Below are 57,232 nucleotides of genomic sequence, written 5' to 3' on the forward strand. Positions count from 1 at the left end.
ACGCGGCAGGGGGACACGCCTCGCGACAGCACGTGGCGCGGGAACACGCCTCACGTCGGGACGTACCGAAAAGGGAGACGCACCCGGGGGCGGGGGGTGTCGGCCCGGAGCGGGGCGGCGGTGATAATCGGGGCATGGTTCCAGCCCGGCGGACACCCTAGATGGCGGCCGAATCCTCGCAGACCCTGGAGCGCGGCCTGCGGCTGCTGCGGCTGCTCGCCGACGGGCACCGGGGCCGCACCCCCACGGAACTGGCCGCGGAGCTGGGGCTCAGCCGTCCGGCGGTGTACCGGCTGCTGACCACCCTGCAGAACGAGGGCTTCGTCCGCAGGGACGGCGGCGGCCGGGTCCACCTGGGCTTCGGCGTCCTGGTCCTGGCCCGCGCGGTGCAGCCGCTGCTGCGCGAGGACGCCCTGCCCACGCTGCGCAAGCTCGCCGAGGAGGTCGGGGCGACCGCGCACCTGACGGTGGCCGAGGGCGACGAGGGCCTGGCGGTCGCGGTGGTCGAACCCTCCTGGACGAGCATGCACGTCGCCTACCGCGAGGGGGCGCGCCACCCGCTCACCCTGGGGGCGGCCGGGCTGGCCATCCTCGCCCTGCGCGAGGGCCGCACCGGCTACCTGGCCTCCGAGGGGCAGCTCCAGGAGGGGGCCAGGGGCGTCGCCGCTCCCGTGCCCGGCCTTCCCTGGCTGGAGGCGTCGGTGGGGGTGGTCGCCTTCACCGCCCTCGACCCGGACGTCGTCGGCCCCCGCGTCGCCGTCGCGGCGGCCGAACTGTCGGGCTCGCTGACCTGAGGTCCCTCGCCGACCCGAGGACCTTCGCCGACGTGCGGGTCCCGGCCGCCCGGCGCCGACCCGAGGACCTTCGCCGACGTGCGGATCCCGCCGCCCGGCGCACCGGACCGGAGTTCGATCCCCGGGAACGGCGACCGCCGGACATCGAACCGTCCCGTCCGACGCGCGGTCGTTAATGTGTGGGGACGGATCGGTGATCGTCCTGGAGGTCGCGGATGAACCATGTCCTGGAGACCGGGCGGCTGGTGCTGCGCCCGGTGCACGCGGATGACCTGGAGGGGCTGCACGCGCACTGGACCACGCCGGACGTACGGCGGTTCCTGTTCGACGGGGCGATCCTGTCACCGGCGGAGATCGCCGAGATCGTCGAGGAGAGCGAGAGCGACTTCGCCACGTCGGGGTACGGGATCTGGACCGTCCGGGAATCGCGGGAGGCCGAGCCGATCGGGACCGCCGGGCTGCGTCTCCTGGAGGATCTCGGGGTCGAGGTGGTCTACAGCCTGGCCCCCTCGGCCTGGGGGCGCGGTTACGCGACCGAGGCCGCGCGGGCCGTGGTGGAGCACGCGCTGAACGTCCTGCGCCTGCCCGAGGTGCTGGCCGAGGTCGACGAGGGCAACGCCGCGTCGGCCGCCGTCGCCGGGCGCCTGGGCATGGTCCCCTTCGAGACGGTCCCGGGCCTGCTCGGCCCGATCGTCCGCTACCGCCGGACCCGCTGACGCGCGTACCGGCATGTTTGACATCTCTCCCGCGCTGACCGATCGTTGTACGTATAAAGGACGTATGCGTCCGATAAGCGGACAGAGCGGGAGAAGCGGATGCCGTATTACCGGGTCGTGGGAGAGATCCCCCGCAAGCGGCACGTGCAGTTCCGGCGGCCCGACGGCGGGCTGTACGCGGAGGAGCTGATGGGCGAGGAGGGGTTCTCCAGCGACTCGTCGCTGCTGTACCACCGCCACCTCCCCACGGCGATCATCAAGGCCGAGGCCGTCGCGCCCGACGAGACCGCCGTGCTCAGCCCCAACCTGCCGCTCTCCCCGCGTCACCTGCGCACCCAGGACCTTCCCGACGGGGGCGACCTCGTCACCGGGCGCGGGCTGCTCGCCGGGAACTCCGACGTCCGCCTCTCCTACGCCGCGACCGACACCGCCAGCGGCCTCTACCGCAACTCCATGGGTGACGAGTGCGTCTACATCGCGAGCGGACGGGCCAGGTTCGAGTCGACGTACGGGGTCATCGAGGCCGGGGAGGGCGACTACGTGGTCATCCCCACCGGGACGATCCACCGGTGGGTGCCGCAGGGCCGGGTCACCGCGTTCACCGTCGAGGCGGCCGGGCACATCCGCCCGCCCAAGCGCTACCTGTCGCAGTACGGCCAGTTCCTGGAGCACGCCCCCTACAGCGAGCGCGACCTGCGGACCCCGCAGGAGCCGCTGGTCGTCGAGGGCGAGGAGGTGCCGGTGCTGGTCCGCACGCGCGGCGGCCTCACCAGCCTGGTCTACCGCAACCACCCGTTCGACGTGGTCGGCTGGGACGGCTGCCTCTACCCGTACGCGTTCAACATCAACGACTTCGAGCCGATCGTGAAGCGCACCCACGCCCCGCCGCCGGTGCACCAGACCTTCGAGGGTCCCAACTTCGTGATCTGCTCGTTCTGCCCCCGGCCGCTCGACTTCCACCCGGACGCGATCCCGATCCCGTACAACCACCACAACGTCGACTCCGACGAGCTGATGTTCTACGCGGGCGGCGACTACACCGCGCGCCGGGGCTCGGGCATCGACGTCGGCTCGGTCTCGCTGCACCCCGCCGGGTTCACCCACGGGCCGCAGCCCGGCGCCGTCGAGGCCGTCATCGAGGCGGTGCGCCAGGGCCACACCGAGACGAGCGAGCTGGCCGTGATGGTCGACACCTTCCGCCCGCTCGACCTGGGCCCGGCCGGACTGTCGGTGGAGGACCCGGGATACGCCTGGACGTGGGCCCGGTGACGAGGGCTCTCCCCCGCCCCGCCGCTCTCCCCCGCACGACCGTGCGCCAGGACCCGGTCATGCGGCCGCGGCTGGGTAGGGACAGGCCATGAGCGCAGACGCGAACAGCGGCACGGGAACGGACACGGACACGGACACCGGTGTGACCACCGTGCCCGCGGGTCCGGAGACGGGCACGGGTACGGGTACGGCTCCGCTCTTCCGCGGCCTCGTCGACGACGCCGGCCTCTTCCCGCCGACCGCGCTGCCGATGGCCGAGGCGCTGGAACGGCACAGGACCGACCTGGCGGGCAACGACCCGGTGCTCACCCACCGCTTCCTCTGCCCGGCCGGTCGCCTGGACGAGCTCCGCGACCACCTGACCTTCCCGATCCGGCTCGGCCTGATCATGGACGTTCCCGCCCTGCCGCCGCTCGACGACCTCGTCGTGGAGCTCGTCGAGGTGCGGCAGGGACCCGGCGAGACGCCCGGGGCCGTCGCGGACCGGCTGGCCGGCCGGATCCCCGGCGAGGCCCGGCTCTTCGTCGAGGTCGACCCCCGTGACCTGACGTCCCTGCCGCGCGACGGCTCGGGACCGGGCCTGAAGGTCCGCTGCGGCGGACCGGCCGCCGACGCCTTCCCCCGCGCCGAGGACCTGGGCGCCTTCATCGCGTACTGCGCCGGGCACGGCGTGCCGTTCAAGGCGACGGCCGGGCTGCACAACGCGGTCCGCCACTTCGACCCGGCGCTGGGCGTGGACCGGCACGGCTTCCTCAACCTGGTCCTCGCGGTGTGCGCGGCCGTACAGGGACGCGACCCGGTGCCGGTGCTGAAGCTCACCGACGTCGGCGGGCTGGTGCGCACGGCCCATGCCGTGCCACCGGAGGTCGCCGGGCGCGCCAGGGAACTGCTGGTCTCCTACGGGTCGTGCAGCACGGGCACCCCGATCGACGACCTGGTCGCCCTGGGACTGGTCCCGCACCGCCCGCCCGCGCCCACCCCGGCTCCCGGCCCCGGAGCCGGGACGACTTCCCGGCCCACGCCGGCACCCGGTACGACGTTCGACACAGCAGAGGAGATCGCGTGATGTCTTGGGGTCCGGAGAACCTGCCCTACGGAGTCTTCTCCCGCCACGAGGGACAGACCCCCCGGGTCGGCGTCCGCTACGGCGACCACGTCCTCGACCTCGCCGACGCCCTGCACGACGAGGTGTTCGCCACCGGCTCGCTCAACGCCTTCATGTCCAGGGGCCCGGCCGCGTGGCGCGACACCCGGGCACTGATCCAGAACAAGCTGAGCACCGACCTGGCGGTGGCCGAGCGGCACCTCGTCCCGCTGGAGCAGGTCACCCTGCACCTGCCGTTCGAGGTGGCCGACTACGTCGACTTCTACTGCTCGCTGGAGCACGCCTCCAACCTGGGCCGGATGTTCCGCCCGGACGGCGAGCCGCTGATGCCGAACTGGCGGCACCTGCCGGTCGGCTACCACGGCAGGGCCGGGACGGTCGTCCCCTCCGGCACCCCGATCGTCCGGCCGACCGGCCAGCGCGGCGCCGGGGTCTTCGGACCGTCCGCCAAGCTGGACATCGAGGCGGAGCTGGGCTTCGTCGTGGGCGTCCCGACGGCCCTGGGAGAGCGGGCCGGACGCTTCGAGGACCACGTGTTCGGCGTGACCCTGGTCAACGACTGGAGCGCCCGCGACATCCAGTCGTGGGAGTACGTCCCGCTGGGCCCCTTCCTGGGCAAGTCCTTCGCCACCTCGGTCTCCCCCTGGGTCACCCCGCTCGCCGCCCTGTCCGAGGCCCGCGTCGAGGGGCGGGGCCAGGACCCGGAGCCGCCCGCCTACCTGCGCAGGCAGGAGCCGTGGGGCCTGGACGTGCGGCTGGAGGTCGCGGTGAACGGCGAGGTCGTCTCCCGGCCGCCGTACCGGGACATGTACTGGACGCCCGACCAGATGCTCGCCCACATGACCGTCAACGGCGCGTCCCTGCGCACCGGCGACCTCTACGCCAGCGGCACCGTCTCCGGCGCCGAGCCGGGCGAGCGCGGCTCGCTGATCGAGCTGAGCTGGAACGGGAGCGAGCCCTTCAAGCTCCCCGACGGCTCCGCGCGGAGCTTCCTGGAGGACGGGGACGTCGTCACGATCACCGCCACCGCTCCCGGGCCCGGCGGGACCGTGATCGCCCTGGGCGAGGTCTCGGGAAGGATCGAGCCGGCACGCTAAACGTACCCGGGGTCCACCGGACCCCGGATCGTGGCGGCTTTCACACGTACGACATACGGTGAGAAGGAACCTCCCGGGCATCCGTCCCGTTGTACGAGTAGGAGGGCCGGAGCATGGATTACTGGGTCATCTGGCTGATCGTGGCCGTCGTGCTGGGGATCGCGGAGATCTTCACCCTGACCACCGCGCTCGGCCTGCTCGGAGGCGCCGCGCTCTTCGGCTCCGTCGCCGCCGTCCTCGGGCTGCCGGTGCCGCTCCAGCTCGTGGCCTTCACGATCGCCCTGGGCGCCGGGGTGGTCGTGGTCCGGCCCATCGCCAAGCGCCACCTGACCCAGCGCTCCCGCAGCCAGAGGTTCGGGATCCAGGCGCTCGTGGGCAGGACCGCCTACGTGCTCCGTGAGGTGACCGGCCGGGACGGCCGGGTGCGGATCGGCGGCGAGGAGTGGTCGGCCAGGGCCTATGACGAGACCCTGGTGATCCCCGCCGGGGCGACCGTCGACGTCATCGAGATCGAGGGCGCCACCGCGCTCGTGTATCCCCGGGAGTGACCCATGGATCCTCTGCTCATAGCCGGACTTCTCATCGTCCTGCTGGCGGTCTTCACCGTGATCCGCTCGGTGCGCATCGTCCCTCAGGCGAGGGCCCGCAACGTGGAACGGCTCGGCCGCTACCACAGCACCCTCGGGCCCGGACTCAACTTCGTGATCCCGTACATCGACCGGGTCTATCCGATGATCGACCTGCGTGAGCAGGTCGTGTCGTTCCAGCCCCAGCCGGTGATCACCGAGGACAACCTCGTCGTCGAGATCGACACCGTCCTGTACTTCCAGGTCACCGACCCCCGGGCGGCGGCGTACGAGATCGCCAACTACATCCAGGCGGTGGAGCAGCTCACCGTCACCACGCTGCGCAACGTGGTCGGCTCGCTGGACCTGGAGATGACGCTGACCTCGCGTGACACGATCAACAGCCAGTTGCGCGGCGTGCTCGACGAGGCGACCGGCAAGTGGGGCATCCGGGTCAACCGGGTGGAGATCAAGGCCATCGACCCGCCCAAGAGCATCAAGGAGGCGATGGAGAAGCAGATGCGCGCCGAGCGGGACAAGCGCGCCGCGATCCTCAACGCCGAGGGGCAGCGGCAGTCGCAGATCCTCACCGCCGAGGGTGACAAGCAGAGCGCGATCCTGCGGGCCGAGGGTGAGCGGGGCGCCGCGATCCTCAAGGCCGAGGGACAGTCGCAGGCCATCGACGAGGTCTTCCAGGCGGTCCACCGCAACGACCCCGACCCCAAGCTGCTGGCCTACCAGTACCTGCAGGTCCTGCCCGAGCTCGCCAAGGGCCCGAACAACACGTTCTGGGTGATCCCCAGCGAGGTCACCTCCGCCATCCAGGGCGTCTCCAAGGCGTTCACCGAGGCGCTGCCGCAGTCGCCGGCCGCCCGCGAGACCCCCAGGGTCAACGAGGCCGCCGCCGAGCAGCGCAAGCAGGCCGAGCAGGCCGCCGCCGACGCGGTCGCCGAGGCGGCCGAGGCCGACCTGGGCCCGCGCCAGCTCAACGCGGCCCCGGCGTCCCCGCTCGGCGACGGCCTCCCGCGCGCCCAGGAGGAGCACCACCTCCCGCAGGAGCGCCTTCCCCGCGAGGAGCAGCCCGTCCAGGAGCGCCCCGTCCGTGAGGAGCGTCCCCCGCAGGGGGAGTAGCTCCCCCTTCCGCCCCGCTCTCCCCGCCCGTCCCTCCCTGCCCGCCCGCTCCAGGGCGCGGCCGGGAGAGGCGGGCGCGCTCGTGTCCGGACACCCGGCGGAACGGCCACGGCGGCGGCGAGGGTGACCGCGCGGGCGGGTAACCTCCTGGTTTGCGGTCGTGTGTCCGGGTACCCCTCCAGGTCCCGGGAGCCGGGTGTGAAGCAATGCCATCGGTGGGGTTAAGAAAACCGCGATGGACACTCCCGAAGGCCACCGGGCACAGTGCGTAAGGTCGGAACGAGGGGAGATCCGCCATGAAGGCACTGGTCAAGGAACGGGCCGAACCCGGCCTGTGGCTGACGGACGTGCCCGATCCGTCCGTCGGCGCCGGGGAGGTGTTGATCAGGGTGTTGCGCACCGGGATCTGCGGCACCGACCTGCACATCCGGAGTTTCGACGCCTGGGCACGGCAGACGATCCGGATACCGCTGATCGTCGGCCACGAGTTCTGCGGTCAGGTGGTCGAGGTGGCGCCCGGCGTGGAGGACATCGCCGTCGGCGACCTGGTCAGCGGCGAGGGGCACATCGTCTGCGGCAAGTGCCGCAACTGCATGGCCGGGCGGCGGCACCTGTGCCGCAACACCATCGGCCTGGGGGTGAACCGCGACGGCGCCTTCGCCGAGTACGTGACGCTCCCGGCCTCCAACGTCTGGGTGCACCGGACGCGGGTCGACCCGGACATCGCGGCGATCTTCGACCCGTTCGGCAACGCGGTGCACACCGCCCTGACCTTCCCGATGGTCGGCGAGGACGTGCTGATCTCCGGCGCCGGGCCGATCGGGCTGATGGCCGCCGCCGTGGCCACGCACGTGGGCGCCCGCAACGTGGTCATCACCGACGTCAGCCCCGAACGGCTGGAGCTGGCCCGCAAGCTCGGCGTGACGCTGGCGCTCAACGTCGCCGAGACGCACGTCCAGGAGGGCATGCACGAGCTGGGCATGCGCGAGGGCTTCGACGTGGGCCTGGAGATGTCGGGCAACCCCCGCGCGCTCCGCGAGATGATCGCCAACATGTCGCACGGCGGGAAGATCGCGATGCTCGGCCTCCCCGCCGCCGAGTTCGCCGTCGACTTCGCGACGATCGTGACCTCCATGATCACCATCAAGGGCATCTACGGCCGGGAGATGTACGAGACCTGGTACGCCATGTCCGTGCTGCTGGAGAAGGGCCTCGACCTCTCCCCCGTGATCACCGACCGCTTCTCCTACCGCGACTTCGACGCGGCCTTCGACACCGCCGCCGGGGGCACGACCGGCAAGATCATTCTGGATTGGACGGCCTGATGTTCGACAACGTCCGCGACGACCTGCGTACCACCCTGGACGAGATCGCCGAGGCCGGCCTGCTCAAGCCCGAGCGGGTCATCACCACCCCGCAGCGCGCCGGGATCGCGGTCGCCGGGGGCGGCGAGGTGCTCAACTTCTGCGCCAACAACTACCTGGGGCTGGCCGACCACCCCGAGGTGGTCGCCGCCGCCAAGGAGGCCCTGGACCGCTGGGGCTTCGGCATGGCGTCGGTCCGCTTCATCTGCGGCACCCAGGAGGTGCACAAGGAGCTGGAGGCGCGGCTGTCGGCCTTCCTCGGCCAGGAGGACACGGTCCTGTACAGCTCGTGCTTCGACGCCAACGGCGGGGTGTTCGAGACGCTGCTCGACGACCGCGACGCGGTGATCTCCGACGCGCTCAACCACGCCAGCGTCATCGACGGCATCCGGCTGTCCAAGGCGCGGCGGCTGCGCTACGCCAACCGCGACCTGGCCGAGCTGGAGGCGCGGCTCAAGGAGTCCTCCGACGCACGGCGCAGGCTGATCGTCACCGACGGCGTCTTCTCCATGGACGGCTACGTCGCCCCGCTGGCCGAGATCTGCGACCTGGCCGACCGCTACGACGCCATGGTGATGGTCGACGACTCGCACGCCGTCGGCTTCGTCGGCGACCACGGCGGCGGCACCCCCGAGCTGCACGGCGTACGCGACCGGGTCGACATCCTCACCGGCACGCTCGGCAAGGCCCTCGGCGGGGCCAGCGGCGGTTATGTGGCGGCGCGCGGGGAGATCTGCGAGCTGTTGCGCCAGCGCTCGCGCCCCTACCTGTTCTCCAACTCCCTCGCCCCGGTGATCGCCGCCGCGTCGCTGCGTGTCCTGGACCTGATCAGCGGCTCGGACGAGGCCCGGGTACGGCTGCGCGCCAACACCGAGCGCTTCCGCACCGGCATGACCGAGGCCGGGTTCGACATCCTGCCCGGTGACCACCCCATCGTGCCGGTGATGATCGGTGACGCGGCCGAGGCCGGGGCGATGGCCGAGCGCCTGCTGGAGCGGGGCGTCTACGTGATCGGCTTCTCCTACCCGGTGGTCCCGCACGGCCAGGCCCGCATCCGGGTCCAGCTCTCGGCGGCCCACTCCACCGAGGACGTCGACCACGCGATCGCGTCGTTCATCGCCGCCCGCGGCTGAACTCCCGCAGCGGTACGCCTCTGAGGGCCCGTCGCGGGCCCGTGTCCGCCGTCATTCGGCGGCCGGGCCCGCGTCGCAGGTCACCGGCGGCCTCGGCGACAATACAAGGCGTGATAGACACGCGGCGGCTGAGGACCCTGCGCGCGGTCGCCGACCACCGTACGATCACCGCCGCCGCGGCGGCGCTGCACCTGACCCCCTCGGCCGTCTCCCAGCAGCTCCTGGCCCTGGAGCACGAGGTGGGCCACCGGCTGCTCGACCGCGACGGCCGGGGCGTGCGGCTGACCGCCGTGGGCCGCATCCTCCTGGGCCACGCCAACGAGGTCCTCGCCCAGCTGGAGCGGGCCGGGGCCGACATCGCCTCCCACACCGCCGGAACGGCGGGCGAGGTGAAGGTGGCCTCCTTCGCCACCGCGATCGGCCTGGTCGTGGCCCCGGCGGTCGGCGTCCTGCGGGACAGGCAGCCGGGCATCCGGGTGCGCGTCCTGGACGCCGAGGGCGACCAGAGCCTCACCATGGTCCTGGACGGGGCGGTGGACGCGGCCGTGGCCGTGGAGTACCGGGGGGCACCCGCCGAGGACGACCGGCGGCTCTCGCGCATCCCCCTCTACTCCGAGCCCTTCGACGTGGTGCTCCCCGCAGGCCACCGGCTCTCCGGGGGCGAGGTGACGGTCGCGGACCTGTCGGGCGAGACCTGGATCGGCCCCTACCCCGGCAACCCCTGCCACGACGTGATCGCCCTGGCCTGCGAGCACGCGGGCTTCACCCCGGAGTTCGCCCACTCCTCCGATGACTTCAGCGCGGTGGTCGCGCTGGCCGCCGCCGGGGCCGGGGTGGCGATGGTCCCGCGCCTGGCCCTGCGCGGCACCGGCCTGTCCGGCGTGACGGTCCGCGAGGTCCCGGGCCCCGAACGCCGCGTCTTCGCCGCCGTACGCCGGGGCGCGGAACGCCACCCCCTGCTCCTCCCCCTCCTGGAGGCCCTGCGCGACACCGCCACGACCCTGCGCCTTTCCCTGTCCACATGATGTGGACGCCCGGGTGGACCAAGGGTGTCCTCGGCACGTACGAGACACCGTGGCGCCCATTCCCATTCCCATACGGCGAGGCTCGCGATCACGTTCTCGCGATGGGACGACAGACCCCCGGCGGGGGCTCCAGCGGGGGAGATGGAGCCGGAGCGGCGCATGTCGCGGGTTCTCTCGGGGGGAACGAACCCGCCTGCCGCCACCCGCCGGGGGTGGTTCATCGGCTCCCAGCAGGCGCTGGAAGCGGTGCGTCACTCCGGCTGAGCGGAGGTCGGCGCGTCCGAGAGGGGATCCTCCGGAGACGGCCGAGCTGATCTCTCGACGAGACCCTCGCCGGAGGACAGCGGGTTCGCGGGAATCTCGCACCAGACGGTCCGGCCGGGGGCGCGGCCGTGGGAGCGACAACCCCAGTTCCCGTTCGAGAGCATGCCGACGATGGCCAGCCCTCGGCCGTTCTCCACCAGGAGGCATGCCGGGTCCGCCCGGAGGCGGGGCTCCTCGATACTCAGGCCCGCGTCCACGACCTCGACGCGCAGCAGGCCGCCGTACGCCAGCAGCCGCAGGACCAGCGGGGCGTCGTCGAAAGCCCCTGCCTGTCCGGTGACCCCGTGCCGGGCGTGCCGGACGGCGTTGGTCACCAGCTCGGACACGGCCAGCCGCGCGTCCTCATAGGCCGGATGGCTCTCGCCCAGCCATTTGCGAACCTCCTCGCGCGCCCGCGAAGCGGCTTCGACATTACCGAGCAGAAGTATTTCGTTGAACGTCTCCGGTTCCATGGGATTGCCCCTTCCGACCGAATTGAACCGACCCGTTGTCGCGTGAGCCGTCAACTGACACCCGCGACAGCGTCGGCTCGACGGGAAAACGGTCCCAAACACCGAGGCGCAGAGGAAGCCGAACCGCGATTACCAGGGGTTCACAGTTCGCGATGTAAGTTCACAACACTGTGAACCCATGAAAACTTGGCATCCATTCCCTCGGCAATGAAAATGGAGGAGAATCCCAAAGAAGCAGCGAGAGGAGATCGAAATGCGCATCATCATGGATCCAGAGCCGGACGCAGGGACAGAGCGGGAGATGGAGGCGGATCCAGGTCAGGAGACAGAATCGGAGCCGGAGTTCGACACGGATGCACATGAATCCACGCGCATTCAATTCGGCAGAGAACTACGTAAATACCGGATTTTGTCCGGATTTACCCAAAGGCGGCTCTGCATAGCGGTCTCCCTCGCCGTGAGCCATCTGAGCATGCTGGAGAACGGCCACAGGGCACCCACCAGGAAGCTGGCCGAACAGATGGACGAGGCGCTCGACCTGGGCACGACGCTCGTCGACCTGCTGGACCGCCTGGATCGCACGGCCACACAGGTCCCCCGCTGGTTCCGCTCCTGGCTGGAGTTCGAGCCCCAGTCGACCTCCCAGCGCATCTGGGGAGCTTTGATAGTGCCCGGTCTCCTCCAGACCGAGCAGTACGCGGAGGCCATCCTCAGCCACAGCCCCGGCACCACTCCCGAGCAGGTGAGTAAGAGCGTCGCGGCCCGCATGGACCGGAAGAACATCCTTCACCGGCCCGACCCTCCGATGCTCTGGACCATCCTGGACGAGGGCATCCTGCACCGTCCCATCGCCGATCCGGAGGTGATGAGGGGCCAGCTCCACTACCTTCTGGAGATGTCGGAGAGACCCTGGCTCTCTCTTCAGGTGCTTCCCCACACCGCGCGCAACGTGCTCGGCCTGCTGGGCGGCTTCACCATCGCCGACATGCCGGGAAGCGCACCTCCCGTGGCCTATATCGATTCCCAGAGCACCGGGGACCGGATGAGCGAGCGGGCCGAAGAGATAAAAAGGCTAGAATTCAGATATGACCTGATCCGTGCGGACGCTCTGTCCCGGAGCGATTCACGCGACATGATCAAGGAGGCGATCCAGCGATGGACGACCTGACCAAAGAACTCCACAGCGCCCACTGGCGCAAATCCACCCTCTCCGGTGACGACGGAAGCGACTGCGTCGAGATCGCCAACCTCTCCGGCAACCACCGGGCCATCCGCGACAGCAAGAACCCCACCGGCCCCGCCCTCATCCTCACCCCCACCCAGTGGACCGCCTTCCTGAGGCACGTGAAGAACAACACCGTCAACTGAGGTAACGATTAGTTCCGGTAACGCCAGGTCACCTCGTTCCCGACCGGCCCACGTGCGATTATCGCACCATGAGAGAGGTCGGAGAGTGGGCGGACGTGGGTGACCGCGTTCGTGAATGCCGCGTCGCGGCTGCCCTGTCCCAGGAGCAGCTCGCATCGGCCATGAACCTGGACCGTACGATGATCGCCAAGATCGAAGCGGGCACCCGCCGGGTGGACGCTCTCGAACTGGCGCGGCTGTCGTCGGTCCTCGGTGTTCCGCTGACGCATTTCCTGCGCCGGTCGCCGGCGGTCGTGTCACGTCGTACCGAGCTCGTCGACGACCCGGCGACGGACGCCACCCGCCAGTCGTACCGGCTCGAAGCGTCTCTGGCGACGTGGCTGGACGATGTCCGGCAGCTCGTCGAGCTGCGGGAGCTGACTCCTCCCACACCCGCGAGGTTCCCCGATGCCGTGGAGAACGCCGACACCGCCCGGCAGGCGGCGAGGTGGGTCAGGCGGAGGCTGGGCCTCGGAAGCGATCCGATCAGCTCGCTGATGAGCGTCTGTGAGGAGCTCGGCCAGCTGGTGGCGGTGGTCGACGCACCGGGAGACGGAGCCTCTCTGATCGAGGACGGAATCGCCGTGGCGGTCGTCAGCGGCCAGGGGGATCCCGGAAGACGCCGGGCGACCGCCGCCCACGAGCTGGGCCACATGATCATCGGTGATGAGTACTCGGCGGACCTGGGTATTCACGCCTCCCGCGCCGAAAGAGAACTGGTGGTCGACGCCTTCGCCGCCGAACTCCTCCTGCCCGTCGAATCCGTGCTGAACGGCTGCTCGGGAAAGAAGAGCCCGCTACGGGATTCCCTCGTGGTCCTCGCCGCCAGATACCGGACATCCTGGTCACTGGCCGTCCGCCAGGCGGTCGCGGCCGGAGTCCTGCCGGACGGGGACGCCAGGAACATGCGGCGGAGGAATCCGACGCGCGCCGAACTCATGGAGGCCGTGGGCTGGACGCCGCAGCCCGATCTCCAGGCGGTTCGGGTACCGCCGATGTACGCTCACGCCGTGCTGCAGGCATGGAAGAAGAGCCGCATGACCACCTCCCGCGCCGTGGAACTCATGCGAGGCCAGATCGTGGAGTCGGACCTTCCGGCCCGCGAGGACCAGGACCTCGAACCTTGATCCCTCCCGCATCGGATCCCGCCCTGGTGTTCGACGCGATGTGCCTCAGCCACTTCGCACGCGCCGAACGCCTGGACGTTCTGCGGGATCTCCTCCTCGGCCGAAACTGCCTGACGACCCTCCGCACCCCCGCCTGGACCGCCCTCCTGACACGCGTGAGGAACGACACCATCGACCGACCCGGCCACATTCACAAGAACACGCCTCGTACGACCGTCCTCCGGAACGCCTGCCGCCGAAATGACTCCGGCCTTCGTCCGAACGGGCCCGCGACGTACGTCTCACGGCGCCGTCGATATCTTTCCGGCATGTCCACACCACCGGAGAACACCACCTCCCCCGTGACCGCCGACGATCTCGACGAGGCCGTCCGGCTCGCCGTCGGCGTCCTCGGGAAGATGCCCGAGCCCGCCTGGGACCAGCCGGCCGGGTCGCTGGAGTGGTCCCGCTGGGAGACCGCCGAGCACCTGGCCGACGACCTCTTCTCGTACGCCGCCCAGATCGGTCCCAGGAAGCCGCCGCTTGAGGACGTCGTACCCTTCGCGTGGGAGCGCCGCAGGCCCGGGGGACCGGCGAACGCGATCCACGTGGACCGGGCGGCGGGACCCGAGGGAATGCTGGGGGTGCTGGAGGCGTGCGGCGCGCTGCTGGTCGCCATGGCGCGGACGACGCCGCCGGAGGTCCGCGCCCATCACGTCCACGGGACGTCCGACCCCGAGGGCTTCGCCACGATGGGCATCGTGGAGATCCTGGTGCACACCCACGACCTGACCGAGGGCCTCGGGCTCGACTGGACCCCGCCCGCGGGCCTGTGCGCGCGGGTACTCGCCCGGCTGTTCCCCGACGCCTCGCGGACCACGGACCCCTGGCCCACCCTGCTGTGGGCCACCGGCCGCGCCGAGCTGCCGGGACACCCGCGCCTCACCACCTGGCGCTGGTACGGCACACCCCGGCCGTGAGCTCGGCCATCGCCGAAATTCAATGATGAACAGACTTATAATAAACGTACTTCTCATTGACTGAGAGTGATCACAGAGAGCCCGGACGGGACCGCGTGGACGTACAGCTCGTCGACCTGACCCGTCTCTACGAGGGCTCCTGAACACTCACGTCCCGTGAGGGGCGGGCGCCGGGTCGTCCTCGGTGCGGGGTGACACGAGCAGGGCGGCCAGGAGGCAGGCCGCGGCCGTCACGAGGACGAGAGTCAGGCCGGTGCGCGTACCGGGTGCGACGAGCAGGATCCAGCCGAACGCGGCGGTGCCGAGCGAGCCCCCGAGCTGGCGGGCGAAGGTCAGAGTGCCCATCGCGGCGCCGATCTGCTCAGGACGGGCACGCCCCTGGGCGATCAGCGTGTACGCCTGCATGGACAGGCCGAGGGCGCCGCCCGCCAGGGCCATGCCGAGCACGGCGAGCGAGACCGACAGCGGGCGCGGGGCCTGGTGCAACAAGGGCAGCAGGGCCAGTGCCGCCGTACCGGCGACGCCCATGGCCAGGGCGAGACGGCCCCAGCGCGACCGTGCCGCCGCCGACGGCCGCGACGAGCAGGGCACCGGCCAGATCGAACGGGGTACGGGCCCGCTCCGGCGGCCTTCTCGGGAGCCCGCGCAGCGCCAGGAGCGCGGCGACGGCGCAGAGCGGCAGGTTGACCGTGAAGATCCACCGCCAGCCGGGACCCGCCGCCAGCAGGCCGCCCAGGGGTGGTCCGGCCAGCGAGGAGAGGGCCATGACGCCGATGAGGTACCCCTGACGCCTGATCAGCTCCTCACGGGTGAACATCTGCGCCAGGGCGCTGATCGCGGTGACCGCCAGGCCGCCCCCGCCGACGCCCTGGACCGCCCGCGCGGCGATCAGGGCGGGCAGGGACGGGGCGAGGGCACAGGCCAGCGATCCGGCGGCGAAGGCCAGCAGGGCGCCGTGGAAGACCGCGCGCCTGCCGAGCAGGTCACCGAGCTTGCCGTGGACGGGGGTGGAGACCGTGACGGTGAGCAGGTAGACCGCGGTGACGGCGGCGATCGCCCCGCCGGATCGCAGGTCGGCGGCCATGGCCGGGAGGGCGGCGACCACGACGTTGCCGTCCAGCTGGGCCATGAACATGCCCGCCAGCAGGGCGGCGAAGGCGAGCCGTGCCGCGCGGGAGGGCACGGCGGTACCGACGGCAGATGATGTGTGCATATCGCACACAATACGATGGTTGCGATATGCACGCAATATTCACGGGAGGCCACCCCACGGAAATGAAAACGATTATTTACATGACCTTGACGTGACTGTATGTTGTTGAGCGATCACCCTCCGACGTAACAGGAAGCAGGTGAGCACATGCCCGACAACGGCACGGAGATCCCTCCTGATCCACGGGTGGCTTTCACGGACCTGAAGGCATCCGATTCGGGCGAGACGGACCAGCGCCCCGGGGTGGCCGACCGCACCGCCGTCGCCGCCAAGAGCGGTGACCCCCTTCCCCCGCTGGCCGACGACGCGATCGACGACAGGCCACTCGCCCTGCGCTTCACGGAAGCCGACACCGAGGCGGAGGAGTAGACCATGCAGCTGCACTTCCGTAACCGCTACAGCTCCAAGGTGTGGGTCGCGATCATGTTCTACAGCCCCGACGGCTGCCGCGACTACGGCCAGTGGGGCACCCGCGGCTGGTGGGCCATCAACCCGGGCGGCGAGGCGTACGTCCTCAACACCGACAACCGCTACGCCGCCTTCTACGCCGAGGCCGCCAACGGGGCCGTCTGGACCGGCCCCTACGGCCCGATGTACGTCTACCAGAACGCCTTCGACTCCTGCCTGGGCATCGGCAGCACCGCCGCCAGGCGCGTCGGCACCCGCCTGGTCGACATGAACGGTTACTCGACGTACTACGTGAACCTCACCGCCTGACGCGCTCCCCCGCCCGACGCCCCGACCGGCGACGGCCGGTCCGTGCGACGACGCGGCGGACGCGAACGAGCGCTTCCCGGGAGACGGCCACCGATCCTCCTTCCCCGGCCCGTCCCCCTCACCGGGAGGCGCTCACCCCTGCGAGACCGTCACCGACGGCCGCTCGCGTCCCTCATCGAAGGCCGCTCGTGACCTCCGTCGCCTCCGTCACCGCCGGCTCCTCGCCCGCCTGGGCCCGGGAAAGCCTCCGGCGGCGGTACGGGATGACCACTCCCGTCACGTAGACGGCCACCCCCAGCAGGACCATGAACACGATCGTGGGCCACTGCAGCCACGGCGGCAGGTAGAGGGCCAGGAACCACGCGCGCGTCGGGCTTCCCGTCGCCTTGAGGTAGCCGGCCACCAGTCCCTGCGGGAACAGCGGGATCGCGCCGAACGTGAAGCAGAGCCCCACGATGATCTGCTCGTGACGCGGCAGGTCCTCGAACCCGGTACGCGCCCCCGGCGTGCCGGCCGGCCCGGAGGACGGCCGTCGGCCGGTGCGCATCATGTTGAGCAGTTCGGGCCCGTGCGCGAGCAGCCGTCGCTCGGCGAGCAGCCCCAGCCCCCGGTACCAGAGCACCCCGGTCAGGACGCCGACGGCCACGCCCGCCCAGCCGTACAGCGCGGCCGTGATCGCCGCGGGAGCCGCGGTGAGGATCGCCAGCACCAGCACCGCGTACACCATGCCGGTGACCGCGCCGTCGTCGTCGGTGGAGCGCAGCGGGTTGCCGCCGCGCCGGTGCGGGTCGGTGCCGGGGATGAGCCCGTACACCGAGATCAGGGCGACCAGCCCGGCGCCGCCGCCCAGCAGCGCGGGCAGGACGGCGAGCAGCATGGGCCACGGCCCGCCGGTGACCAGGGCCAGGCCGACCGTCAGCACGACGGCGAGGGGCGCGACCGCCAGCAGCCACGCGTGCTGCCGCCCGCGGACGTCGTTCGCGCCGGGGGTCATGAGCATGAGCCACAGCGCCGTGCCGTCGGTACCGTAGAGGTTGGCCGACATGGCCGCGGCCATCACGACGAAGACCGGTCCCGCCCAGGGCAGCATGCCCGTCCAGCCCATCAGCAGCGGGGCCGCGGCGAAGGCCACGCCGTAGGCGAGGGCGAAGGTCAGCTGGTGGGTGCGCACCAGGTCACGCGACCAGGTACGCGCCTCCTTGGCCAGTACGGCCCCGGCGGCGGTGGTGGCCCGGATCGGGCGGCGTCCCCTCGTGGCCGCCCTGGACGCGCCGGCCCGCCGGGTGAGCAGCACCGCCCACGCGGCCAGCAGCAGCACGATGAGCAGCGCCATCCCGCCGAGGGCGGCCAGCGCCCGCGGCCAGTCGGCGGACCCGGCGGCCTCGACCGCGACCGTCCCCCAGCCGGAGGGCAGACGGCGGGCCACGTCCGTCACCACCTGCGGGATGCCGTCCGTCTCCCCGAGCACCACGAAGACGACCCAGATCTGACCCAGGAACGCCAGGATCACGCCGTTGGCCAGACCGGCGCCGATCGCGCCCACGCGGGAGCGCAGGGCCAGGCCGAGCACGGCGACCGCGACCCGGGAGAGCAGGACGAACACGGCGAGCTGGAGCAGCATCGCGGGCAGCGAGACGAGCGCGGCCACGACCCCCAGCCGCACGCCGAGGACCGCGAGCCCGGCCAGGGCGATCAGGCTGATCGCGGGCGCCACCCCGACGAAGGCCGCCATGAGCAGCCCCGTGGCCAGGCGGCGCGGTCGCAGGCCGAGCAGCGTGAAGTACTCCGGGCGGAGCGTCTCGTCGCCGCCGCCGGCGAAGACGGGACCGAGCACCCAGCCCAGCATCCAGACGGCGTAGACGGCCACGAGCAGGTCGGCCCCGGACAGGGACGCGATGATCGTGCCGGCCGCGAGGGTCAGGCCGAGCAGCGCTCCCATGAGGACGAAGCCGGCCCGCTGTCCCGTCATCGAGTGACGGAGCACGGCCACCTTCATCTGCACCATGGTCAGTTCGACAGCCACGTCAGCTCCTTCGATCCCCCGTCGGAGGTGCCGACCAGCTCGACGAAGGTGTCCTCCAGGGAGCCGGTGCCGCGGACCTCGTCCAGAGGCCCCGCGGCGGCTACCCTGCCCTTGTCGATCACCCCGACGTGGTCGCAGAGCTGCTCCACCAGGGCCATGACGTGGCTGGAGAGCACGACGGAGCCGCCCCCGGCCACGAAACCGCGCAGGATCGTCTTGATCGTCGCGGCGGAGACCGGGTCCACCGCCTCGAAGGGCTCGTCGAGTACGAGCAGCCGCGGCGCGTGCAGCAGGGCGGTGGCCAGGCCGATCTTCTTGCGCATGCCGGTGGAGTACTCGATGACGAGCGTCTTCTCGGCCACGTCGAGCTCCAGCACGGACAGCAGTTCGTCGGCGCGCCGGTCGACGACGTCGCGCGACAGGCCGCGCAGCAGCCCGAGGTAGGTCAGCACCTCGCGGCCGGTGAGCCGCTCGGGCATGGCCATGCCGTCGGGCAGGACGCCGACCAGTGTCTTGGCCGTGGCCGGGTCGGACCAGACGTCGGCGCCGAAGATCCGGGCGTTGCCCTCGTCGGGACGGAGCAGGCCGACGGCCATGGACAGGGTGGTGGTCTTGCCGGCGCCGTTCTGGCCGACGAGCCCGTAGAAGGAGCCTTGGGGGATGGTCAGGTTCACGTGGTCGACGGCCACCTTCTCACCGAAGGTCTTGCACAGGCCGTGGATCTCAAGTGCTGCGGGCATTTGATGACTCCGGATGGCAGGGGAAAAACGCGGCCGGTTCGCATGCGAGATGGCCGGGCGTTGATGGGGGGATATATGCGGTAGAGACGTTACAGCCTCGTCAGAACGTTAAATCATTCATGTCCAAAAACGGGAAGACCCCGGGTCACATCGATGTATCAGCCCCGCCCCGGGGGCACATCGGCGGACGGGGGCGCGTCCGGAAGGCGTGCCGAGGGACACGCGCCACCCGTCCGGAAGACAACCGCGGACACGGACCACACATCCGGAAGACACAACCGCGGACACGCGCCACACGTCCGGAAGGCATGCCGGCGGACACGGAAGAGCGCCTCCGCGGGAACCCGTCCCCGCGAAGGCGCTCGATGTCACGGCACTTCCCGCGCCCTCAGTTCCGGGTGCCGTCCCTCGCCACCGCGACCGCCTCGGTGAAGCGGTGGTAGCGCGTCAGCTCCTCCCCCACCGGTTCCAGCACCAGCTCACGGCCGACCCGCTCCACACTCTCCCGCAACGACCGCGCCGCCTTACGGGCGCGGCGGCGGCCCCCCAGCCAGGCGGCCACCCGGGAGAGCAGCGCGATCAGCAGCCCGAGCAGGACGCCCCCGATGAGCAGCGCGCTGGGCCAGGGCAGCTCCCCCGCGGTCGGCAGGTAGAGCTGCGGGAGCCGCAGGTAGTCGAGGGCCACCAGGGCGATCAGCCAGATCCCCCCGGCGAACACGGTCGCCAGCGCCAGCCACTGCGCCACCCCGGCCAGCCGCCACCACAGGGGCCGCCGTGAGACCCCGAGAGAGGTGGTCGCCACCGCCCGGTCCAGGCCGTCCTCCAGGTCGTCCCCGCGCGATCTCGCCGCCTGGCGCACGGCCACCGCCCACGGCGCGGGCAACCCGTCCGAGGCGGTCTCGGCGGCCTCCCGGATCGCGGTGTCCATCCGCGAACGCTGGACGACGGTCGCGGCCGGGAGCGACGTCCGCCCGACGATCCCGGCAGCGTCGCCGGTGTCGCCGGTGTCACCGGTGCCGCCGGCCTCGTGCCGGTCGCGCGCGCCGTCCGGGGACCGGCTCGCGACGTCGAGGCGGAGGCGCCGCAGCGGGTCCGGACGCAGACGCCGGATCCACCGGGTCGGCGGCCACCCGGTGGCGGCGACCGAGCGGTGCCGGTGCGACCTGGCCACGGCCTGGACGACCGTCGGCACTCCCGCGGCCTCCGAGAGGGCGTCCCTCAGGGATCTCACCAGCCTGTCCGGCCTGTTCCCCGCGTCGGCGGGGGGCGTCTCGCCGGGGGCGACGCCGGACGCCCGCAGGAGCGCGTCCGCGGTCATGCCCGTGTCGGCGGCCAGGCGCGCGGCCCAGGACCTCCGGTCGGCGACCCGGGAGGCGAGCAGGGAACGCAGCTCGGGAACGCCCGCGCCGGTCCGGGTGGAGATCCCGACCACCGGGACGCCGGTCAGGCCGTCGTCGTCCAGGAGCCGCCGCAGGTCCTTCAGGCACCGCTCGGCGGCGGCCGGGGAGAGCCGGTCGATCTGGTTGAGGACGACGACCATGACGTCCCGGTGCCGGGCCAGCGGCCGGAGGTAGCGGTCGTGGACGGCCGCGTCGGCGTACTTCTGCGGATCGAGCACCCAGACCAGCAGGTCGACCAGCTCGACGAGCCGGTCGACCTCCATCCGGTGCGAGGGCTCGATCGAGTCGTGGTCGGGCAGGTCCAGCAGGATCAGCCCGGCGGCCTCACCGTCCGTCCCGAACGCCTGCCCGTCGGCGGACGTCTGCAGTGCCGTACCGGACGCCGTGCCGGTTGCCGTGCTGCCGGACGCCTGCCCGTCGTCGTCGGACGCCCGGGGCGCCGTGCCGGGCGTCCGGGGTGCCGTGCCGGAGGAGAGGGGCAGGAGTTCGTGGCGGCGGGGGATCTCCAGCCAGTCGAGCAGCGGCCCGGCCCCGCTCCCCTCCCACAGGGCGGCCTGGGCGGTGGAGGTGGTCGGCCTGGTGACCCCGACCGTCGCGAGCGAGGTGCCCGACAGCAGGTTGAACAGCGAGGACTTCCCGCTGCCGGTGGCTCCGGCCAGCGCGACCGCGGTGTGGTCGACCGACAGGCTCGCCCGTACCCCGGCGCGGGAGACCACCGACCGCGCGGCGGCCACCGCGTCGGCGTCCAGCCTCCCGTCGGCCAGGTCGGCGGCCCGCGCCAGCGCCTCCAGCCGGTCGTCCAGCGGGACCGTCTTCGCTCGTCGCAGCAGTTTCACGCCTCGTCCCCCTCCGTGCCGTTCGCCCTCGGCACCCCGGTGGGGCCGCCGCGCGTCCCCGGTGGGCCGCCGGGATCGCCGTTCATCCGGGAGACGGACCCGGGCGTCACGGGCGTTCCGGAGACCTCGGGCCTCCCGGGTGCTCCCGCCGTTCCGGGTGCTCCGGATGTTCCGAGTTCTCCGGGTGTTCCGGGCGGGGCGTCCAGTGGTCGTGCGGAGCCCTCGGGGAGCGCGGCCCGGCGGTTCGCGACGGGAAGCTCGCGCAGGTGCTCGCGTACGGCGTCGGAGGTGGCGCGCAGGGCCGGGGCAGTGTCGTCGGCGGGCTGGACGGCGTCCAGCAGGCCGGTGAAGCGGTCGGCGTCCTCCCCCAGCAGGATCGCCACGCGCGCCCGCAGGTCGGAGCGGGCCTTGACGGTGAGGGTACGGACGGCCTGGTCGCCGAAGACCGCCTCCAGGATCTTCTGGCTGAGCACGCTGGTGCCTCCGGCGATGCCGACCTCGATGCCGGTCAGCCCGCCGGTCGAGGCGAACACCGCGATCATGAGCAGCAGCCCGGCCCCGTTCAGGCCGTAGGAGGTGACCCGCGCGGTGGTCCGCCGGTCCGCCCCCTCCTCCCGCACCAGGTCCAGCACGTACGCCTGCCATCCCCTGACGGCGTCCTGCGCGCGGGCGGGCAGGACGGCCGAGGCCCTGCCGAGGCGGGAGCTGACCGCCACCCCGGCCTCCTCCAGCAGGGCCCGCCCGGCGGGGTTCGAGGACCACGACTCCAGCAGGCGCTCGGCGGCGCCGTCGGCCGAGGCCCTGATCAGCGCCTCCACCCCGCTCTCCAGCGCGACCCGCAGCTCGTTCTCGGGCGCGGGACGCCCCATGACGAGCGCCACGAGCCGGTCCCTGAACCGGCCGACCCGGCTCTCCAGGGAGCGCATCAGGTCGCCGGTCCCGATGAAGTCCTGCCAGCGGGCCAGCACCTCGCCGCGCAGCAGCGTGCCGTCCCGCATGCCCTCGTCGAAGGTGGACAGGCCCACGGCGTAGGCCGCGTCCGCCATCGAGCGCAGCTCCGCGGCCCCGGCGTGCTGGCGTTCCACCGCGGCGGCCAGCGCGGGCACCCGCACGGCCAGGCTCTCCAGCGCGCCCGACAGGGTCTGGCGCACCACCTCGGCGCGGGAGCGGGAGTCGGCGGCGAGGGCCAGCAGCCAGTCGGCGACCGGCTGGACGGCCTGGCGGGGCAGCCGGGCGTTCTCCTCGGGCAGTACCAGCTCGGGCACCTCGAACAGCCGGGTGCCGCCCAGCCCGTTGGCCTCCAGCAGGCGGGTCAGGTCCTTGCGCACCACGCCCAGGGCCTCCGGCGGGACCCGCGACAGGACGATGGCCAGCGCCGTGCTGCGCTCCCTGGCCGTACGCAGGAAGCTCCAGGGGACCTCGTCGGCGTAGCGGGCGGCGGTGGTGGTGAACAGCCACAGGTCGGCGGCCGACAGCAGTTGCGTGGCCAGCTCGCGGTTGGAGGTGACGATCGAGTCGATGTCCGGGGCGTCGAGCAGGGCCAGGCCTGGCGGGACCGCCGAGGCGGTGACGATCCGGATCGTGCCCGGCTGGCCCCTGCCGCCTCCGGTGACGCGCGACAGGCCGGGCAGCACGTTCTGGGCGGTGAACCACTCGCGGTCGGCCGAGGAGGTGACCAGGGTCGGGGCCATGGTCGTGGGCCGCAGCACGCCCGGCTCGGAGACGTCCGCGCCGACCAGGGAGTTCACCAGGGTGGACTTCCCGGCTCCGGTGGATCCGCCGACGACGGCCAGCAGCGGGGCGTCGATCGTGGTGAGCCGGGGAATGAGGTAGTCGTCGAGCTGCCCGGCCAGCTCGCGCGCCGCGCGGCGCTCGGCCGCCGCGTCACCGATCGCGAGGGGGAACAGCTCGCGGCCGAGGTGCCGCCGCAGCTCCCGCAGCGTCTCCAGAAGACCGTCGTTGTCACCCATACGGTCGTCCTGCCCTGCGAGGACCCCTCTAGACGCGTTTGGCCCCACCGCTCGACCGGGTTACGGGGGCGAACTCGGTAAAGCGGTGGGGCACTGCCCTCGGACCTCGTCCGGAGGCCGTACAGGGTTCGTCTCCCCCGCAGCTGGAGGCGAACCCGAGCCTCTCGAACGCGTCCGAGGTGATCGGGGGTCGTGCTTCGTCTATTTGAACACACAAAACTGCGAATCGGGTCTGTCAGAGCTGAATATCGGCTGAAAATTCAATCACCCGGCGGCAGGCGCAGGACGTACCCCACCCCGCGGAGGGTGTGGATGAGCCGTGGCTCGGCCGTGTCGACCTTCCGGCGGAGGTAGGAGACGTAGGACTCGACCACCCCGGCGTCGCCGCCGAAGTCGTAGTTCCAGACGTGGTCGAGGATCTGCGCCTTGGACAGCACCCTGCCGCTGTTGACCATGAAGTAGTGCAGCAGCTTGAACTCGGTCGGCGAGAGCCGCACCGGCTCCCCGGAGCGCCAGACCTGGTGCGCCTCCTCGTCCAGCTCCAGCTCGCCGACCCGCAGCCGGGCGGGCAGGTCCAGATCCCCCCTGGTACGGCGGAGCACGGCCCGGATCCGGGCGAGGAGCTCCTCCAGGCTGAACGGCTTGGTCACGTAGTCGTCGGCCACGCGCAGCCCGGTCACCTTGTCGTCGGTGCCGTCGCGCGCGGTCAGGAAGAGCACGGGCACCTGCCCGCTCACCTCCCTCAGCCGCCCGGCCACCGTGAAGCCGTCCATGTCGGGAAGCATCACGTCCAGCACGACGAGGTCGGGGCGGAGGCGCTCGGCGAAGTGCACGGCCTCCCGGCCGTCCGCCGCGGTCATCACCTCGAACCCGGACATGCGCAGGCTGGCCGAGAGCAGCTCCCTGATGTTCGGTTCGTCGTCCACGACCAGCAAACGGGCTTCCACTCTTTCCGGCACCCCCCGAGGCTCGCCCACTCCGCTGGGGCGCAGCTCAGCCGAGGCTGAACGTTTCCTGGGAGAGGGCGCGTCCCGGGACCGAATCCGGGCCGGCCGAATCTGGACCTGTCGAATCTGGACCTGTCGAATCTGGACCTGTCGAATCGGGACCGGCCGGATCCGGGCCCGGGAACCCGCGCGGCGGGAGCCGGGGCCGGGGAAGCCGGGACGGCGGGACGGCGGGATCAGCCGGCCTCGGAGGCCAGGGGGAGGAACACCCGGAACGTCGCCCCCTTGCCCGGCTCCGACTCCACCGCGACGGTCCCGCCGTGCGCCTCGACCATCGCGGACACGATCGCCAGCCCGAGCCCGCTGCCGCCGTCCTCGGGGGCGCGCCGGCCCCGGGCGGAGTCGGCGCGGTAGAACCGCTCGAAGACGCGTTCGCGCTGCTCGGAGGTGAGACCGGGTCCCTCGTCGGCCACCTCGATGACGGCCATGCCCTTCTCGCCGAAGAGCGCCACCCGCACCGGGGTGCCGGCCGGGGTGTGGGTGAGCGCGTTGGTCATGAGGTTGCCCACCACCTGGCGGAGCCGTACCTCGTCGCCGGAGACGATGAGCGCCGAGCCGTCCACCGCGAGGCCGACCTCGCGGTCGGGGGCGAGGATGCGGGCGTCGTGGACGGCGTCGGCCGCGATGGCGAGCAGGTCGACCGGGCGCATGACCAGCGGCCGCTGCTGGTCCATCCGGGCGAGCATCAGCAGGTCGTCGACGAGCAGGCCCATCCGGACCGCCTCGGACTCCACCCTGCGCATCAGCGGCGCGGCGTCGATGCCGGGCGCCTGCCGGTAGAACTCCGCGAAACCCCGGATCGAGGTCAGCGGGGTACGGAGCTCGTGCGAGGCGTCCGCGACGAACCTGCGCATGCGCTCCTCCGACCTGCGGGCCGAGGACTCCGACTCCGACCGGGCCCGGAAGGCCGTCTCGATCTGGGCGAGCATGCCGTTGAGCGAGCGGCCCAGACGGCCCACCTCGGTACGCGGGTCGGCGTCGGGGACGCGGCGGCTCAGATCCCCGGCGGCGATGGCCTCGGCGGTGTGCTCGATCTCCTCCAGCGGGCGCAGGCTCCTGCGGATGATCAGCACCCCGGCTCCGGCGAGCATCAGCACCAGGCCGCTGCCGCCGAGCACCTCCACCAGGGCGAGCTGGCCGACGATCTGCCGCACCTCGCTCATGTCCACGGCCGCGACGACGGTCCCGCCGTCCCCCGTCGGGATCGAACGGACCCGCCAGTCGCCGCTGTCGAACGGCCGCGCGCCCTGGCCGGGCGCCACCTCGGGCCCCGGCCTGCCCTCCACGTCGGCCCCGCTGAAGGTGGCGAAGACCACGCCGCTGCCGTTACGGAGCTCCAGCTTCGCGTCGGGAGGGAGCGGCTTGCCGATCGGCGTGACCCCCCGGTGGATCCGGCGCAGCGCGGTCTCGGCGATCAGGACGGTCTGGCCGTCGACGCGGTCGATCAGGTAACCCCGCATGATCGAGACGCTGCCGATCCCGATGAGCGTCAGCGCGATCGTCAGCAGGATCAGGACGATCGCGATCAGCTTCACCCGGAGCGGGGTGGTGTTGAGCATCACGGCCCCGGCGGCAGGCGCAGCACGTACCCGACCCCGCGCAGCGTGTGGATCAGCCGGGGATCGACGTTGTCGATCTTCCGGCGGAGCACCGAGACGTAGGACTCCACGATCCCGACATCACCCCGGAAGTCGTAGTCCCACACGTGGTCGAGGATCTGCGCCTTGGACAGCACCCGCCCGGCGTTGACCATGAAGTAGCGCAGCAGCTTGAACTCGGTCGGGGACAGCCCCACCGCCCGGCCCTCGCGCCATACCTCGTGGCTCTCCTCGTCCAGCTCGACGTCGGCGAAGGTCAGCCGGGACGGCCGGGGCGCCAGGTCGCCCGAGGAGGTACGGCGCAGCACGGCCCGGATCCTGGCCACGACCTCCTCCAGGCTGAAGGGCTTGGTCACGTAGTCGTCGCCCCCCATGGTCAGCCCGCGGATCTTGTCCTCGGTGGCGTCCCGGGCGGTGAGGAAGAGCACCGGGGTGTCGCTGCCGCCGCCGCGCAGGCGCCGTACGACGTCGAAGCCGTCCATGTCGGGCAGCATCACGTCGAGCACGATGAGGTCGGGGCGATGGCGCTGCACGGCCGCGACGGCGTCCGTGCCGTTGCCCGCCGTGTTGACGCCGAACCCGGCGAACCTCAGGCTCGCGGCGAGAAGTTCGAGGATGTTCGGCTCGTCCTCGACGATCAGCAGGCGGGCCTCGGGCGAATCGGTCACAGTTCCATCCTCACCGGCCCGTATGAGAAAGCAGTTAACTGGTCGATATCGAGGTTAACCCCACAATATGCCGTGCGATCGCCAGGCTGGAGGTGGCCGCGGGCGAGGGGGCGTTCCGCACCAGGACGACGCGGCCGTGCACGTCGATCGCGAAGTCGTCCAGCATGCCGCCGCGCGCGTCCACCGCCTGCGCGCGCACGCCCCCGGCGGTCCTGACGAGATCGCCACCGGTCAGGGCGGGCACGTAGCGCCGCGCGGCCCTCAGGAACGACCCGGGCGCGATCGAACCGGCCACCTCCCTGACGCCGGTCCGCCAGTGCCGGGCGGCCAGCCGCCGGGTGCCCGGCCAGGCCAGGATCCGGGCCAGCTCGGCCGGGGCGAGGTCCCGCCAGGTGTAGCCCTCCAGCGCCAGGGCCATGACCGCGTTGGGCCCGACCAGCACCTCGCCGTCGATCCTGCGGGTCAGGTGCACGCCCAGGAAGGGGTAGCGGGGGTCGGGGACCGGGTAGACGAGCCCGCGGACCAGATCCTTGGCCTTCCCGGCCAGCGCGTAGTACTCCCCGCGGAACGGGACGATCCTCACGTCGCCGGGCTTCCCGGCCATCCGCGCGACCGCGTCGGTGCCGAGCCCGGCGCAGACGATCAGCCGGTCGAAGGTCAGGACGCGCTTCCCGGCCACGACGCGCACCCCGCCCGCGCTCTCCCGGACCGACCGCACCGGGTGGGAGAGCAGCACCGAGCCCCCGCCTTCCCGTACGTCCTCGGCCAGGCGGCGGGCGACCGCGGGGAAGTCGGCGATCGCGGTGCGCGGGGAGTGCACCGCGCCGGTGCCGACGACGTGCGGCTCGACGTCGCGCAGCGCCAGCGCGTCCAGCTCGGCGATGCCGGGCACCCCGTTGGCGCGGGCCCGCTCGGCGATCTCGCGCAGCGCGGGCCGCTCGGCCGCGGTGGAGGCCACCACGAGCTTGCCGACCTCGGCGTACGGGAGATCGTGCTCGGCGCAGTACTCCCGCAGCAGCGCCACGCCCTCCCGGCAGAGCCGGGCCTTGAGCGAGCCCGGACGGTAGTAGATCCCGGCGTGCACGACGCCGCTGTTGTGCCCGGTCTGGTGGACCCCGACGCGGTCCTCCTTCTCCAGGACGGTCACCGTGGCCCCGTGGGTCAGCGCCGCCTGCCTGGCCACGGCCAGCCCGACGATTCCCCCTCCGACGATCCCGAGGTTCATCGCGGCCTCCTTCCGTACGAAGCGCACGCCCTTGGGGGTGGGACCTCCGGGTGGGGCGCGCGCCGTCCGGACGCCCGGAGGACACGGTCATCGGGCGACACTACCGGCCAGCCTGCCGACCCTGCCCGCGTCGAGATGCCCCTCCTGCGCGAGCCAGCACAGCGCGTCGGCGACGGTCTCGTGGACCGGGCGCAGGCCCACGCCGAGCGCCTCCAGGGTCGGGGTGTCGTAGGTGCGGACCATCGTGACCATCATCTCGACGGCGTCCCTGGTCAGCGGGTAGTCGATCTCCTTGATCAGTTTCATCGCGTCCCCCACGGCCGCCGCTCCGCGCAGCACCGACCGGTGGATCCTGAACCTGCGGCAGCGGTTCCCGGTCACCTCGTCGCAGACGTCGGCGAGCCGCGCCCAGGTGAGGTAGTGCCCGCCGAGCATGAACCGGCGCGGGCCCCGCCCGGGTTCGAGGCAGCGGGCGAGCACGACGGCCAGGTCCCGCACGTCGACGATGTTGACGCCGCCCGCGGTGATCGGCCAGCCCTGCTCCAGCCCGGCGCGCAGCCCTTCCATCAGCGCGTCCAGCGAGGGCTGGCACGGCCCGGCGACCCCGGACGGGTAGACGATCGTGATCGGCATCCCCTGCTCCTGCAACCGGCGGGCGTAGCGCTCGGCGGAGATCTTGCTCCTGCCGTACTCGTTCCTCGGCGTGGAGAGCGGGCTCTCGGTCGTGATCACCGGCCCGGACGGGGGGACGAAGACGCCGATGCTGGAAACGTGCACGACGGGGTCGAGGCCGAGCTCGACGGCCTGGCCGAGGACATTCTTCGCTCCGGTCACATTCGTGCCGTCCAGGTCGTCCGCGCGGCCGACGACCCCGATTTCCGCGGCCGCGTGAATGACCGCGTCGCACCCTTCCAGCCCGTCCCGTACGGCGGGGGCGTCGCGGATATCGGCCCGGTGCAGGGCGACGGGTTCCTTCACCCCGAGAGCGGCCAGCACCGTGCGCGTTTTCTCTGGATCGCGTACGAGCAGCAGCGGCTCGTGCCCGTCGGCGAGAAGGCCGGGGACCGCGTGCGAGCCGACGAAACCTGATGCCCCGGTTACCAGAACGCGCATGTTCGCAAGTTAGCGGCAATCCTCACCGGAAGAGAAGGGATAACCGGCACCGTTCTTAACCGTCATTGTTCATTGCGGGAAATCCGTACGACACGGTCGAGCAATACGCGAATATGTCCGGGCAATAAATCGCGATGCGGTCATTCACCTTCGGCATGGGAACGTGTTCCACGCCGGTCAGGGGTGCGTTCCCCGCCGGTCCGGGGCCGGGTCGCCGTACCGGTACGGGAGTGTGTTCCACTCCGGTCCGGGGCCGGGGGCACGGCCGGACCGGAGGGTGGGGTCACGGCCGGACCGAGGGGGCGGGGCCGTCTCCGGTCCGGCGGCAAGGCCACCGCTGGGTGCTCGCGCCGTTACGCACATGTCTCCGGTCCGTCGCCCAAGCGGGCGCCTGAGCGGGGTATACCTTGATCAGGCCGGATCCCGGCCGGATCCGACCGTTCCCCGGGTGGAGATGCGAGGCGATGAGCAGAGAACTCTCCATCGGCGTCGATCACCACGAGCACACCGGCTGCACCGTGATCACCGTCGACGGCGACATCGACCGCAACTCCAGCGTGCTGCTGAGGACGACCATCGAGCGGCTGGTCTCCGACCGGCACACCCGGATCGTCATCGACGCCGAGGGCGTCAGCTTCTGCGACTCCACCGGGCTTCGGGTGCTTCTCAGCGGTATGCGCGCGACCTCGGAGGCCGGCGGATGGCTCCGCCTGGCCGGTGTCTCCCCGGTCCTCGAACGCCTGCTGCGGATGACCGACCTGTACGCCTGGTTCCCGGTCGACGCCGACGTGACCGCCTCCCTCGGCCACGCCAGGAGCCGGGGCCTGCAGTCCCCCGGCTGAGGCCACCGGAGCCGGCGCGTCCCCGGACGGGTCAGCGCATCCGGCCGAGGGTCGCGCGCAGGCGTCGTACGTCCCCCCGCCGGGCCTCGTAGGTCGCGCCGACGGCCACCAGCAGCAGACCGCCCAGCGCCACCGGCACCCACCGGGGCATCAGCGCGGCCATCTGCCCGATCCACGGAGCCAGCTCGTGCAGGGCGACGACCGCCAGGCTCAGCCCGCCGAGCACCGCCGGGGCCTGGAGCCGGGACCGGGCGCCGACCAGCAGCACGGCCAGCGAGACCGTGCCGAGCAGCAGCGGGCGCAGCCAGCCCTCGCCGCCCAGGAGCGCGAGCAGCGAGGGCACCAGGCTGGAGGCGAGCCCGGGACCGTACACCACCCAGGAGGAGATCCCCGAGCGGCGCGCCCGCAGGAAGCCGATCACCAGCAGCACCACCGAGAACGGCACCGTGTAGGCCTCGATCACGGTGATGTCGGAGGCGATCAGCCGCAGCCAGGAGGCCACCAGCAGGAACCCCGTCCCCACGTATCCGGCCCGTCTCCGGTCGGGCCGCAGCGCGGTCCCGGCCATCAGCACGCCCGCGACGGCGCAGGCCAGGCTCGCCGTCGGCAGGTCGGCCGAGGCGAGCGGCAGGGCGACGACCGCCAGGACGTACCCGGCCGCCTCCACACCGGCCGCGGGCGCCGTCCGCCTGAACCGGCCCGCCAGGACGGCGGCCGCGCAGGCCACGGCGAACAGGCCGAACGCCGCGTACCGGACCGGCCGGTCCAGCGCCAGCCCGGCCGCCAGCGCCTCGCCGCCCGCCAGCAGCGTCGCCACCCCGGCCGCGACCGGCGCGACCACGGCCCCCCGGCTCCCCAAGGCCACGGCCACCCGGCTCCCGAGGGCCACGTTCTCCCGGCTCCGGAGGGCCACGGCCACCCGGCTCCCGAGGGCCACCGCCACGGCGATCGCGGCCAGCACGGGAAGGACGATCAGCGTGGCGGTCTCGCTCATCAGGGCCCAGGAGACCGCGACGAAGGCGAGCCAGAGCGCCGCCAGGCCGCCGAAGGCCCAGGCGGCACGGCTGCGCGCCGCCGCCCACGCCGTCGGGACCGTGCCCGCGACGAACAGGGCCACCTCCACCCCGTACGGCAGGGCGACCGAGATCGGCAGCGACACCAGGACCAGGGGCCCCGCGAGCAGCGCCGCCCTCGTCGCGCCCGGACGGCGCGCCACCTGCCAGGAGGCCAGCACCGCCGCCACCGCGACGAGGATCACCACCGTCACGAGCAGCGGATGGCGGCCCCCCGGCCCGGCCGAGGCCGTCCAGGGCCGCAGGAGCGGGTCGTGGAAGCCGGCGATCGCGGCGAGGGCCGGTGCCACGGAGAGGACCGCGGACAGGGCCAGCGCGCCGCTCAGCACCAGCCCGGCGGGACGTCGCGGATCGTCCCCCGCCTGGCGCTCCGGGTGCTCCGGGTTCTCCGGGTGCTCCGCATTCTCCGGGTTCTCCGGGTTCTCCGCGTTCTCCGGGGACGTGCCGGGCGGGACGAGGGCGGGCAGGACGAGGAGAACGGCCAGCACCGCCCCGGTCCCCAGGGCGAGGGACAGCCCGTCCCCCGCGCTCGTCCACCCCGATCCGGCGAGGAGCGCCCAGACCAGGCCCGTCGCCGAGAGCACACCCATGACCAGCGCGAACGCCGCCACGGGCCGCACCCTGGCGGTGTACGCGGCCACCCCCCAGGCGACGAGCAGGACGGCGAGCACCGCGTACGTGCTCGTCCGGCCGCTGAGGGCGGTCGCCAGCGCCTCGGCCGACACCGTCCCGGCGGCGACCGCGAAGGCCCACGCCCACCGCGGTCGCGCGGCCAGGGACAGGGCGGCCACGAGCGCGACGGCCAGCGCCGGCAGGACCACCAGGTCCACCCGGTGACCCCAGCCGAGGGCGACGGGGGCGACGGCCACGGCGAGCGTCCCCGACGCGAGCGCCGCGAACCCCAGGAGGGGCCGCCCCCGGTGGGCCGCCCACGCCGCGGCGACGGTCAGCATCACGGCCACGACAGGGAACTGCGGGAACGGCGCGATCAGCCAGGTGTCGGCGAAGCCGCGCGCGCCCCATCGGGCGTACTCCCACCGGGCGAACAGGGTGAAGGCCACCGCGTCCGCGAACGGGAGCGCGGTGACCACCGCCAGTACCCCGCCGGAGACGGCACCGGTCGAACGGAGGCGCGGCTCGTCCAGCCAGGGCGCGCGAAGCATGATCGCCACGGTGGCCAGGGCGGCCACGGTGTAGGGGACGACGTCCCAGGTGTACGGGAACAGCGCCCGGAGAGGCGCCGCCAGGCCGACGGTCAGCGTCAGCGCGGAGAAGGCGACGAGGTCGATGAGACGACCGCCGCGCCGTACCTGGCGCGCGACCGCCAGCCCGGTCACGGCCAGCATGACCAGCAGGACGCCCCAGACCGCGGAGATCCCGATGCCGTTGACCTGGCCGAGCACCTGCTGCAGGAGGACGGCCAGGATGCCGTGGCACACCCCCAGCCCCCAGAGCACGCCGAAGCAGACCGCGACCGTCCTCCTCAGGCCGCTCGGAGGGCCGGGCTCAGGTCCGGTCCCGGCTGCGGATCCGGTCCCGGGTACGGGTCCGGCTTCGGGTACGGGTCCGGCTTCGGGTACGGGTCCGGCTTCGGGTACGGGTCCGGTCTCGGGTACGGGTCCGGTCTCGGCTACGGATCCGGGTCCCGGTACGGAACCGGATGCGGTAGCAGGCGCTGTACCGGGAGTGGATGCCGGGTCGGAGGGTGCGAGGTTCCGGTGTGCGGTGCCGAGGACCAGGAAGGCCGCGTCGGCGGCGGCCGTGACGGCGAGGGCGGCGGTGATCCACTGCGCCGTCTCGTCGAAGGCCAGGAAGAAGAGCGGGAACTGGGCGACGACGACCGCGACGGGAAGCGGCAGCCGCAGCGGGAGGAGCCGCGAGTACCCCGCCGTGGCGAGGGCGACCAGGGTGAACAGCAGCGCGGCGTAGTGGGATCCGCTGAGCTCGTCGGCTCCTGCCAGTCCCGTGTACCGGGCCGCGTACCCGTCCAGGAAGAGCAGCGCGACACCGAACATCGCGATGGTCTCGGCGGTGGTCACGAGACCGCGTCTCACCAGGAGCACCGGTGCGGTGAAGGCCAGCCCGGTCACCACGGCGAGAACCGTCGCCCGCCCGCCGATGCCCATGCTCCCCCAGCTCACCACCGTGAACACCACGGCCGCGACGACCAGCAGCAGACCACCGAGACCGAGCAGCAGGTTCTGCACCGCCCGGGGAGAGACCTCCTTCGGCTTACCGGGTGCGACGGTTGCGACGGGTACGGGGAGGGACGCGGAGGAGACGCGCGCGGGGGCGGGGGCGGACGTCGCGGCCGGGGAGGGTTCCGGGCTCGGCGGGGGCGCCGCCGGGCCGGCCTGCGCCAGGCGGGTCCGTTCGGCACCGAGCAGGCCGAGCAGGTGCGTCCGGCGGGCGAGGAGCCCGGTCTCGCGGGCGCGCAGGCCCTCCAGTTCCCGGTCCAGCCGCCACAGCTCGGCCGCGACCGGCCCCCGCAGCGGCAGCCGGCAGTGCGGGCAGTGCTCGTACGTCCCGGCGAGAGAGGCGGCGCACTCGGGGCAGTTCACCCGCGTCGGCGGGCGGCCGGGCGCGGGGGCCGGGATTTCGTCCATGACACTCAGGATGGCGGAAACGGCTTGCGGAGTACTTGCGCGGAACTACTCAATTTCGCCTGAGTACCCCCTCATCGGGCGATGCGGGCGATCAGTACGCTCGCCCTCGCCGACGACGAGAGCGGCACGGCCGGCTCTCAACGGGTGTGGCGGGCGACCAACGTGATCACGCCGGTGGCCCCCGCCGCGACGGCCAGCCAGAGAAGCACCGCCGAGGCCGGTACCCCGGCGTCGTCGTCGGCGCTTCTCCTCCCGGCCACCGCCGTGGCCTCCAGAGCGGCGGGGCCGGGCACCGACGACGGGGCGGGTGCGGGCTCCGGGGTCGCCGCGTCGAGGACCGTCTCGGGCAACGGCACCTGGTAGACCGGGCTGCGGCTGCCCTCGGTGCCGGTCAGCAGGCTCCTGCCGTCACGCGTGTAGGTGATCGACTCGGCCTGCTCCAGGTCCGGCATGGTCACCCGGGCGATCTGCTTCCCGGGGGCGCTGTAGACCGTGGCGGAGAAGTAGGTGCGGATCACGAAGCTCGACCCGTCGGGGGCGTAGGCGGCGTCGGTGGCCATGACGGGCGCGGAACCGGCCTCGCGGAGCACGTTGACCCGGTCGGTCCGCAGCCGCTTCGGAGCCTGGTAGACGGCCCCGGAGAACTGCTTGGTCACGACGTAGAGGCGTCCGGTGCGGGGATGCACCATGATCCCCTCGGCGTTGTGCCCGCCGTCCTCGTACCGGAACCGGTAGCGCACGGCCGGCACGACGGCGTCGGCGAGCACGGCGGGCTCCTCCACCCGGTACACCGAGACGTCGGGCCAGGCTCCCTCGAAGTTGTCGCCGATGTCGGCGAACCACAGCACCCCCCGCCCGGTACGCGGATCCTTCGAGGCGGCCATGCCCTCCCAGTCGCGGGAGGCCGCCCCCCGCAGCGTGAAGGTCGCGCGGGTCCGCCCCCCGGGACCGACGGCGAAGAAGACCGGGCCGGCGGAGCTGTCGTTGTGGGTGTAGTAGACGCCGTCGCGGGTCGGCGAGACCGCCAGGCCGCTCGACTCGGTGATCCGCTCGTCCCTGAAACGGAAGAGGAGCCGCCCCCCGTCGTCCACCGGCGAGACCCGCTCCGGCCCCCACGCCACGACGCTCCCGGCGGCACGTCCCGCGGCGCCGCCCGCCGCACCGGCCGCGGCGACACTCCGCGCGCCGCCCTCCGTGGCCCGCTCCGTACCGGCTCGCGCGCCCTGCCCGGACAGGACCAGGGCCGCGGTCACGCCGGCCACCGCGAGCACGCGGACCATGACATCCCCCGGCTTGTTCAGCATGCAGCCATCATGCCCCGGCGGCTCCGGCGGACGTCACAGACGCGGCGGGCCACCGCCGCGGATTTCCCCCGCCGCCCCGCTCGCCTGGAGTGCACTCCAGGTACCTAGTGTGGGTGTCATGGAATACACGCAGCTCGGCCGTACCGGCCTGAAGGTCAGCCGTCTCTGCCTGGGCACGATGAACTTCGGTCCCCAGACCACGGAGGACGACTCCTTCGCGATCATGGATCATGCCCACGAACTGGGAATCAACTTCTTCGACACGGCCAACGTCTACGGCTGGAAGAAGGGCGAGGGCGTCACCGAGAACATCATCGGCCGGTGGTTCGCCAAGGGGGGCGGGCGCCGCGAGAAGACGGTGATCGCCACCAAGCTCTACGGGGACATGGGCGACTGGCCCAACGACGGGCGCCTGTCCTCCCTCAACATCCGCCGGGCCGCCGACGCGTCGCTGAAGCGGATGCAGACCGACTACATCGACCTCTACCAGGCCCACCACGTCGACCGGAACACCCCGTTCGAGGAGTTCTGGGAGGCCATGGACGTCCTCAAGCAGCAGGGCAAGATCCTGTACGTGGGGTCGTCCAACTTCGCGGGCTGGCACATCGCCAAGGCCCAGGAGGAGGCCAGGCGCCGCAACACCCTCGGCCTGGTCTCCGAGCAGTCCCACTACAACCTGCTGGTCAGGGCTCCCGAGCTCGAGGTGATCCCGGCGGCCGAGGACTACGGTCTCGGGCTGATCCCGTGGAGCCCGCTCGCCGGCGGCCTGCTCGGCGGCATCCTGCGGAAGATCGACAAGGGGCGTTCGGCCACCCCGCAGATGGCGTCGGAGCTGGAGAAGCACCGCGACAAGGTGGAGGCCTACGAGGCGTTCGCCGACGAGCTCAGCGTGGACCCGGCCCACCTCGCGCTGGCCTGGCTGCTCCACCAGAAGGTCGTCACCGCGCCGATCATCGGCCCGCGGACGATCGACCAGCTCGACGGCACCGTCAAGGCGCTGGAGGTCGACCTGGACGAGAAGGCGCTGGCCCGGCTGGACGAGATCTTCCCCGGCTTCAGGACGGCGCCCGAGCACTACGCCTGGTGATCGGTCGTCAGAAGGCGCCGGGCGGCCCCGGGACCCGCGAAAGGGCACCCGGCCGCACCGGCGGCTAGGAGACGAGGGCGCCGATCACCACGAGGAGCACGAGCAGGACGAGCACCGTGGGCAGAAGCCAGCGACTGGGACGATCCACGCCCTGGAGCCTAGCCCTGCCCGCGGTGTGCCCGCGCCTCCGGACACCGTTCGCCACGCTCCCGCAGGGGACCCGGCGCGCTCGGCGGATCACCGGCCGCGCGGCTCACCGCGACCACGGTGGATCACCGCCCGTGCGGCTCACCGCGCCACGGCGGATCGCCGGCCGCCATGGCTCACCTGGTCGGGCAGGGCTCCGGGGCGCGGGCGGGCTCGTCACGCACCGGCGGGAGCGGCGTCGGCCCCGCGAACGGCCGTGCGGGACCTCCTGCTGATCACCTTCGTCAGTGCCGTCGCCGCGCCGATGCCGGCGAGGGTGAGCACCCCGCCCACCACGACCCCGGCGCGCGGGCCGCCCAGCTCGGCGATCCAGCCGAGCAGCGGCGCGCCCAGCGGGGCGCCGCCGGTGAAGACGAGCACGTAGATGCCCATCACCCGGCCGCGCATCTCCGGAGAGGTGGCCATCTGCACGCTGGCGTTGGCCGCGGTGTTCACCGAGATCAGCGCTATTCCCGCGGGCACCAGCAGCACCAGGTAGAGCGGGTACCAGGGGGCCAGGCCGGTGGCGATCTGGAACAGGCCGAACGACACGGCCCCGGCGATCAGCAGCCGCCTGCTGGGCCGCACCCTGCGCGCCGCCATCAGCCCCCCGGCCAGCGCGCCCACCGCGAACATGCTGGAGGCGATGCCGAACGAGGACGCGCCCGCCCGGAAGACCTCCCTGGACATGAGCGCGATCGACATCGAGAACGACTGGGTGAACAGCGAGACGAAGCCGAGCAGCAGGATCGGCATGAGCAGCTCGGGCCGGCCCATGACGTACCGCACCCCCTCGCGGAGCTGTCCCTTGCCCCGGGGCACCGGTTCGGAGGCGGTCAGCTCGCGGGTGCGCATCAGCAGCACCCCGCCGATCACGGCGACGAACGAGAGCGCGTTGATCACGAAGATCGGGCCGGTGCCGCCGAGCGCGTGGATCAGGACACCGGCGACGGCCGGGCCGACCACGCGGGCCAGGTTGAAGCTGGACGAGTTCAGCGCGATCGCGTTGGGCAGGTCCTCGCGGCCCACGATCTCGACGACGAACGCCTGACGGGTCGGCACCTCGACGCAGGCCAGCAGGCCGAGCGTGAACGCCATCACGTACACGTGCCAGACCTGGGCCGAGCCGGTGACGGTCAGCACGCCCATGGTGAGCGCCAGCAGGCCCATGAGGGACTGGGCGGTCAGCAGCAGCCGCCGTTTGGGGTAGCGGTCGGCGAGCACGCCGCCCCACAGGCCGAACAGCATCAGCGGCAGGAACTGCAGCGCGACGGTCACGCCCAGCGCCGTGGCGCTGTTCGTCAGGTCGAGCACCAGCCAGTCCAGGGCGGTGCGCTGCATCCAGGTGCCGACGTTGGAGACCACCCCTCCGGCCGCGAACAGCCGGTAGTTGTGGATGCGCAGGGAGCGGAACATCCCGCCCCGCGTCTCGGGGACGTCCACGGCCTGGGCCGTGCCGTCCCGCGTCGCCCGGATCTCGTCCGCCGACGTGGCGCCCGGGGTCACCGGAGCGGCCGTCGTGGCAGTCGGGTCCTTCGGAGCAGTCGGGTCCTTCGGGGCAGTCTGGTTCTTTGGGGCAGTCGGGGCGACCGAGGTCACCGGGGCCGGTGGACCCGCCGGTTCCTCGGGGTCGGCTAGATCCGGCTGAGCTTCTCCAGGATCGGAGCCGCCTGCCGGAGCGTGGCCCTCTCCTCGGGGGTCAGCTCCTTCAGGCGCTGCGTCAGCCACGCGTCCTTGAGCCGCCGCTCCTCCCCGAGCAGGGTCGAGCCCTCCTCGGTCACGCTCACGCTCACCTGGCGCCGGTCGGTCGGGTGCGGCGTACGCGACACCAGACCCCGATCGGCCAGCGCGGCGATCACGCGGGTCATCGAGGGCGGCTGCACCTTCTCGAGGTCGGCCAGCTCGCCGGGGGTTATCCCGGAGTTTCGCTCCACCGTGGCGAGCGTCGCGAGCTGGGTGGGCGTCAGCGAGTGCACCGCGGCCTGCCTGCGCAGGCGTCTGGTCAGCCGTGCCAGGGACACGCGCAGCGCCGAAGCCAGACCGGCGTCGCTGCGCAGGCTGGCGACGCGGTCCTTCCTGGGAAGATTCGTTAGCATAAGTCATTACCTTCGCTAACTATATAGGGGTGCACGGGATTCCCTCCAGGGGGTCCTGCTCGGCGCGGGCCGTACAGCGTCCCAGACGGGTGAAGCTTCGCCAAACCCCCGCCCCCGGGCCTCTCCCATCGTGGCAACCCGGCCTCTCCCGCCCTCCGAACGGACCACCCGGGACCCACCGCCCCGTACCCGGCCCCTCCGGCTCCTCCGATCGGGGAGCCACGGCACAAGAACGTTCCCGAACAGGAGTCGTAAGCCGACCCCCGACCCCACCTGAATTGTATGCTCGGGAGCGTACAATTTTGGAGGTGGCCATGTCTAAGCCCTCTCACCTGCTCGCGCGGGACGCCGAGTGGTCGACGCTCACCGCGTTCGTCACGCACCCCGACCCCCATCTGCGACTGGGGGTCGTGTCAGGGCGGCGGCGTGTCGGCAAGAGCTACCTTCTTCGCGCGTTGGCCGACTCCATGGACGGTCTCTACGTCTCCGCCGTCGCGGAGGAGGGCACGGTGACCGCGCGGCGGCGGTTCGCCGACGACCTCGCGCGGTATGCGGGGGTGAGCTCCGACCTCTTCCGGGACGACGCCGGCTGGGAGCCTCTCCTCGATTCGGCGATCAGCCTGACGACGCGACGGCGCGGCACCGGCGGCCTGCTGGTCATCGACGAGCTGCCCTACTGGATGACGCACTCCCCGGAGCTTCCCGGCCTGCTCCAACTGCTCTACGACCGTTCCCAGACCGGTCACGGCCACGACGGCGGACGGGTGATCGTCTGCGGGTCGGCCATGTCCGTGATGAACGATCTCCTGTCCGGCACCAAGGCGCTGCGCGGGCGGGCGGTCGTCGACATCCGCCTGCGGCCCTTCGACGTGAGCACCGCCGCACGGCACTGGGGCATCGACGACCCCGCGACCGCCCTGCGACTTCACGCCACCCTCGGCGGATCTCCCGGGTACCGCAACCTGACCTCGGCCCCCTCACCCCGGACCCCGCAGGAGTTCGACACCTGGCTCCCGGCGACGGTCCTCGATCCCGGTCAGGCGCTCTTCTCCCGCAGCGAGGCGGAGTACCTGCTGCGGGAGGACCCACGGTTCACCGGGAGCGCGCTCCATTACGCGATCATCAACGCGGTCGCCAACGGCGCCACGAGTCCGGCGAAGATCGGCGGGCTGCTCGAACGGGAGCGCTCCTCCCTGACCCGCCCGATCGAGATGCTGGCGAGCTCGGGCTACCTCGGCCAGTCGACCGACCCGCTCTGGGAGCGTCGCCCGGTGATCACCGTCGCGGACCCCATCATCCGCTTCCACAATCTGATCACCGTTCCGAAGCGGGACCTGATCGAGACGGGCGGCTCCGCCCGGGCATGGCGCGAGTCCCGGCCCACGTTCGTCTCCCGCATCCTCGGTCCCCATTTCGAGGAGTGCTCACGCGAGTGGCTACGGCGCCGGACCGTCCCCTCCCTTGGCGACGGGATGAGCACAGTCTCCTCGACGGTGGTCAACGACCGGAGCGGCCGGGCCAGACACGAGATCGACGTCATCGCCCTGGACCGGAGATCCGGCCGCGCCACGGTGGGGCTCATCGGGGAGGCGAAGGCCACCGTCGTACGGCGAGGTCCCTCGGACCTGGAACGGCTCGACCGGTTGAAGGAGACTCTCGGGGACCAGGGGCACGACGTCACCAACGCCAAACTGGCGATCTTCTCCCTGGAGGGATTCCACCCCGACCTCGTGGCGATCGCCCGTCGCCGTGGCGACGTCCTGCTGGTGGACCTGCCGTCCCTCTTGGGAAGTACGGAGCCCACCGTCCTTCCGGGGTGACGCCGCACGCCCGCGGATCACGCACGTGGCGGCAGGGTCCGCCCGTGATTCCTTCCGGGGAGTCACCCGGACGACTCGCGACCGGCGGGCCGTGTCCGATTCGTTCAAGACGGACGGGACGGCACCGGGCCAGTATGGGCGTCATGCGTGACGACATCTTCGACAACGCCCGGGACTTCATCCTCCGCGAGGGGCGCCTGCTCGAACGGCGGCTGTTCGCCACCCTCTACGAGGGGGCGCCCGCCTCCGGGGTGGTGGACTCCCTGCGGGGCTACCGCAACTCCGACGGCGGCTTCGGCCACGGCCTCGAACCCGACAAGCGCTGCCCCGACAGCCTGCCCATCGACGTGGAGGCCGCCTTCCAGACGCTGGCGGCGGCCGGCGGCCCGCCGGACGACGACCTGATCGCGCGCGCGTGCGACTGGCTGGCGACGGTCGCCGCACCGGACGGGGCGGTGCCCCTGTCCCTGCCGGTCATGGAGGGCTACCCCAGGGCCGGGCACTGGTCCGACTGGACGTACACGCCGGGCCTGAACCCCACCGCGGGCCTGGCCGGACTGCTCCACCTGATGAAGGTGGACCACCCCTGGCTCACCCGGGCCACCGACTGGTGCTGGGACGCGCTGGAGAAGGGCTTCCCCGGCGACGCCCACGCCATGTCCGAGACGATGGTGTTCCTCGAACACGTCCCCGACCGCGATCGGGCCGAATCCGTCGCCGAGCGGGTGGGGGCGTGGCTTCCCGAACTGACGTGGTACCGCGCCGACCCCGCGGACCCGTCCTACGGCGTCACCCCGCTGCACCTGGCCCCCACGCCCGGCAGCCGCTGGCGCCGGCTGTTCGCCGACGACGTGATCGAGGGCCACCTCGACCGGCTGGCGAAGGACCAGCAGCCGGACGGGGGCTGGGCCATCACCTGGGAGCCGCCGGGCGCGGCCGCCACCCTCGAGTACCGGGGGGTCGAGACGCTCCGGGCGCTGCGGGTGCTCACCGCCTACCGCGGACACGGGAGGTGAGCGGAGAACGATCGCTCCCGGCGCGGACGGAGGCCGTGGTGGCGATCGGTTCCACCGTCGCCACCACGGCCTCCGTGTCGCCGATCAGCCGAGGTTGAGCAGAGTCTTGATCGGCCCCAGGGCGAAGTAGACGACGAACAGCCCCGCGACGACCCACATCAGCGGGTGGACCTCGCGGGCCTTGCCCGTGACGGCCTTGATCAGCACGAAGGTGACGAAGCCCGCGCCGATACCGGTCGCGATCGAGTACGTGAACGGCATGAGGACGATCGTCAGGAACGCCGGGATGGAGATCCCGTAGTCGGTGAAGTCGATCTCACGGATGGCGGTCATCATCAGGAAGCCGACCACGACCAGCGCGGGCGCCGCCGCCTCGTACGGGACCACCGCGACGAGCGGCGAGATGAAGATCGCCAGCAGGAAGAGCACGCCGGTGACGACGCTGGCCAGGCCGGTGCGCGCGCCCTCGCCGACGCCGGCGGCCGACTCGATGTAGGTGGTGTTGGAGGAGACCGAGGCCGCGCCTCCGGCCGCCGCGCCGATCGAGTCGACGAGGAGGATCTCTCGCGTCCTGGGCAGGCTGCCGTCCTCGCGCAGCAGACCGGCCTGCCCGCCGACGCCCACGATCGTGCCCATGGTGTCGAAGAAGTCGGTGATCAGCAGGCTGAAGATGAGCAGCAGCGCCAGGATGGCCGAGACGGAGCCGAAGGCGCCGAAGGGGTCGAACTCCTTAAACAGCACCAGCGGGTTGTTGAACCCGAAGATCTGCTCGGGCAGCCGGGGAACGACGAGCTGCCAGCCGGACGGGTTGGCGGGCTGTCCCGGCGTCGTCGAGGCCCCGACCTTGGCGACGGCCTCCACGACGATGGCGAGGACGGTGGTGGCCAGGATGCCGATCAGGATGGCGCCCCTGGTCCTGCGTGCCACCAGCACCACGATCAGCAGCAGGCCGAAGACGAAGACGAAGATGGGCCAGCTCGCCAGGGAGCCCGCGATGCCCAGCTCCAGCGGCGGCCCGGCCGCCACGCGGCGGACGAAACCGGCGTCCACGAAACCGATCAGGGCGATGAACAGGCCGATGCCGACGCTGATCGCGGTCTTGAGCTGGGGTGGGATGGCGTTGAAGACGGCGGTTCTGAACCCGGTCAGCACCAGGAACGCGATGATCACGCCCTCCAGGAACACCAGCCCCATCGCCGACTCCCAGGACATCTGGGAGGCGATGCCGTAGGTGACGAAGGCGTTCAGGCCGAGACCGGCGGCCATCGCGAAGGGGACCTTGCCGATGACGCCCATCAGGATGCTGAGCAGACCGGCCACCAGGGCGGTCCCGGCCGCGACGAGCGGGATGTTCGGGGTGCTCCCGTCGCCGATGAACTGCCCCTCGGCGTCCTTCACGGTCGCGATGATCAAGGGGTTGAGCACGACGATGTAGGCCATCGTGAAGAACGTGGCGAACCCGCCGCGCACCTCGCGGCCCACGGTGGAACCCCGGTCGGAGATGAAAAAGAAACGGTCAAGCCCACTGCTACGGGAAGGTACGACATCTTTCACTCACGCAGAGTGACATTGCCCCCTCCCGCAGGGAAGTACCGGCCACCGATGGTGATGGTTTCGAGACGGATTCGCGCCTTGGCGTAATCCGTTTTGCGAACAGTGGGATGCCATCACCTAGTCTGGATCGCGTGAACCAGCCACGCCCTCCGGAGCTGCAGCCGTTGCGGACCGACGACACGCGCACGATCCTCGTGGGCACGGTTCTGTGGGCCGTCGCCCTGATCGTGCTCCTGGTCGTGCAGCCCGACCCCGGGCACCGCTGGTGGATCTGGACGTGCGTCTCGGGCATCTGCGGCGGCCTCTTCGGCATGTGGTTCGTACGCCGTCGTGACCGCCGCCGGCCGCCCGCCTCCGAGGAGCCGATCGAGCCGACCACGGCGATCCTGTAGGACCGCCCGGAGGCGGCCGCCGTACGGACGGGCGACCGCCGGAGGCGATCCGTCAGGTGGAGGCGGTCCAGCTGTCCAGGTCGGCCTCGGCCAGCAGCAGCGGCACCGCCGCCGGGTCCCGGAGCAGCGCGGCCACCGCGAGGCGGTCGCCCCACTGGCCGGACGCCCAGGCGAGCCCTCGCGCCAGCCCCTCCACGCCCGAGGCGTGCACCGTGCCCTCGAAGAACCGCCAGGCGGCGGGGACGCCGTCCACCAGCAGGCTCTCGTGCGCCACGTAGCTGCCGGGCGCGCCCGGCAGCAGCGACCGTACCGCGGGCGGCACCTCGCGGATCTCGCCCGAGGACGTCACCTCGCCCGCGGCCTCCTCCCCGGCCAGCGGCAGGTCCAGCAGCTCCGACAGGGCCTCGGCCAGGTCGAACGGCGCCAGGATCAGCGGCCTGGCCGCGACGAGCGGCAGCAGGTCCGGCGCCTCGACCACGACCGGCTCGCCCGCCGGGCCGGGGTCCGAACCGGAATCGGGGCCGGAGGGGAGCGGACGACCGTCCTCGGCGTCCACCACGACGACCTCGCCCTCCAGGACGGCCCGCACCGAGCGCGGGGGCGCGACGCGGGACGGGTCGACGGCGGCGAGCGCCACCCACAGGGAGCGGAGCTGCGCCCGGTCGACCTCCACGGACGGATCGCCGAGCAGGTCGAGCAGCTCGTCGGGACCGCCGTGCGTGGCGAGCAGGTCGGCCAGGCTGCTGCGGACGCCGATCATCGCCAGCGCGGCCTCGTCGACGGCCGCGGGGGCGTCCCCGTACAGGCCGAACAGCAGCGGGTCGCCCGCCGGGAGCCTGAGCTGGGTGGGTCGCCTGCCGCCCAGCACCGGGTGCGTGGAGAGCCACCACGCGGTGTAGGAGGGAACCTCCACGACCTCCCCCGCCACCAGGACCCGCAGCGGGTGCAGGACCGAGCGGAGCGGCGGGCGCGACAGCAGGGCCAGGGCGGCCGGCCAGTCGGCGACGTACTCCAGGTCGCGTACGGCGGAGAACTCCCGGGCGACCGGCGGGACGTCCATCTCGGGCAGCAGGTCGAGGACGGTCTCCAGCCACTCGTCCTCGCGGTCCAGGTCGTGATCGCACTCGTCCGGGTCGATCATGACGTCGGCGTCGTTGACCACCGCGAAACCGTCGAGCACCCCGGTCGCGGCGAGCACCCTGGGGCCGTACCGCTCCACCAGCTCGGGCGCGGCCGTGCCGAAGTGCGTCTCGTCGTCGAGCAGCCCGGCCAGCGAGCCGTCGGCGAGGAGCAACTCACCCGCCGGGTACAGCTCGCCGTCGGCACCGCGCAGCGCCAGCTCCGCCAGCCAGGGCGCGTCCCCCGAGGCCAGCCCGGCGGCGTCGACCAGCGCGAGCACCGCCCGGGCCACCGGCTCGGGGTCGGGACTGTCCAGCGACTCCGAGACGGCCGAGCGGGTCAGCGGGTCCTCCAGGACCGTACGGGGAGTGGCCTCGCCCGCGCCGAGCCGCAGCAGGAGCGGGTGGGCCGCGTCCGGATGCACCACGCGCAGTCCCAGGGGGGCCAGGACGGCGGGGTCCAGCGCGGAGCCCCCGGCGCCCCCGGAGCCGCCCGTGCTTCCGGTGCCGCCGGTGAGCAGCAGCGTGCCTCGCGGTCCCCTGACCAGGCGGCCGTCGGCGAGCGGGACCGGCAGCGCGCCGAGTGCCTCGGGGTCGTCGGCGGGCAGCACCTCGTACAGCGACCGCCACCAGGACGGGTCCCTGTCCTTGACGGCGTCGCCGGAGAGCATGTCCACGATGTCGGAGAGCTGCACCTTCTTGACCCCGAGCGCGGTGATCGCCGGGTGCCGGGACGGCCATCCGGCGGGCAGCAGGCCCGGGATCATGGGGGCGACCCTGTCCAGCAGCTCCGCGGGCGCCGCCACCACGGAGGCCTGCCTCCCGGAGACGACCAGGCCGTCACCGGAAGCCGGAGCTCCGGTGGAGACTCCGGCGGAGGCGCGAGGCGCGGCGTGGGAGGCGGCTCCCGCCTCGGCCCCGGCCTCTCCGGGGTCGGTGAGGCCGAAGTCTGCCAGCAGGGCGGCGTCCGCGGATCGCGCGGGGTCCGCGGGCGGGGAGAGGGCGGGGAGCAGCGGCGCGTCCGGAAGCCTGCGCAGGATGGCCCTGCGGATGCGCGCGTCGAGCTCGCCCTTGCCCATCAGGCCGGGGACGAGGTCGAGGAGCCTGGGCGTACGGGGCAGCTCCGCGAGCAGCTCCAGGTACGTGTCGGCCGCGCGCTCGACCAGGAAGTCGGCCAGCGGCCCCGACGCCACGTGCCGCCGGTCGGTGGCCATCGGGAACGAGGCGATCAGCAGCGCGGGCAGGTCCAGCGGCTCGTCGCTCGGCGTGGGCGCGTGCACCACGGGCGGCACCAGGAAGGGCAGCGGCATCGGCTCCCCGTCCACCGCCCCGGAACCGGAGAGGGAACCGGACGCGGAGCCGAATACGGCCCCGGCCCCGGACGCGGAACCGGACCCCGACGCGGAACCCGTGAGGGGACCGGACGCCGAGCTCACCAGGGACCCGGACGCGGAACTCACGAGGGAGCCGGGCGCGGAACCGGACGCGGAACCGGGCGCGGAACCGGACGCGGAACCGGACGCGGAACCGGACGCGGAGCCGGGGAGGGACCCGGACGCGGAACCGGGACCGGGTGCCGCACCCGGCACGGAAGCGGAGTCGGAAGCGGAGTCGGAGGCGGGACCCGCGACGGGAACCGCCCAGCGGACCAGCCAGTGCGGCCGGGAGCGCTCCTCGGTCGGGCGGTCGGCGAAGAGCTCGGTCACCTGCTCGGGGGTGAAACTCCCCGAGGCGGAGACGACCTTCCAGCCCTCGGCGGTGACCGTCCTGGTCTCCCCGTCCACGTCGACCTCGATCGACTCCAGGGCGGGCAGGCCCAGCAGCAGCGCGGGGCTGGTCTGGCGGAGCATCGCGCGGACCACGTCCTCGGCGGCCTCGTCGCGGAGCGGCAGCCGCACCAGCGTGTCGAACCCCGCGGGGATCTCGACCGGCCCGGCGGGGAAGGGCAGGCGCAGCAGCGGCACGTGCCCGCCGCGCTCGGCGAGCTCCTTGGCCAGCGCGGGCTCGGCGGCCACCAGGGCCGCGGTCTGATCGCGGGACCAGCGGACGACCCCGGAGCCGAGGGAGCCGATCACCGGCTCGTCACAGACCGACACCACGGCCGCGAACCCGACGCCGAACCGCCCGGCCGCGCGGGTCTCGTCCCGCTTGGCGGAGACGCGCAGCGTGGACAGGCCCTCGATCCCGGCCGTGTCCACCGGGGCGCCGGTGTTGGCCGCCGAGAGCACGCCCTCGCGCAGCGAGAGGCGGAGCCGCCCGGGAACGCCCGCGCGGAGCGCCGCGTCCGCGGCGTTCTGGGCGAGCTCGACGATCAGCCGGTCACGGTAGCCGCCGAGCGCGAAGTCCTCCTCGGCGTTGGCGTCCTCGCGGAAACGCGCGGGCGAGGCCGTCCAGGCGGCCAGGACGGCGGAGCGCAGGCGTTCGGTACCGAAGGTGTCAGTCAAGGCGATGCTTCCAAAAGGTCAGGGCCCCGTGGGCCGTCTCTCGCGTCCCGTCGTCCGGCCGTCCGGGAGCGGGCGCCGCACCGCCCGGCGCCCGATGCCGACGCTTCACGACGGAAAGAACTGCCGGGACATCACGGGAGCGTACCGGCCGTCGGCGACAGAACCGGTCGCCGACGCGGCGGCCCGGACGGGGCCGCCGCGAGGAGGCGTCGCGGGACGCCGGGTCACCCGGCGGTCCGGGGTCGCCGGATCAGGAGTGGCCGAGCGGCTCGGAGGCGGTCTCGTCCACCGAACCGGCCAGGTCCGGGTCCGGCGCGTTCTCCGGGTTCTCGGCGGTGTCGTAGGAGAGATCGTCGAGGATCGGCGAGGCGGGCTCGACCTGGTGCGGCAGTACCGCGGCCTCGGAGTGCGCGCCGCACCCGTGGTCGGCGGCGACCACCCGCCCGTCGTCGGGGGCGTACTCGTTGGCGCAGACACCGAAGCCGGTGCGCAGCGCGCCCGCGAGCGGCCAGTAGAACCCGCAGGTGGAGCACTGGGCCGGGGCGGCGTGCGCGAGCGGGGTGTGCGGCCCGGACTCGCCGGAGTGCCAGCGGCGCACGGCGCGGTCGCGGCCGATGGGGGAGAGCACCCGGGCCCGGCCGAGACCGTACTCGAAGATCATCTGGTGGTCGGTCTCGTCGGTGGTCTCGGTGAAACCGGGCGCGAGCCGATCGTCGTCGTCGGAGGTGGGCAGCAGGTCGCCCACGCCGAGGTCGCCGGGCAGGAGCCGATCGCTCCACGGCACCCACTGCGGCGGCATCAGCGCGCCGGCCCCGGGCAGGAGCACGACCTCGCTGACCGTCACGTTGCGCGCCCGGGAGGCACGGGCCACGGTCACGGCCCAGCGCCAGCCCCGGTAGGCGCGGTCGAGACAGGCGAAGTAGTGGGTGACGACGCGGTCGCCCTCGCCCTCCACCCCGAGGTGATCTCCCACCTGCTCGGGCCTGACGTTCTCCTCGACCGCCGCACGGGCCAGGTCGACGGCCGCCGCGCACGCCTGGTCCGGGACCACGGCGCGGGATCGAGTCCGGCTCACGAGTCGTCTCCCGTCAGCCTCGCAGCACGACGGCTGCTGTCCCCACTGGCTCGCTCGCTGCGCTCACTCACAGTTCATTCTCACCCATGACCGGAGCGAACGGCACCGCGGAGTGCCGATCACCCGGCGAGCGACCCGGCAAGTGACCCGGCGAGTGACCAAGCGCACCGGACAACTCACCCGCCCTTCGGGTATGACTGGATACGTGGCAGCGGGGTGGAAGCGGGTGCGGCAGGCGGCGGGTGAGGCCTCCCGGCAGGTGGGCCGGTCGGTCTCCGCCGCGGGCCGGGCGAGCGTGCGCGCGGGCAGGGGGACCGGCCGCACGGCCGCGCGGGCGGGCCGGGGCGCGGTCGGCGGCACCCGGCGGGCGGGCCGGGCCGCGCGGCGGCTGACCCACGCCCAGGGGGCGGACCGCACCGGCCTGGGCCAGTTGATCGAGCTGACCGCGGCGCACAGCGCGGGGGACGCCCTGGTCACCGCCGCCCTGGCCGGGACGCTCTTCAAGCTCCCGGTCAACGAGGCGCGCGGCCAGGTCGCCCTCTACCTGCTGATCACGATGATCCCGTTCGTGGTGGTCGCGCCGTTCGTCGGCCCGGTCCTCGACCGGTTCCGCTCGGGGCGGCGCTTCGTGATGGCCGGCACCCTCTTCGGCCGGGGCCTGCTCTGCTTCGCGATGGCGGCGGCGATCGTCCCCGGCGACGTGTTCACGATCTTCCCCGCGGCGCTGGCCGTGCTGGTGCTGTCGAAGGCCTACAACGTCTCGCGGGCGGCGATCATGCCGAGCGTGCTGCCCGCCGACATCGCGCTGGTGACCGCCAACGCGAGGGTCGCGCTGTTCGCGCTGGTCGCGGCGGGGGTCGCGGTGCCGATCGGCGCCGGCGCCAGCGCCTGGCTGGGCGCCGAGTGGGTGCTGCGCGGCGCCACCGTGCTCTTCCTGCTCCAGGGCGTGCTGGCCGTACGGCTCCCCCGGCACGTCGACTCCCCCGACCTGGAGGGCCTGGACGAGGAGGGCGGGGACCGGCCGCACCGCTGGCGCACCATGCTCAACGTGGGCCCGGTGGTGGCCGAGGCGATGTACGCCAACGTGGCCGTCCGCGTCTACTCCGGCTTCCTGCTGTTCTACCTGCTCTTCCTGGTCCAGGACAGGAACCTGCCCGGCCTGCCGCCGACGGTGGCGGTCGCCGTGCTGGCCGTGGCGGCCGGGGCCGGAGGGCTGGCGGGCACGGCGGTGGCCTCCTGGGTGCGCAACCACTCCCCGCAGGTCATCGTGCTGGCCACGCTGGCGGTGACGACCGCGATCACCGTGCTGGCGGCGGTCGTCTTCCAGATGTGGAGCGCGGTCGCCGTCGCCCTGGTGGCGGCGTTCGCCCAGGGCCTGGGCAAGCTCGCCCTGGACGCGATCGTGCAGCGGGAGATCGGCGAGGAGGTGCGCTCCTCCACGTTCGGCGTGGTGGAGGCGTTCCTGCAGATCGCCTGGGTGCTGGGCGGGCTGGTCGGGCTGTGGCTCTCGCTGTTCGCCTCCGGGTCGGCCGGCCTCGCCGCGATGGCCGCGGTGCTGGCGGGCTCGCTCGGCTGGCTGCTGTTCCGGCGCCGGGGGCGGGTCCGCGACGTGGAGGCCAGGGTGGAGGCGGCCCGGGGCACGTCCCCGGCGGCGTCGCCCGCACCGGACGACGCCCGGACCGGGAACGGCTCTGCGCACTCGGGGCGTTCCGCGCACACCGACGCGTGGGGCAGGCCGCGCCCGGCGGGGACGACCACCGTGGTGGCACGGCACGCCGATCCCCCCACCGAGAAACGGACCAGGCCGCTGACCAACCCGCACGGCTGAACCCGGCGCGGGCCCGCCGCCGGGGTTCCCGCCGTCGGGCTCCCCGGCGCCGGGTCTCCCGGTGTCCTCCGCCGCGGCCCCGACGGCCGGCCGGGTGTCAGTCGTCCAGGTCGTCGGCCACGGCCCGCAGGACGGCGGCGATCTGCTTCGCGTGCGCGGCCTCGGGCTGCTTGCCCTTCTGGTACGACGTGGAGACCGAGTCGAGGAGCTTGATCAGGTCTTCCACGATGACGACCATCTCGTCGGGCTTCTTGCGCTTGCCCTTGGGCTTGGCGGCCTTCGCGAGCGTCGGGGGCTGGTCGACCACGCGGACCGACAGGGCCTGCTGGCCGCGGCGTCCCTCGGCCACGCCGAACTCGACCTTCTGGCCCGGCTTGAGGGAGTCCACGCCCGACGGCAGCGCGGAAGAATGCACGAAGACCTCACCGCCGTCGTCGCGGGTGAGGAAACCGAATCCCTTGTCGGCGTCGTACCACTTGACCTTGCCACTCGGCACAGGGGTGACCTCGTTCAGACTGTCGTGAAAAGGAATGGAAGTAGGTTATGCCCAGCGGGCGCCGGGAGCGACCGCATATCGGGTCCCGAATTATGCGAGAACCGGACTGGTTCTCCAGCCTTCGAACCATTCGGTGAACTCGGTCAGATCTCCCAGGATCACGTCGGCTCCGTGATCGCGCAACTCCCCCTTCGAGCACGGCCCCGTCGCCACCGCCACGCTGAAGGCACCCCCCGCCCGCGCCGCGTCGATGTCCGCGACGTGGTCCCCGACATAGGCGGCGGCGCCGAACGCCGCGAGGGCCGTTCCCTTGGCCGCGCCGAAGACCGAACCGGCGACCTCGTCCACCTCCAGGCCGAGGAACTCGACCGTGCGCGTCGCGTCGTGGACGTTCTTCGCCGTCACCACGATGACCCTGCCACCGGCCTTCCGTACGGCACGCACGGCCTCGCGGGCGCCGGGCATGGGGGTGGTGACGGGGACGGCGATCGACGCGTACAGCCCCCGGTAGAGGCCGGCGACGACCGGGACCTCCTCCTCGGGCATCCAGTGGGCCAGCTCCCACTCCAGCGGCGGTCCCAGCCTGGACAGCACGACGGCGGTGTCGATGCGCACACCGATGCGCGCCGCCACCTCCTCGAAGGTCGCGGCGATGCCGGCGCGCGTGTCCGCGAGCGTCAGATCGAGGTCGAACCCCACCGAGTTCATCGGGTCACTCACCGCTCCTTCTCGACTACACGGAGACGATTCTCCGATAAGCCCTCAAAGAATGCCAAACGGCCTTAAACATCGCCAATCCACATTCTGCCGCTGGTACGACCCGCTGTGTCACCCTCCGGAAAAGGGTTTACTTATCCCGAAGGCCGGCGACGCCCTCCCGGGGCTTCGCGGGCGATCCCCCGGCGGGTCCCCGATCGCGCGCCCGGCCGGACACGGCCGTCCCGCGGGCCGCTCACGGCGCGGCGCGGCGCGATCCGGTGCGCCCGGCACTGGATAAGGTCACCGTGGAGGTAGCTGCGAAGAGATGACCAGATCGACGCGCGAGCGGATCATCGACGAGTCCCTGCGCCTGTTCGCCGAACGAGGCTACGCGGCGACCTCGGTGGCCGAGATCGAGGCCGCCTCGGGGCTGTCGCCGGGCGCCGGAGGGCTGTATCGCCACTTCAAGTCCAAGTACGAGGTGCTGGCCGCCGCGATGAACGAGCACGCCGCCAGGACGCGGGTGCAGATCGCCGGAACCCTCGCCGAGTTCGCCGTCGTCGACACCTCGACCGGCATCGAGGAGCGGCTGTCCCACCTGTGCAGGGCGGGCCTGGCCAAGGTCCGCGAGGAGCGGGAGCTGACCCGCGTCTTCTTCCGCGACCTGAGCCAGTTCCCCGAACTGGTCGCGACCGTGCGCGAGGGTCTCCTGCAGCCCATGTTCGACGCGATCACCACGTGGTTCCGCGCCCAGCCCGAGTACGCCGGGGTGGAGGCCGACTGGCACGCCATCGGGGCCGTGCTCGGCGGGGCGGTCGTGCACTACCAGCTGTTCCAGGAGACCGTGGGCGAGCCCCCCGGCCGGGCGGAACGCGATCGCTTCGTCTCCGCCTGGGTGCACCTCGCGCTCGGCCTGCTGCCCCGCCCGGCGGCCTGGACCGTCGCCTGAGCGACGGGTCACGGGCGGGAGGAGGGCCGGTGTCCCCGGCCGGGCTGGATCACCGGGTTGAGCAGGCGGTAGGTCAGCCAGAAGACACCCCACGCCGTACCCAGCAGGAACATGAGCCCGCTGATGGTGAAGAACTCCTCCACCACCCTGCTGAAATCCTCCCTGGCGCGCACGAGGGCGACCAGTCCGCCGCCCAGGGTGTAGCTCAGCATCGGGGAGGCGATGCCGATCACCTTGTCGGAGGTGGTCCAGGCCTGGCAGGCGACGACCACGAGCGCTCCCACGGCCCAGACCAGCACCGGGATGGTGAAGATCGCGATCGGCGCGAACGGGAACGGGATCAGCAGCCCGGCCAGGGTGAGCAGGACCATGCCGATCGTCTCGCGCCGGTGACTCAGCAGGATCGTCCGGGCGTCCTCCGTGCCCGGCACGATGTCCTCGCGCGATCGGGGCGGGCGCTTCCGGCGCAGCAGGCCCGGACGGCCGCGCGCCTGCCTCTTGGCCAGCCGCTCCTCCGCCTCCCGGATGCCCCTGGCCACGCCGGGCGGCATCCCCGGCCGGACCACTGAACCACCGGGGTCGTTCCCGGGTGCCTTCACGGCCTGCCCCGTAGGAGCGGCGGGTGTGGCTCCCTCCTCCGGCGCCTCTTCCCGCTCCGCGTGCCCCGTCTCCGGCGTTCCCTCCCGGGCCTCACGCCCCGCGCCGGACTCCGCACCGGACTCCGCCGGCGCCCGGCGCGTCCGCGGCTCCGGCACGACAGGAGCGAGGGGGTCCGGTACGACAGGAGCGAGAGGGTCGGGCACGGGGGGAGCGAGCGGGTCGGGGGGCACCGGCGGGGCGGGCGCGGGCGGGGCGAGCGGGTCCGGTGCGGGCGGTACGAGCGGGTCCCGTGCGGGCCAGTCCCGTACGGCCGGGATCTCCTCGGTCGGCGGATCTCCCTCCACCGCGTCCTCCCAGTCCCCCTCCTGCCGGTCCCAGGCGGACGACCGGTCCGGGGAGTCCGGGGACGGCATCGGGGCGTAGGGATGTCCGCGTACCGGCCGTCGAGGCGCGGGGACACCGGCCGCGTCGGCCGCGCCGGAACTCCGGGGCCCACCGGGGTCGCGGGGGTCGCGGGGGTCACGGTGGTCGTCCGGGTCACCGGGACCGGAGGGGTCACGGGGAGCACCGGAGCCGGGAGGGTCGCGGGGGTCGTCGGGCGACGGCGCGGCGAGAGGTGACTCGGACGGCGACGGCACCGAGGGGTGCGGCACGGGGACCGGTGACACGGAGACCGGTGACACGGAGACCGCCGAGGCGGGGACGGACCCGGGTAGGGAGGCGGGCGACGCCTGGGCGGGGGGAACCCGGACGGACGAGGCATGCCCCGCCGCACCCGCCGTACCCGATGCACCCGCACCCGCCGTGCCTGACACGCCCGGCGCACGGGGCGTCGTCCCGGGCGAGCGGGACGCCTCCTCCCGCCCCAGCCGGCGCAACTCCTGGCCGACCAGCTCGACGGGGTCGCCGAACCCGGCCAGCACCCCGGCCACGGCGGCCGGGTCGTCCGTCCCCGCCCGTTCGGCGTCGATCCGCCTGCGCAGCCCCGCGATGAAGTCGATCCGCCGCCTCGGTGGCAGCACCCCGTGGGCGGCGTCGGCCACCCTGCTGACGTAGTCCAGGACGAGCTGGTCGGCGCGCTCGATCACACTGGCCATCCTCTCTCGACATCGCCTTCCCCGGGGGCTTCTTCCCTGATTCGCCACCCATGAAGTGATCGATTCGCGTCCTTCCCGCGACCGCGGAATTCCCCCAGGCCGCGCGATGTCGGTCAAGCCTCCTACCATTGGCGGAATGAGCACGGAGTTCACCGAGTGGCTGCGCGGCCGGAGCGACGATCGGCTGCGGGCTCTCGTCTCCGTGCGCCCCGAGCTCGTCACGCCCGTGCCCGCCCACCTGGAGGGACTGGCCGGGCGGGCGAGCAGCCCGTCGGCGGTCGGCAGGGCCCTCGACCGGCTCGACCGCTTCACCCTGGCGGTCGTGGAGACGCTGGCCGTGCTCCCCACGCCCCTTCCCTACCGGTCGCTCCGTGCCCGCATGGCCCGCGCCCTGCCCGGAGCGGCCGACGCGGCGTTCCAGAGCGCGCTCAAGGAGACGGTCGAGCGACTGCGCACCATGGCGCTGGTCTACGGGCCCGACAAGGCCCTGGCCACGGCCCCCGGTGTGCGCGAGGTGCTGGACGGCCCGGCGGGGCTCGGCCCGCCCGCCGCAGAGGCGTTCCGGCATCATCCCGCCGAGCGTCTCGCCGAGCTGGTGCGGGACGCCGGGGGCGAGGACGGCGACACCAAGGAGGCCCTGGCCGCGCTGCTCGCCGATCCCGAGGTCGTCGGCCGGCTGGTCGAGGAGGTCTCGCCGCAGGCCCGGTCGGCCCTCAACGAGCTGGCCTGGGGTCCGGCCAGCGGCCGGGTGCCGAACGCGCGGCGCGAGGTGCGCGCCGCCACCGCGCAGTCCCCGATCGACCAGTTGCTCTCCCGGGCGCTGCTGGCCGCCACCGGCGAGGAGAGCGTGGTGCTGCCCCGCGAGGTCGCCCTGTTCCTGCGCGGCGGGCGCGTCCACCGCGATCTCTCCCCCTTCCCGCCCGCGACCGAGGGCACCGGGCGCGACCAGGGGCTCGCCGACCGTACGGCGGCCGGGCAGGCGTTCGCCTTCGTCCGCGCGGTGGAGGAGCTGTGCGAGCGCTGGAGCGCCGACCCGCCCGGGGTGCTCCGCAGCGGCGGTCTGGCCGTGCGCGACCTCAAACGGACCGCCGCGCTGCTCGACCTGCCCGAATGGGTGACGGGGCTCATCATCGAGGTCGCGTACGCCGCGGGGCTGGTGGCGGCGAGCGGCGCGGTCGACGGCGACTGGATGCCCACGCCCGGCTACGACGGCTGGCGGGTGAGGTCCACCGAGGACCGCTGGGCGGTGCTGGCCACCACGTGGCTCACCATGGACCGGCTGCCGGGCGTCATCGGCGAGCGGGACGAGCGCGACCGGCTGCTCAACGCCCTCCATCCCGACCTGCGTCGTTCGTCCGCGCCCGAGGTCCGCGCCGCCACCCTGCGCGTGCTCGCCTCGGCTCCGGCGGTGGCGCCCACGCTGGAGGCGGTACGCGACCGCCTGGCCTGGGAGCAGCCGCGCCGCCGCGGCGGCCACCGCGACCAGCTGGTGGAGTTCACGCTGCGGGAGGCCGAGCAGGTCGGCGTCACCGGGCTGGGGGCGCTCTCCGGTCACGGCCGCGCCCTGTTCCCCGACCCCTCCGGGGATTCCGGCGCCTCCGCGGGCCCCGGCGGCGGTCCCGCCTCCTGCGCCGCCCGGCTGCTGCTCCCGCTGCTGCCCGAACCGCTCGACCACGTCCTCCTGCAGGCCGACCTGACCGCCGTCGCCCCCGGGCCGCTCACCGGCGAGCTGAGGCGGTGGCTGGCGCTGGCGGCCGAGGTGGAGTCCACCGGCGGCGCCACGGTCTACCGGTTCGACGAGCGGTCGATCCGGCGGGCGCTGGACGCCGGGCAGGGCGCCGACGAGCTGCTCGCCATGCTGGAGCGCCATTCGACCACGCCCGTGCCCCAGCCGCTCGGCTACCTGATCGCCGACGTGGCCCGGCGGCACGGCCGGATGCGCGTGGGCACGGCGAGCGCGTACGTGCGGTGCGACGACTCCTCGCTGCTGGACGAGGTCATGGCCGACAGGCGGGCGATCCCGCTGCGGCTGCGCCGGCTCGCCCCCACGGTGATCGCCTCCAAGTCCTCCAGGCCCGCGCTGGTCGACGCGCTGCGCGCCATGGGGTACGCCCCCGCGGCGGAGTCCCTCGACGGGGACGTGATCGTCACCCAGCTCGACGTCCGGCGGACCGAGGGCGTGCCCGTGGCCCGCTCGCCGGTCACGTTCGGCGGACCGGAGGCCGACGTGGTGGCGGCGGCCATCCGTGCCGTACGCGCCGGGGACGCCGCCCATCTGGCCCGACGTCCCCCGGTGGCCGCTCCCGACGGCCAGATCCCGCGTTCCCCGGCCACCGCCACGATCACCGCGCTGCGCGAGGCCATCCGGCAGGGGTCGCAGGTCTGGATCGGCTACCTGGACTCGCAGGGCAACGCGACCAGCCGGATCCTCGAACCGGCCCGGATGGAGGGCGGCTACCTGACCGCCTACGACGAGACGCGGGCGGCCGTGCACCGTTTCGCCCTGCACCGCATCACCGGTATCGCCGACATCGCCTGACATCACTCGACATCACCCGCGTGCCCCTCGCCGGTTCCGTCCGGGGACCGGGAACGGCCGTACGGCCCCGGTGTGCCGGGGAAGATCACCGGGTAATGTCGATTCCGGGACGGGCCGCCCCGGGGCCGGACGCCGGGGCACGTCATCGCCCGGGACCCGGAGCCTTCCCCGGTCTCGTGCGGGATCCGGCCGCCGGAGTCCCGTCCGGGGTCCGGACGCCGGAGCGGAGGCCGACCCATTCGTCCCTGGCATACGGTTCACGGCTCATATCGTGATATCTGTTGATGTCCCGAGCTCCACAGAAGCGAGAGATCCACGGTGAGCAGCGGTCATTCCGAAGGTCCCAGCACCAACCCGGACGACTGGAGGAGTCCCCACGGCGCCGGTGCCGGCCCTGCCTCCGGTGACGAACGGCTCTCCTACGACCGGGAACGGTTCGCTCAGGGACGTCCGCCCGGGCACGCCGGGCCCGAACGCACCGGGGCCTTCGGCCACGGGGTCTCCCCCTACGACGACCGGACCCCGGACGACCCGCCCTACCCGGGCTCTTCTCCCTACGGCGACCCCGCCCACACGAGCCCCGCCTATCCCGAGCAGGACCACGGTGCCCCCACCCGCGTCGCTCCGGATCACGGTGGCTGGGACCACATCGACCGAGGCCACGACCGGGGACAGCACGGCCGGACGTACACCGACCATGACCACGCCACCGGCGGATACGGCGACACGGCCCACCCGGGCACCGGATACCCCGGCACCGGCTACGGCGACACGGGTCACGGCGATGCGGGCCACTCGGGCACCGGATACCCCGGCACCGGCTACGGCGACATGGGCCGCCCGGGCGCGGGACACGCCGCCGGGGAGTACGCCGGCGACACCCGGCTCGACCACGCGGCCCCCCACGGATACGAGCAGCCCCACGTCGAGCAGCCCCACGCCCCCAGGGCGTCCCCCGCCACCGAGAGCGTCAGGACTCACGCGATCATCGTCATGGTCGTCGGCATCGTGCTCTCGCTGAGCTGTTTCCTGAGCATCGGCGGGCTCGCCGGCGCCGTCCTGTCGGGCATGGCGCTGGGCAGGGTCGACTCCGACACGCGGGGGGCCGGGCGCCTGCTCCGATGGGCCTGGATCGGCATCGGCGCCAACATCGGACTGATCGTCCTGGGAGCGGCCGTCTTCGTCGTGGCCGGGCTCAACCACGCGTTCGGCCCCTGACCGCGCCCGGACCCGCGAGGCCCTGACCGTGCCCGGACCCGCGAGGCCCTGACCGCGCCCGGACCCGCGAGGCCCTGACCGTGCCCGGACCGGCAAGGTCCTGACCGCGCCCGGACCCGCGAGGCCCTGACCGTGCTCGGACCCGCGAGGCCCTGACCGGACCCGCGAGGCCGCGACCGGTGCCGGGGCCCGGCCCCCGGGAAGTCCCGCACGC

Annotated in this window: 48 protein-coding genes; 25 read left to right on the top strand and 23 right to left on the bottom strand. The window is 72.7% G+C overall.

What is annotated here, in order from left to right:
* Positions 1-161 precede the first annotated feature (161 nt).
* From ACLQ2R_RS34620 to ACLQ2R_RS34665, 10 genes are all read left to right on the top strand, one after another.
* Positions 162-794, top strand: coding sequence for an IclR family transcriptional regulator (locus ACLQ2R_RS34620; protein WP_425965631.1), 633 nt, complete (start codon positions 162-164; stop codon positions 792-794).
* Between the two features lie 215 nt (positions 795-1,009).
* Complete coding sequence (locus ACLQ2R_RS34625; protein ID WP_425965632.1) at positions 1,010-1,510, top strand: GNAT family N-acetyltransferase; 501 nt, start codon at positions 1,010-1,012, stop codon at positions 1,508-1,510.
* Positions 1,511-1,609: 99 nt separating this feature from the next.
* Positions 1,610-2,779 (top strand): homogentisate 1,2-dioxygenase, encoded by a 1,170-nt coding sequence (locus tag ACLQ2R_RS34630; RefSeq protein ID WP_425965633.1) that lies wholly within the window; start codon positions 1,610-1,612, stop codon positions 2,777-2,779.
* 88 nt (positions 2,780-2,867) lie between these two features.
* Positions 2,868-3,845 carry a hypothetical protein gene (locus ACLQ2R_RS34635; RefSeq protein WP_425965634.1) on the top strand — a complete coding sequence of 326 codons (978 nt, stop codon included), beginning with the start codon at positions 2,868-2,870 and terminating at the stop codon, positions 3,843-3,845.
* A complete protein-coding gene (gene fahA, locus ACLQ2R_RS34640) occupies positions 3,845-4,981 on the top strand; it encodes a fumarylacetoacetase (RefSeq protein ID WP_425965635.1) in 1,137 nt (378 codons plus the stop codon). The genes ACLQ2R_RS34635 and fahA overlap by 1 nt, the downstream gene beginning before the upstream one ends.
* A 113-nt stretch (positions 4,982-5,094) precedes the next feature.
* Complete coding sequence (locus tag ACLQ2R_RS34645) at positions 5,095-5,529, top strand: NfeD family protein (RefSeq protein ID WP_425965636.1); 435 nt, start codon at positions 5,095-5,097, stop codon at positions 5,527-5,529.
* A 3-nt stretch (positions 5,530-5,532) separates the two neighbouring features.
* Positions 5,533-6,678: an SPFH domain-containing protein gene (locus tag ACLQ2R_RS34650; protein ID WP_425965637.1), complete on the top strand. Its 1,146-nt coding sequence runs from the start codon at positions 5,533-5,535 to the stop codon at positions 6,676-6,678.
* A 296-nt stretch (positions 6,679-6,974) separates the two neighbouring features.
* Positions 6,975-8,003 (top strand): L-threonine 3-dehydrogenase, encoded by a 1,029-nt coding sequence (gene tdh, locus ACLQ2R_RS34655; RefSeq protein ID WP_425965638.1) that lies wholly within the window; start codon positions 6,975-6,977, stop codon positions 8,001-8,003.
* Positions 8,003-9,175: a glycine C-acetyltransferase gene (locus tag ACLQ2R_RS34660; RefSeq protein WP_425965682.1), complete on the top strand. Its 1,173-nt coding sequence runs from the start codon at positions 8,003-8,005 to the stop codon at positions 9,173-9,175. The genes tdh and ACLQ2R_RS34660 overlap by 1 nt, the downstream gene beginning before the upstream one ends.
* A gap of 110 nt (positions 9,176-9,285) precedes the next feature.
* A complete protein-coding gene (locus tag ACLQ2R_RS34665; RefSeq protein ID WP_425965639.1) occupies positions 9,286-10,200 on the top strand; it encodes a LysR family transcriptional regulator in 915 nt (304 codons plus the stop codon).
* A gap of 251 nt (positions 10,201-10,451) precedes the next feature.
* Here the strand turns inward: ACLQ2R_RS34665 and ACLQ2R_RS34670 are convergent, their stop codons facing one another.
* Positions 10,452-10,976, bottom strand: coding sequence for an ATP-binding protein (locus ACLQ2R_RS34670; protein WP_425965640.1), 525 nt, complete (start codon positions 10,974-10,976; stop codon positions 10,452-10,454).
* A 301-nt stretch (positions 10,977-11,277) separates the two neighbouring features.
* Here ACLQ2R_RS34670 and ACLQ2R_RS34675 point away from each other — a divergent pair, with 301 nt between their 5' ends.
* From ACLQ2R_RS34675 to ACLQ2R_RS34690, 4 genes are all read left to right on the top strand, one after another.
* A complete protein-coding gene (locus tag ACLQ2R_RS34675) occupies positions 11,278-12,144 on the top strand; it encodes a helix-turn-helix domain-containing protein (protein ID WP_425965683.1) in 867 nt (288 codons plus the stop codon).
* Complete coding sequence (locus tag ACLQ2R_RS34680; protein WP_425965641.1) at positions 12,132-12,344, top strand: DUF397 domain-containing protein; 213 nt, start codon at positions 12,132-12,134, stop codon at positions 12,342-12,344. Before ACLQ2R_RS34675 ends, ACLQ2R_RS34680 begins: the two co-directional genes overlap by 13 nt.
* Before the next feature lie 68 nt (positions 12,345-12,412).
* The gene (locus tag ACLQ2R_RS34685) at positions 12,413-13,510 is read left to right on the top strand and encodes a helix-turn-helix domain-containing protein (protein WP_425965642.1); all 1,098 of its coding nucleotides are present in this window, start codon (positions 12,413-12,415) and stop codon (positions 13,508-13,510) included.
* Positions 13,511-13,818: 308 nt separating this feature from the next.
* Positions 13,819-14,469 (top strand): hypothetical protein, encoded by a 651-nt coding sequence (locus ACLQ2R_RS34690; protein WP_425965643.1) that lies wholly within the window; start codon positions 13,819-13,821, stop codon positions 14,467-14,469.
* A 147-nt stretch (positions 14,470-14,616) separates the two neighbouring features.
* On the opposite strand, the gene ACLQ2R_RS34695 is transcribed toward ACLQ2R_RS34690, so the two are convergent.
* Together ACLQ2R_RS34695 and ACLQ2R_RS34700 are read right to left on the bottom strand one after the other, a co-directional pair.
* Complete coding sequence (locus tag ACLQ2R_RS34695; protein WP_425965644.1) at positions 14,617-14,814, bottom strand: hypothetical protein; 198 nt, start codon at positions 14,812-14,814, stop codon at positions 14,617-14,619.
* 16 nt (positions 14,815-14,830) lie between these two features.
* Entirely contained in the window at positions 14,831-15,682 is an 852-nt protein-coding gene (locus ACLQ2R_RS34700) for an MFS transporter (RefSeq protein ID WP_425965645.1), read from the bottom strand.
* A 186-nt stretch (positions 15,683-15,868) separates the two neighbouring features.
* On the opposite strand from ACLQ2R_RS34700, the gene ACLQ2R_RS34705 reads away from it, so the two are divergent.
* Both ACLQ2R_RS34705 and ACLQ2R_RS34710 read left to right on the top strand, forming a co-directional pair.
* Entirely contained in the window at positions 15,869-16,051 is a 183-nt protein-coding gene (locus ACLQ2R_RS34705) for a hypothetical protein (RefSeq protein WP_425965646.1), read from the top strand.
* A 3-nt stretch (positions 16,052-16,054) separates the two neighbouring features.
* The gene (locus ACLQ2R_RS34710) at positions 16,055-16,399 is read left to right on the top strand and encodes a DUF1036 domain-containing protein (protein WP_425965647.1); all 345 of its coding nucleotides are present in this window, start codon (positions 16,055-16,057) and stop codon (positions 16,397-16,399) included.
* 172 nt (positions 16,400-16,571) lie between these two features.
* Here ACLQ2R_RS34710 and ACLQ2R_RS34715 read toward each other — a convergent pair whose 3' ends face one another.
* From ACLQ2R_RS34715 to ACLQ2R_RS34755, 9 genes are all read right to left on the bottom strand, one after another.
* Positions 16,572-18,422 (bottom strand): hypothetical protein, encoded by a 1,851-nt coding sequence (locus ACLQ2R_RS34715; protein WP_425965648.1) that lies wholly within the window; start codon positions 18,420-18,422, stop codon positions 16,572-16,574.
* Complete coding sequence (locus tag ACLQ2R_RS34720; RefSeq protein ID WP_425965649.1) at positions 18,407-19,162, bottom strand: ABC transporter ATP-binding protein; 756 nt, start codon at positions 19,160-19,162, stop codon at positions 18,407-18,409. Before ACLQ2R_RS34720 ends, ACLQ2R_RS34715 begins: the two co-directional genes overlap by 16 nt.
* A 388-nt stretch (positions 19,163-19,550) precedes the next feature.
* Entirely contained in the window at positions 19,551-21,398 is a 1,848-nt protein-coding gene (locus tag ACLQ2R_RS34725; RefSeq protein ID WP_425965650.1) for a GTPase family protein, read from the bottom strand.
* A complete protein-coding gene (locus tag ACLQ2R_RS34730; RefSeq protein WP_425965651.1) occupies positions 21,395-23,368 on the bottom strand; it encodes an ABC transporter in 1,974 nt (657 codons plus the stop codon). The genes ACLQ2R_RS34725 and ACLQ2R_RS34730 overlap by 4 nt, the downstream gene beginning before the upstream one ends.
* Before the next feature lie 260 nt (positions 23,369-23,628).
* A complete protein-coding gene (locus tag ACLQ2R_RS34735) occupies positions 23,629-24,315 on the bottom strand; it encodes a response regulator transcription factor (RefSeq protein ID WP_425965652.1) in 687 nt (228 codons plus the stop codon).
* A gap of 236 nt (positions 24,316-24,551) precedes the next feature.
* Positions 24,552-25,934: a HAMP domain-containing sensor histidine kinase gene (locus tag ACLQ2R_RS34740; RefSeq protein WP_425965653.1), complete on the bottom strand. Its 1,383-nt coding sequence runs from the start codon at positions 25,932-25,934 to the stop codon at positions 24,552-24,554.
* Positions 25,934-26,641: a response regulator transcription factor gene (locus ACLQ2R_RS34745; RefSeq protein WP_386245558.1), complete on the bottom strand. Its 708-nt coding sequence runs from the start codon at positions 26,639-26,641 to the stop codon at positions 25,934-25,936. Before ACLQ2R_RS34745 ends, ACLQ2R_RS34740 begins: the two co-directional genes overlap by 1 nt.
* Positions 26,642-26,675: 34 nt before the next feature.
* On the bottom strand, positions 26,676-27,866 hold the full coding sequence (gene lhgO / locus ACLQ2R_RS34750) for an L-2-hydroxyglutarate oxidase (RefSeq protein ID WP_425965654.1): 1,191 nt from the start codon (positions 27,864-27,866) through the stop codon (positions 26,676-26,678).
* Positions 27,867-27,953: 87 nt separating this feature from the next.
* Positions 27,954-28,979 carry an NAD-dependent epimerase/dehydratase family protein gene (locus ACLQ2R_RS34755; protein ID WP_425965655.1) on the bottom strand — a complete coding sequence of 342 codons (1,026 nt, stop codon included), beginning with the start codon at positions 28,977-28,979 and terminating at the stop codon, positions 27,954-27,956.
* Positions 28,980-29,443: 464 nt separating this feature from the next.
* Between ACLQ2R_RS34755 and ACLQ2R_RS34760 the strand changes: the two genes are divergently transcribed.
* The gene (locus ACLQ2R_RS34760) at positions 29,444-29,821 is read left to right on the top strand and encodes an STAS domain-containing protein (protein ID WP_425965656.1); all 378 of its coding nucleotides are present in this window, start codon (positions 29,444-29,446) and stop codon (positions 29,819-29,821) included.
* 31 nt (positions 29,822-29,852) lie between these two features.
* Here ACLQ2R_RS34760 and ACLQ2R_RS34765 read toward each other — a convergent pair whose 3' ends face one another.
* Positions 29,853-33,500 (bottom strand): SCO7613 C-terminal domain-containing membrane protein, encoded by a 3,648-nt coding sequence (locus ACLQ2R_RS34765; protein WP_425965657.1) that lies wholly within the window; start codon positions 33,498-33,500, stop codon positions 29,853-29,855.
* 137 nt (positions 33,501-33,637) lie between these two features.
* A complete protein-coding gene (locus tag ACLQ2R_RS34770) occupies positions 33,638-34,804 on the bottom strand; it encodes a hypothetical protein (RefSeq protein WP_425965658.1) in 1,167 nt (388 codons plus the stop codon).
* Positions 34,805-34,922: 118 nt separating this feature from the next.
* On the opposite strand from ACLQ2R_RS34770, the gene ACLQ2R_RS34775 reads away from it, so the two are divergent.
* Positions 34,923-35,891, top strand: a complete 969-nt coding sequence (locus ACLQ2R_RS34775; protein ID WP_425965659.1) for an aldo/keto reductase — start codon at positions 34,923-34,925, stop codon at positions 35,889-35,891.
* 64 nt (positions 35,892-35,955) lie between these two features.
* On the opposite strand, the gene ACLQ2R_RS34780 is transcribed toward ACLQ2R_RS34775, so the two are convergent.
* The 3 genes from ACLQ2R_RS34780 to ACLQ2R_RS34790 form a co-directional block, all read right to left on the bottom strand.
* A complete protein-coding gene (locus ACLQ2R_RS34780) occupies positions 35,956-36,096 on the bottom strand; it encodes a hypothetical protein (RefSeq protein WP_425965660.1) in 141 nt (46 codons plus the stop codon).
* A 158-nt stretch (positions 36,097-36,254) separates the two neighbouring features.
* On the bottom strand, positions 36,255-37,583 hold the full coding sequence (locus tag ACLQ2R_RS34785; RefSeq protein WP_425965661.1) for an MFS transporter: 1,329 nt from the start codon (positions 37,581-37,583) through the stop codon (positions 36,255-36,257).
* A 128-nt stretch (positions 37,584-37,711) separates the two neighbouring features.
* The gene (locus ACLQ2R_RS34790; RefSeq protein ID WP_362810912.1) at positions 37,712-38,173 is read right to left on the bottom strand and encodes a MarR family winged helix-turn-helix transcriptional regulator; all 462 of its coding nucleotides are present in this window, start codon (positions 38,171-38,173) and stop codon (positions 37,712-37,714) included.
* Positions 38,174-38,487: 314 nt separating this feature from the next.
* Between ACLQ2R_RS34790 and ACLQ2R_RS34795 the strand changes: the two genes are divergently transcribed.
* Both ACLQ2R_RS34795 and ACLQ2R_RS34800 read left to right on the top strand, forming a co-directional pair.
* Positions 38,488-39,993, top strand: coding sequence for an ATP-binding protein (locus ACLQ2R_RS34795; protein ID WP_425965662.1), 1,506 nt, complete (start codon positions 38,488-38,490; stop codon positions 39,991-39,993).
* Between the two features lie 143 nt (positions 39,994-40,136).
* Positions 40,137-41,009, top strand: a complete 873-nt coding sequence (locus ACLQ2R_RS34800) for a hypothetical protein (RefSeq protein WP_425965663.1) — start codon at positions 40,137-40,139, stop codon at positions 41,007-41,009.
* Positions 41,010-41,093: 84 nt separating this feature from the next.
* Here the strand turns inward: ACLQ2R_RS34800 and ACLQ2R_RS34805 are convergent, their stop codons facing one another.
* Positions 41,094-42,491: an NCS2 family permease gene (locus tag ACLQ2R_RS34805; protein WP_425965664.1), complete on the bottom strand. Its 1,398-nt coding sequence runs from the start codon at positions 42,489-42,491 to the stop codon at positions 41,094-41,096.
* Positions 42,492-42,694: 203 nt separating this feature from the next.
* On the opposite strand from ACLQ2R_RS34805, the gene ACLQ2R_RS34810 reads away from it, so the two are divergent.
* Positions 42,695-42,955, top strand: a complete 261-nt coding sequence (locus ACLQ2R_RS34810; protein ID WP_425965665.1) for a DUF2530 domain-containing protein — start codon at positions 42,695-42,697, stop codon at positions 42,953-42,955.
* 52 nt (positions 42,956-43,007) lie between these two features.
* Here the strand turns inward: ACLQ2R_RS34810 and ACLQ2R_RS34815 are convergent, their stop codons facing one another.
* Together ACLQ2R_RS34815 and ACLQ2R_RS34820 are read right to left on the bottom strand one after the other, a co-directional pair.
* Positions 43,008-46,517: a sacsin N-terminal ATP-binding-like domain-containing protein gene (locus ACLQ2R_RS34815; protein WP_425965666.1), complete on the bottom strand. Its 3,510-nt coding sequence runs from the start codon at positions 46,515-46,517 to the stop codon at positions 43,008-43,010.
* Positions 46,518-46,767: 250 nt separating this feature from the next.
* A complete protein-coding gene (locus tag ACLQ2R_RS34820; RefSeq protein WP_425965667.1) occupies positions 46,768-47,592 on the bottom strand; it encodes a DUF3027 domain-containing protein in 825 nt (274 codons plus the stop codon).
* Positions 47,593-47,797: 205 nt separating this feature from the next.
* Between ACLQ2R_RS34820 and ACLQ2R_RS34825 the strand changes: the two genes are divergently transcribed.
* On the top strand, positions 47,798-49,420 hold the full coding sequence (locus tag ACLQ2R_RS34825; RefSeq protein WP_425965668.1) for an MFS transporter: 1,623 nt from the start codon (positions 47,798-47,800) through the stop codon (positions 49,418-49,420).
* Positions 49,421-49,517: 97 nt separating this feature from the next.
* On the opposite strand, the gene ACLQ2R_RS34830 is transcribed toward ACLQ2R_RS34825, so the two are convergent.
* Together ACLQ2R_RS34830 and ACLQ2R_RS34835 are read right to left on the bottom strand one after the other, a co-directional pair.
* Positions 49,518-49,916, bottom strand: coding sequence for a cold-shock protein (locus tag ACLQ2R_RS34830; RefSeq protein ID WP_425965669.1), 399 nt, complete (start codon positions 49,914-49,916; stop codon positions 49,518-49,520).
* A 90-nt stretch (positions 49,917-50,006) separates the two neighbouring features.
* A complete protein-coding gene (locus tag ACLQ2R_RS34835; protein ID WP_425965670.1) occupies positions 50,007-50,636 on the bottom strand; it encodes an HAD family hydrolase in 630 nt (209 codons plus the stop codon).
* A gap of 304 nt (positions 50,637-50,940) precedes the next feature.
* Here ACLQ2R_RS34835 and ACLQ2R_RS34840 point away from each other — a divergent pair, with 304 nt between their 5' ends.
* Positions 50,941-51,564, top strand: a complete 624-nt coding sequence (locus tag ACLQ2R_RS34840) for a TetR/AcrR family transcriptional regulator (RefSeq protein WP_425965671.1) — start codon at positions 50,941-50,943, stop codon at positions 51,562-51,564.
* 8 nt (positions 51,565-51,572) lie between these two features.
* Here the strand turns inward: ACLQ2R_RS34840 and ACLQ2R_RS34845 are convergent, their stop codons facing one another.
* Positions 51,573-53,261 (bottom strand): hypothetical protein, encoded by a 1,689-nt coding sequence (locus ACLQ2R_RS34845; protein ID WP_425965672.1) that lies wholly within the window; start codon positions 53,259-53,261, stop codon positions 51,573-51,575.
* 136 nt (positions 53,262-53,397) lie between these two features.
* On the opposite strand from ACLQ2R_RS34845, the gene ACLQ2R_RS34850 reads away from it, so the two are divergent.
* Together ACLQ2R_RS34850 and ACLQ2R_RS34855 are read left to right on the top strand one after the other, a co-directional pair.
* A complete protein-coding gene (locus ACLQ2R_RS34850) occupies positions 53,398-55,800 on the top strand; it encodes a helicase-associated domain-containing protein (protein WP_425965673.1) in 2,403 nt (800 codons plus the stop codon).
* A 318-nt stretch (positions 55,801-56,118) separates the two neighbouring features.
* Positions 56,119-57,018, top strand: a complete 900-nt coding sequence (locus ACLQ2R_RS34855; RefSeq protein WP_425965674.1) for a hypothetical protein — start codon at positions 56,119-56,121, stop codon at positions 57,016-57,018.
* The last annotated feature ends 214 nt before the right edge of the window (positions 57,019-57,232 follow it).

Source organism: Streptosporangium sp. DT93 (assembly GCF_049844535.1).
Taxonomy (GTDB): domain Bacteria; phylum Actinomycetota; class Actinomycetes; order Streptosporangiales; family Streptosporangiaceae; genus Streptosporangium.

What these genes read in the sequence shown, in the direction of transcription:
- ACLQ2R_RS34795 (WP_425965662.1), top strand. Translation starts at nt 38,488, where the DNA reads ATGTCTAAGCCCTCTCACCTGCTCGCGCGGGACGCCGAGTGGTCGACG.
- tdh (WP_425965638.1), top strand. Translation starts at nt 6,975, where the DNA reads ATGAAGGCACTGGTCAAGGAACGGGCCGAACCCGGCCTGTGGCTGACG.
- ACLQ2R_RS34630 (WP_425965633.1), top strand. Translation starts at nt 1,610, where the DNA reads ATGCCGTATTACCGGGTCGTGGGAGAGATCCCCCGCAAGCGGCACGTG.
- ACLQ2R_RS34685 (WP_425965642.1), top strand. Translation starts at nt 12,413, where the DNA reads ATGAGAGAGGTCGGAGAGTGGGCGGACGTGGGTGACCGCGTTCGTGAA.
- ACLQ2R_RS34760 (WP_425965656.1), top strand. Translation starts at nt 29,444, where the DNA reads ATGAGCAGAGAACTCTCCATCGGCGTCGATCACCACGAGCACACCGGC.
- ACLQ2R_RS34670 (WP_425965640.1), bottom strand. Translation starts at nt 10,976, where the DNA reads ATGGAACCGGAGACGTTCAACGAAATACTTCTGCTCGGTAATGTCGAA.
- ACLQ2R_RS34765 (WP_425965657.1), bottom strand. Translation starts at nt 33,500, where the DNA reads ATGGACGAAATCCCGGCCCCCGCGCCCGGCCGCCCGCCGACGCGGGTG.
- ACLQ2R_RS34690 (WP_425965643.1), top strand. Translation starts at nt 13,819, where the DNA reads ATGTCCACACCACCGGAGAACACCACCTCCCCCGTGACCGCCGACGAT.
- ACLQ2R_RS34660 (WP_425965682.1), top strand. Translation starts at nt 8,003, where the DNA reads ATGTTCGACAACGTCCGCGACGACCTGCGTACCACCCTGGACGAGATC.
- ACLQ2R_RS34740 (WP_425965653.1), bottom strand. Translation starts at nt 25,934, where the DNA reads ATGCTCAACACCACCCCGCTCCGGGTGAAGCTGATCGCGATCGTCCTG.
- ACLQ2R_RS34730 (WP_425965651.1), bottom strand. Translation starts at nt 23,368, where the DNA reads ATGGGTGACAACGACGGTCTTCTGGAGACGCTGCGGGAGCTGCGGCGG.
- ACLQ2R_RS34755 (WP_425965655.1), bottom strand. Translation starts at nt 28,979, where the DNA reads ATGCGCGTTCTGGTAACCGGGGCATCAGGTTTCGTCGGCTCGCACGCG.
- ACLQ2R_RS34695 (WP_425965644.1), bottom strand. Translation starts at nt 14,814, where the DNA reads ATGGGCACTCTGACCTTCGCCCGCCAGCTCGGGGGCTCGCTCGGCACC.
- ACLQ2R_RS34775 (WP_425965659.1), top strand. Translation starts at nt 34,923, where the DNA reads ATGGAATACACGCAGCTCGGCCGTACCGGCCTGAAGGTCAGCCGTCTC.
- ACLQ2R_RS34645 (WP_425965636.1), top strand. Translation starts at nt 5,095, where the DNA reads ATGGATTACTGGGTCATCTGGCTGATCGTGGCCGTCGTGCTGGGGATC.
- lhgO (WP_425965654.1), bottom strand. Translation starts at nt 27,866, where the DNA reads ATGAACCTCGGGATCGTCGGAGGGGGAATCGTCGGGCTGGCCGTGGCC.
- ACLQ2R_RS34770 (WP_425965658.1), bottom strand. Translation starts at nt 34,804, where the DNA reads ATGCTGAACAAGCCGGGGGATGTCATGGTCCGCGTGCTCGCGGTGGCC.
- ACLQ2R_RS34675 (WP_425965683.1), top strand. Translation starts at nt 11,278, where the DNA reads ATGGAGGCGGATCCAGGTCAGGAGACAGAATCGGAGCCGGAGTTCGAC.
- ACLQ2R_RS34700 (WP_425965645.1), bottom strand. Translation starts at nt 15,682, where the DNA reads ATGCACACATCATCTGCCGTCGGTACCGCCGTGCCCTCCCGCGCGGCA.
- ACLQ2R_RS34840 (WP_425965671.1), top strand. Translation starts at nt 50,941, where the DNA reads ATGACCAGATCGACGCGCGAGCGGATCATCGACGAGTCCCTGCGCCTG.
- ACLQ2R_RS34850 (WP_425965673.1), top strand. Translation starts at nt 53,398, where the DNA reads ATGAGCACGGAGTTCACCGAGTGGCTGCGCGGCCGGAGCGACGATCGG.
- ACLQ2R_RS34620 (WP_425965631.1), top strand. Translation starts at nt 162, where the DNA reads ATGGCGGCCGAATCCTCGCAGACCCTGGAGCGCGGCCTGCGGCTGCTG.
- fahA (WP_425965635.1), top strand. Translation starts at nt 3,845, where the DNA reads ATGTCTTGGGGTCCGGAGAACCTGCCCTACGGAGTCTTCTCCCGCCAC.
- ACLQ2R_RS34845 (WP_425965672.1), bottom strand. Translation starts at nt 53,261, where the DNA reads ATGGCCAGTGTGATCGAGCGCGCCGACCAGCTCGTCCTGGACTACGTC.
- ACLQ2R_RS34710 (WP_425965647.1), top strand. Translation starts at nt 16,055, where the DNA reads ATGCAGCTGCACTTCCGTAACCGCTACAGCTCCAAGGTGTGGGTCGCG.
- ACLQ2R_RS34625 (WP_425965632.1), top strand. Translation starts at nt 1,010, where the DNA reads ATGAACCATGTCCTGGAGACCGGGCGGCTGGTGCTGCGCCCGGTGCAC.
- ACLQ2R_RS34635 (WP_425965634.1), top strand. Translation starts at nt 2,868, where the DNA reads ATGAGCGCAGACGCGAACAGCGGCACGGGAACGGACACGGACACGGAC.
- ACLQ2R_RS34680 (WP_425965641.1), top strand. Translation starts at nt 12,132, where the DNA reads ATGGACGACCTGACCAAAGAACTCCACAGCGCCCACTGGCGCAAATCC.
- ACLQ2R_RS34790 (WP_362810912.1), bottom strand. Translation starts at nt 38,173, where the DNA reads ATGCTAACGAATCTTCCCAGGAAGGACCGCGTCGCCAGCCTGCGCAGC.
- ACLQ2R_RS34720 (WP_425965649.1), bottom strand. Translation starts at nt 19,162, where the DNA reads ATGCCCGCAGCACTTGAGATCCACGGCCTGTGCAAGACCTTCGGTGAG.
- ACLQ2R_RS34650 (WP_425965637.1), top strand. Translation starts at nt 5,533, where the DNA reads ATGGATCCTCTGCTCATAGCCGGACTTCTCATCGTCCTGCTGGCGGTC.
- ACLQ2R_RS34800 (WP_425965663.1), top strand. Translation starts at nt 40,137, where the DNA reads ATGCGTGACGACATCTTCGACAACGCCCGGGACTTCATCCTCCGCGAG.